The sequence below is a fragment of the Lysinibacillus sp. FSL K6-1151 genome, assembly GCF_038630755.1.
Classification (GTDB): domain Bacteria; phylum Bacillota; class Bacilli; order Bacillales_A; family Planococcaceae; genus Lysinibacillus; species Lysinibacillus fusiformis_D.
Genome location: NZ_CP152040.1, coordinates 2,888,232 through 2,945,902 on the forward strand (window position 1 = coordinate 2,888,232; position 57,671 = coordinate 2,945,902).

Here is a 57,671-nt window from a genome sequence, read left to right on the forward strand (position 1 = left end):
GAGAAAGAAAAGAAATTTATTGTAGAATTAAAGATTAGGCAAAAACAAGAAACAATGATTTCTGCGAAAAAGTAGCTACGGATTCGTATAACTCCTCATGAAAACTTCCAAACTAATAAAAACTTTTAAAAATGAAAACAAATCTTTTGACCCTATAGTTACTATAGGGTTTATCGTATTACATGGAAATAATCTAGTAGATTTAATACAAATGTATCGTGAACAAATAGAAGGAGTACTTTATGAGCAAGAAACAAAATATAACTTTAGCCATTTTACTGTCTAATCTTTTCATTGCCTTTTTAGGGATTGGTTTAGTCATCCCTGTTTTACCAACGATTATGAATGAGCTTCATATTTCGGGCTCTGTCGTTGGTTATATGGTGGCAGCCTTTGCTATCACACAATTAATCGCATCACCAATTGCTGGTAAGCTTGTCGATAATATTGGCCGCAAAATTATGATTGTTGCAGGTCTTTTTATTTTTGGACTTTCAGAGTTTTTATTCGGCTTTGGTCGTTCAGTTGAAATACTCTTTGTCTCCCGTATGCTAGGTGGCGTGAGTGCAGCTTTCATTATGCCAGCCGTAACTGCCTATATTGCCGATATTACAACATTGGCACAGCGTCCAAAAGCACTTGGTTATATGAGTGCAGCCATCAGCACAGGGTTTATAATCGGTCCTGGCATCGGTGGTTTTTTAGCTGAATATGGTACACGTGTACCATTTTATGCAGCTGGAGTACTTGGTCTGTTCGCGGCTATCCTGTCATTTATGTTTTTAAAAGAACCGACACGTGCTACAGACAATGAAGAATCGGCACCATCTATTGTTGGTAGTGTCAAGCGAGTTTTTAGCCCGCTCTACTTCATTCCATTCATTCTTATTTTCGTTCTGTCATTTGGCCTCGCTGCATTCGAATCGCTATTTAGCTTATTCGTCGATCACAAATTTGCGTTCACACCATCTGATATCGCCATTATCATTACAGGAAGTGGTATTGTAGGTGCCTTGGCTCAATTAATACTATTTGATTGGCTGACAAAGAAAATGGGCGAAATTAATGTTATTCGTTACTCACTAATCCTTTCAGCAGTTTTAACATTCGCCATGACGATAGTGAATCATTATTTTGCCATCTTATTTGTTACATTCTTTATTTTCGTAGGCTTCGATTTAATTCGTCCTGCAGTTACTTCCTATTTATCAAAAATCGCTGGAAATGAACAAGGATTTGTTGGTGGAATGAACTCTATGTTTACAAGTCTTGGTAATATTTTCGGCCCTATCTTAGGTGGTATATTGTTCGATGTGAACCTGAACTATCCATACTATTTTGCCACAATCGTCTTAGTGCTTGGCGTCATTCTTGCATTATTCTGGAGAAAGCCAAAGCATATCGAATTATAAAAATGAACGATACACATCTATACAAATGAATCCTAGAGAATCCTCCTAAAAAAGGATTGCCCTTGCGATGAACAAATCATCGTTGGGCAATCCTTCTTTTTATTCATGTACTACTGTTTCTTCTTTTTCGAAATGAATTCCTGTAATATGCACATTCACTTCTGCTGTTTCTAGTGCTGTCATATTCAAAATAGCTTGTCGTATTTGGGTTTGAACTTCCTTCGCTACCTTAGGAATGGCATATCCATATTTCACAGAGCAAAATACATCAATAGCAATTTCACCAGTTTCCGTTACACCTGATTTAATGCCTTTATTGTGTACTTTTTTACCGAAACGTTCAGCGACACCCGTCGCAATATTTCCACGAGTTGCAGCAATGCCTTCAACTTCATTGACAGCAATCCCAGCTACAACTTCGATTACCTCTGCTGCTACCTCAATTTTTCCAAGCTCTTCTTTTCCAGAAGGTGTTGGTTGTACGAAAGATTGTCCTACTTTCTCTGCCATACAAATATCATCCTTTCCCTTACACATCACAAACAAGTGCTGTACTTACGTTCATTATACTATAAAAAGGAAGGTTTGGCTGTCGAAAGCCGTTTTAATTTATCGATAGAATCGTTGAATTGGAATTATTGATCCTCGACATCTATTAGGTAAACCCCATTTTCAAATCCACCACGTATTATTTTCTTATACTCACGAGTCGCATCTAGCTCTTCATAGCTTACACCTAACACTCTTATGGCTGCATGAATAAGCTCAAGTATATCCGCTAGCTCCTCCATATTTGCTTGTCTATCTTTTGCGTCATGAAATTCTGATGCTTCTTCTATCATCTTAGCTTTTATTGCATTCAATAGCTCATTAGATTCTAGGGCTCGCGCATGATAAGATAAACCCTTCGCTTGAATAATGTCTAAAATCTTATCTCTCACAAGCTTATTGTATACAGGCATCTATTGATTAACTCCCATTCATCCAAAAGTTTTGTACTATCACCAACTTCTATTATATAGTATCATTTCTATAATATAGAAATAGTTTCAGAATAGAGGTGTAGGATGTTACGAAAATGGTTGTTGGGTATTGGGGCGGCTGTCATTATTTTTACAATGCTTATTTTATTATTAGGAAATAGAGCTACTGAAGATACCTTGCTCGCAAAAAATATAATGGAGCAAGCTAATGGTGGCTCAAAAATCGTTTCACTAAATCAATTGACTACTTTTGATTGGGAAAAAGCACAAGTTTATGGACCTTATACAACGAGAGATGCTATTGAAGTAACAATGGACATTCAGTTTAAAGGTAGCACCAGTGGAATAGATGTCCGAGAAGATATTTTTCTACTTGTATTTGCTAAAGAAGGTCATGCTATAAAGACAGCCGTGCTTTACAGAAAAGTTGGAGACTATACAACTAAGGGTGGTATGCTAACACCTGAGAACGACCTTCTATATATTGAATAGCAGTCATTCTAAATTAGTAGGAGCTGCTAAAAGGTTCTCTTGTTGTTAATGCTATTTGTTTTATTAAAATTTAATGGAAATATAAAAAACCTCCTAACTAATAAAAGTTAGAAGGTTTTAAAATTGCGAACGCTTACTTTGCTTTTTCTGCTACACCCAATACATCATTCTCTTCAAGGAACTTCGTATTGAATTGTGCTGATTTGAAAACGTCATTGTTCATTAGCGCTTGGTGGAATGGGATGGTTGTATTGATCCCAGGACCAGATACTTCGAATTCACTTAGCGCGCGGTTCATTTTCGCAATCGCTTCTTCACGTGTATCCGCATGAACAATGAGTTTTGCTACCATTGAATCATAATATGGTGGGATTGTATAGCCTGCATAGACAGCAGAATCAATACGTACACCATAGCCGCCTGGCGTTACATACGTATCTACCGTTCCTGCTGATGGCATGAAGTTTTTATAGGCATTTTCTGCGTTAATACGGCATTCAATAGCCCAACCATTTAATTGAATATCATCTTGTGTGAATGGAAGCTTCTCACCAGATGCGATTTTTAATTGTTGTTGTACAAGATCTACACCAGAAATCATTTCTGTAACTGGGTGCTCCACTTGAATACGAGTATTCATTTCCATGAAGTAGAACTTGTCTTCTTGATAATCATAAATGAATTCGATTGTACCGGCACCTTCATAGTTACATGCTTGTGCCGCTTTTACTGCCGCAGCACCCATTTCAGCACGACGCTCAGAAGATAGTGCTGGAGATGGAGCTTCCTCGACTAGTTTCTGCATACGACGTTGAACTGTACAGTCACGTTCGCCTAAATGCACTACATTGCCATAGCCATCTGCTAAAACTTGGATTTCACAGTGACGGAAATACTCGATGAATTTCTCTAAATATACGCCAGGGTTGCCAAATGCAGCAGCTGCCTCTTTTTGCGTAATATCAATACCTTTCACAAGGTCTTCTTCTGTACGAGCTACACGGATTCCTTTACCACCACCACCAGCAGTTGCTTTGATGATGACAGGATAACCAATTTGAGCAGCCCATTCTTTACCTGTTTCGATATCTGGCACAATACCAGTGCCAGGAACAAGTGGAACGCCTGCTGCTTCCATTGTTGTACGTGCAACGTCCTTGATACCCATAATTTTAATTGAATCAGAGGATGGACCGATAAATTTAATGCCAGCGTTTTCACAAGCTTCAGCAAAATCAGCATTTTCCGATACGAAGCCATATCCTGGATGGATACCATCTGCACCTGTTTTTTCAGCTACACTAAGCAGCGCTGGGAAGCTAAGATAAGAATCTTTTGATAGCTTTGGTCCGATGCAATAAGCTTCATCTGCTAATTTCACATGTAATGCGTCCGCATCTGCTTCAGAGTAGACAGCAACCGATTGAATGCCTAACTCTTTACAAGCACGAATAATACGCACAGCGATTTCGCCGCGGTTTGCAATTAAAACTTTTTTCATTTGTTTTGCACTCCTTACTCAGCTTTTACAAGGAATAGTGGTTGGCCATATTCTACTAAGTCGCCATCTTTCACAAGAACTTCAACGATTTCCCCTTGCACTTCTGCTTCGATTTCGTTGAATAATTTCATTGCTTCTACGATACATACGATTGTTTCATTTCCTACTTTATCACCTGGTTTTACGTAAACTGGTGAATCTGGGTTTGGTGCTTGATAGAAAGTACCGACCATCGGAGATACAATTTTATGTAACGAAGGGTCGTTAGTTGCTGATGTAGCTGTGGCTGGAGCTTCTTCCACTTTAGCTGGTGCAGGTGTTACTGCTGGAGCTTCTGCTGGTGCAGATTGTTGTACAACAGGGGCTACTACTTCTTTTTTAGGTGCTACAGTTTCTGTAACAATAACATTATTCTTTTTTAGTTTTACTTTTGCACCATCTACTTCGTACACAAACTCGTCAATTGAAGAAGAATCTACTAATTTAATAATTTCACGAATTTCTTGAATTTTGAACATTTCTAACTCTCCTTATGAAATAAAATCTACTACAATAACTATTCTATATTTTTTCGTATCAATTTGAAATAGTTAAATGAAAATTAAGTAAATATGAACAAAATAAAAGGCTTTCCTTTACTAAACGAAAGCCTTTTCATAACGCTGATATATAACAACTATTTTTGAATTAACTAAATATTTATTTTTTTCTATATTTTTTAATAATTATTTGCACTAAACTTTACTTGCACATCATTTGCGCCTTCCATCTCTGTTTTTACCAAGTAAATAATTTCGTTTGCTTGTGCTTTTGACAATTCTTCAGCCATCACTGTAACAGAAACTTTTTCTCCTTCAGCGCGAACAAACGCATCTGAATAACCTAATGATTTAACGAGCATTTCAAGCATTGCTTCGGCTGATTCACGTTTAATCAGACCATCCATTTCATTAAATGCCTCATTTTTTTCTTCAGCAGAGGATTCCTCTGCAGCAATTTTTTGCGTTAACTGTTCACGTAGCTGACTTCTCTCATCACTTACCTGCATACGCATTTCTTCAAATAAGTGACTCGGTGAAGATACTTCTTGTGTGATATCATTTGTCGCTTCTTTATCTGTAACGCCTGTGACAGCTGTCTGTTGTAGTGTATCATCTGTAAAAATAGTTAGACCATTGAACTGTTTTGCTGGATCAACCAAATAATACACTGAAATGACTGCTACTAAACTTAATAATGTCATAAACCAAACTGTTCTTCTACGTACGCGCATTTACTTTTCCTCCTTATTTTCCATCGGAACGATTATGATTCGATGAATCGGTAACTGCATCACTTGACTGACGACTGCACGAATTTCATTTTTCACAAAGATATCGGATGCACCTTCTGAAACAACTAGCATTCCTGTTACGTTTTTCGCGCTTTGCTCAGTCCCTCGAAAATATTGGCTGAATAGTTTATTGGCCTCTTGGTCATTTGTCATCTCTCCATAATAAAAATAGACTTTAACCTCCCCAACACCTTGCATTGACTTCAAAGTTTGTTCAAGTTTTTCTTCATTGGTGAGTGGTGAACCTTTGTCGCTTGTTGAATTCGTCTGATACATAGGTAAAATGATGAATATTCCCATGGAGGCAGCTATCAAAATTAAAACCATCAATGACGTTGTTTTTTTTCGTGTCTTTTCCACATCACTTGTACATTGCCTCCCTTCATCTTCTCTTTTTCAAGTGTATGTACGCTTGTTTCTTCCTATGAATTGATAAATGGAATCTTTAATAGCAATTGCAAAAATACTAACGTGATGACCAATTTTGTTAGTGAAATTATTTCCTTATCATCCGTTAGAAACACAAATATCTGACATACAAAGAGCAATGCCAATAAAAGAATCAATCTATCTCCCCCCTGCCATCACTTGTACGAATACAATGAGGAAAAAACAAGAAAACATAAATGAAAAAGCAATGAGAAATGATACAGCACATAATGTAAATAGCGATTTACTAATTTGTTCTAGTAGTCTACAAATATCATCAAAGGCGATTGGTTCTAAAATAGCCGCCAACAATTTTAATGAATAAGCACTGACAACGAGCTGTACAGTTGGGATAAAGGACACTGTAATGACGGCGATAAAGGCACTAATACTAGTAAGTGAAGATGTAAATTGTGTCATATGCTGAAACATTGAAAAGCTGTCTACAATAAAAGACCCAACAACTGGAATATTTTCCTCAATTAATTTTTTGACGGGTTCCGCTACAGCAGCATTGACACTAAATGCTGCCACACCGCCTGCAGTCATCAACAGAATATAGCAAATAACGGAGGCAGAAACGATACTCATAATCGTAAAACGAATCAACTCAGCGATTCGTGTAAAAGAAATTTCCTTGACTATGACACTGCACACATCAAAGACAATGGCTAAAAGCACACCTGGAATAAGCCACTTACTACTAATAATGGTCAGGACTTGTACAAAAAACAGTAAAAAAGGCTGCCAGGAAGCAATCGCTGTAATACTACTTGATAGAAGAAAGCTTGAAGTTAAAATGGGATAAAATGCTGTAAATAGATGGGCTAGTCCTTGTGCAATTTCATCAATTAATGTAAAAGACTTAACTACAACTGGACCAATCGTTGCTAAAACAATCAGAAAAAAGAGTATCCTTGTCCCTTTTTCAAATTCTGGTAATACCATGTTCACAATCAAAACAATGATGACGTAGCTGCAAAGCATGAGCGTCATCTTTAGCAAGAGAAAGAATGGGTCGATTAAAAACGATAGTATTTGCTCCTGCAATGGCTTCGCTCCTTAGTTTAGCCTTTTTAAAATGGCCGACACCTCCTGTAAAACAGCCAAAAATTCTTTGAACCAATACAACAAAATCACGATTTTTACTGCAGCAAAAACGATGTTCCCGAGCACCTTATAATTATGTTCTGCCAGCAGTAAAGACATCCACTGCCCGACATAGAACATACTTGCACTGATTAAAATAGCTTTCGCATAAGGTAAAAAGGCAAGTGTTTCTAACAGCTGTTTGACGAAAGGCATTAAAAGTGTCGAGAACAACATGCCAAAAAGCAAGAACGAAAACATCACACTTATTAGCGCATGGAGTGGCTGTATAACTTCTTTTATCAGCAATAATAAAAGCAGCATGACAACAGCAACAATCACAATTTCCATTTACATTACCCGGAAGATGTAAGCCATTGGAAGAATGTTAAAATCTCATTAAAAAATAGACGTAAAAATCGAAGTAATTCTGCTGTCATATATAAGTAGGCAATGAAAAAGAGGAAAAATGAAAACTCCTTCTTCCCTGTTTGATCAAAGAAAACATGAAGAAGCGCAACGACTAGTCCCACTCCAGCAACTCTTAATACGTCTTGTAATTCCATTCCTACGCCCCCTCGTGTACAGCAATATATGTCGCTCTACCAAAAAAAAGACCTCTATACATATGTATAGAGATCTTTATTGATAAAATTTATAGAAGCTTTTCTACAATGCTTCTGACAGTGCCAGTTTGCTGTACGAGATAACTCTTTTCGCCCATCCACATCGATAAATATTCCGCATTACCTTGCTCGGCACTTTCTTTACGAATGGTAGTCGTTAAATAGTTTTGTAATGGATAAGGAGCTACTATCGCATCTTTCATACGTTTTGTAAAATCATTCATTAAGCCTCTTGCTGGTTTACCCGTAAAGGCGAGCGTAATCGTTGTTTGCTGTTCTTTCGAAGCTAACACAGCATTTTTATAAAGTGGCGAAATTTCGCATTCATCTGCCACTAGTAACGCTGTACCAATTTGAACAGCCTGTGCCCCGCCCTTTAACGCCCTTTGAATATCCTCTTTCGTCACAAGTCCACCTGCTGCGATAATAGGAATCGCAATTTGTCCAGCTACTTGTTGTAGTAAATCATATAACGGTATTAATTGCAGTGGGGCCGAAAAGGAGCCTCGATGACCGCCAGCCTCTCCTCCTTGTAGTACAACTGCATCCATTCCTGCTTGTTCTACTAGTATAGCTTCCTCTACTGTCGTAGCGGTACCAACCGTATAAATACCATTGTCTTTTAATTGCTGCAGAACCTCTGGAGAGGGCAACCCAAATGTAAATGAACAAATTGCTACCTGTTCCTCGATCACCGCCTGAATTTGACCTGCAAACACTTCCTTCGAAACAACACTTTGTACAGGTGATAATCCTAGTTCATCGTAAAAAGGTTGTAGTGCCATACGGGCTTGTTGTAAAACCTCGATATCAATTTTTGGTTCTTCTTGAACAAACAGATTGACCGCAAAGGGCTTTGCTGTTAACTTCTTTACTTCCTGAATAAATTGCTTTGTTTGTGCACCATCTAAGTAGCCCGCTCCTATTGAGCCTAATAGCCCAGCCTCAGCGCAAGCCGCCACAAATTTTGGGGATGTCACGCCTGCCATTGGTGCTTGAATAATGGGATATGTCATATCAAATGTTTGTAGCATACCTTTCACTCCTTACGATTATTGTAAACAATTCTCCCAGCAATGACCATCTATCTGATGATAGAATCTTGATGGACTCTTAGTAAAAAAGAGTACGTGCTTCTATCTATTATCACATTAAATGAAATGTTTGGCAGGATATGTATAAGAAAAAAATAAAAACCTACCCTTTTTTTAAAGAGTAGGTTGGCTATTATTAATTATTAAGCACGAGAAACGTAAGAGCCTTCTTCTGTGTTAACGATTAAAACATCACCTTGGTTAACGAAGAAAGGTACTTGTACGATTAGACCTGTTTCAAGTGTAGCAGGTTTTGTACCGCCTGAAGCTGTATCTCCTTTGATCCCTGGTTCTGTTTCTGTAACTTCTAATTGAACAGTATTTGGTAATTCAATACCTAACATTTCACCTTGGTAAGATTGAATATGCACTTCCATATTTTCTTTTAGGAATTTTAATTCATATTCAATAGCAGCTGAAGCAAGTTCAGTTTGCTCGTAAGATTCTAAGTCCATGAATACATGCTCGTCGCCTTGTGCATATAGGTATTGCATTTTACGGTTATCAATTTGTGCTTTCTCTACTTTTTCACCAGCACGGAATGTTTTTTCATTCACTGAGCCGTTACGTAGGTTACGTAATTTAGAACGCACGAACGCAGCACCTTTACCTGGTTTAACGTGTTGGAAATCTAACACGCGGTATAATTGGCCATCAACAATAATTGTTAGACCTGTACGGAAATCGTTTACTGAAATCATTTGTGTTCCTCCAAAGTTTATAAAATAATGAGTTCTTTTGACGAATGTGTTAGTAGTTCATTACCCGTTTCAGTGATTAAAATATCATCCTCGATACGGACACCACCGATTCCTGGTAAGTAAACACCAGGTTCAATCGTCACGGCCATACCTGGCTCTAGCACTGTCTCTGAACGCATCGATAAGCCAGGGCCTTCATGTACTTCAAGACCAATACCATGTCCTAAAGAATGACCAAATGCGTCGCCATATCCTTTTTCTTTTAAGTAGTCACGTGCAATCGCATCCGCTTGAATACCTGTTAATCCAGGACCCACTTTTTCAAGTGCTAACAGTTGAGAAGCAAGGACTGCATTGTACATATCTACTAATTTTTCAGATGGTTCTCCAACAGCCACAGTACGTGTGATATCCGAAATATAGCCATTATATAGCGCACCAAAGTCTAAAGTAACAAAGTCGCCTTTTTCAATCACTTTATTCGTTGCAACGCCATGTGGTAATGCTGAACGAAGACCAGACGCAACAATTATGTCAAATGAAGACTGAGTTGCTCCTTGTTTACGCATGAAAAATTCTAATTCATTCGAAACCTCAAGCTCTGTTTTACCAGGCTTGATGAAGCCTAAAATATGTGTAAATGCGTGATCTGCAATTTCACACGCAGCCTTAATAATATTAATCTCTTGTTCCGTCTTAATCAAGCGAATTTTTTCAATTAGCCCAGAAATCGGCACTAAATCTGCTTGAATGTTTGATTTATACAGTTCATATGTGCCATAACTTACAGTATCTTTCTCAAAGCCCAATAATTTGATGCCCATATTGCTTACTTGTGTAGCAATTTCTTCAATGATTGTTGCTTCATGTTTGACAATGCGGAAGTCCTGAATTTGTGCAGCAGCCTGCTCTGTATAACGGAAATCTGTAATAAACACAGCATCATTTTGAGACACAATTGCTACGCCTGCTGTCCCTGTAAAACCAGTCATATAACGTCGGTTATACCCATTTGTGATTAAAATGCCATCGATGCTTTGTTCTTGAAGTGCTTTACGTAGCTTTTGTAATTTCAACATAATCAATTCTCCCTCTCGATAAATGTACGTAGTGCCAGTTCATAGCCTTTCGTACCTAGTCCACAAATTTGACCAAGGCAGGCCGGAGCAAGATAAGAATGATGACGGAAAGCCTCACGTTTGTGGATATTGGAAATATGTACTTCGATAACCGGCACAGAAATTCCTGCAATCGCATCATGTAACGCGATGCTCGTATGGGTATACGCACCGGGATTAAAGATAATACCATCATATTTTTCGTCCTCTGCTTCATGCACCCAATCTACTAGTACCCCTTCGTGATTGGATTGACGAAATTCAACCGTAGCACCTAAAGAAGCCGCAAGATTTCGAACATTTTCTCTAACATCATCCAATGTTTCATATCCATAAATATGTGGCTCTCGTTTGCCAAGTCGATTTAAGTTCGGTCCATTCAAACATAATAACTTCACGCTTCTATTCGCCTCTTTCTATGTACTTGCCATTTATTTTATCATACACCGTGCATTCAGCAACTAATTTCAATTGATGGTTTCATAAATATCCCCTCAAACAAAGGGGATATTTTGTACCATTAACTGCCTTTTTGTGCTGTATGCTCCTTCTGATGAAAATTGGCCGTTTCCAACAAGAAACGTAATAGACAGACAACAATCACTATAAATGGAATGGACAGTTTTTTAAAGGACGTCAGTTGTAATGGTAGATCTAAAGCAATCCACTCCAATGTAATAGTCACAAGAAGACCTAGCAGCAGTGACGAAAAGAAAGCTGGAATGATATAGACATAGCGCATGGTCATATATAAAAATAAGCCGATGATAAACAGCAGAAAGATAAAGAAGGTCCATTGAAATAATTTAGAGCTATCTTCAAACCAATTCCACTTTTTATAAAACCCAATCGGATGCCATTTAATAAGATGGAAATAATGTAAACCCTTTAAGCACAGCGCTAAAACAAGCGCATTTACAAGTGCGGTAATCGTCGCTACTTTCATCATCTAACCTCCCTTTTGCACACTAATGTTTTCCTGAAATGTACGATTAGTGTAGCCATATAGAAAATTTACTATGCGTAACTGTAGAGGTTTTTCACTAAATTTAGTACAATGGTACAGTTGAAATATATAAAGAGAGTGGTGTTAGCCTTGAGCAATTCACCTGTATACGGGGGACAAGCACAATTAGAAGGTGTGATGTTCGGAGGAAAGGAACATACTGTTACAGCCATTCGTCGTAACGATGATTCCATTGATTATTATCATTTTAAAAAAGTTCAAAAGCCTATTTTACAAAAGCTCAAAAAAATTCCATTTGTACGAGGCGTTGTAGCGCTCATTGAGTCGGCTGGCTTAGGCTCTCGTCACATGCAATTTGCAGGGGATCGTTATGATGTGACACCTGGCGAAGAAGAAGATCATAAAGAAGAAGGTTCTAAACTTCAGATGATACTTGGAGTTGCTGTAGTAGGTATTCTTTCCTTTTTATTCGGAAAATTTGCCTTTACATTAATTCCTGTTTTTATAGCAGATTTTTTCTCAAAATGGATTGAAGGGAAAACGGGACAAATTCTACTAGAGAGTGGTATTAAACTCCTTTTACTGCTAGCCTACTTATACTTTATCTCATTAACCCCTCTGATTAAGCGAGTATTTCAGTATCATGGTGCCGAGCATAAAGTCATTAACTGTTATGAGGCTGGCTTAGACATCACAGTAAAAAACGTTCAAGCTCAATCACGTCTGCACTATCGTTGTGGCAGTAGCTTCATTCTGTTCACAGTGTTTGTCGGCATGTTTTTATATTTCTTTGTACCAACTGACCCACTGTGGCTTCGTATTTTAGATCGGATTCTATTAATTCCTGTTGTACTCGGTATTTCATTTGAAGTATTACAAGCGACAAATGCTTGCCGCAATATCCCAGTGTTGCGTTTCCTTGGCTACCCTGGCTTATGGCTTCAATTACTGACAACTCGTGAACCAAAGGACGATCAAGTAGAAGTAGCAATTGCTTCCTTTAATATGCTACGTCAAGTAGAGCAGCAACCTGAAATTGCTGCAACATTGAACCATGAATAATAGAACAGGCAGTCCCAACAAGTGTTGAGGCTGCCTGTTTTATATTATTGCTCTATTTAGTATAAATAAGTGCAGTAAACAGCCCTATTAAATTTGGTAAGATACTGAAAACTAAAAACAGCCAATTATTCGTCATGATGGAGATGCTTGTAAAAATAAGAATGGACGCAGCAATAATACCTATGCCCAGCTTCACTCGAGAAAGCTGGAACGGGATGGGACTAAACATGTTGATGGTCAAAACTCCCCCAATTATCCCCCAACTCCCTAAGTGCACTAAAAGAATACTACCTAAAACCATTGCTGCATTCAATTCAATGCCAAATACAATGAGTGTAAAGAAAATATAAATCGCCGCTAATGTCACATACCACGAATAGGATTTCGCTTTTTGCCAAATATAGTCGTGTAGCTCATCTAAACCTCTATTTTTCTTCGCCTTACTCCGTCCTAACCACCAGCCTAAAATTCCACAAGTCATTCCCCCATACAATCCGATAATTCCCCCGATAGAAATCTCCATCACTCCGTCCCCTCCTCTTCGAATATAAACACTTCTTCAATTGTGCAATTGAAAGCTTTTGAAATATTGTAGGCGAGTTCTAAAGATGGATTGAATTTCTCCGATTCAATTGCAATGATTGATTGTCGCGAGACGCCAACTACTTTAGACAACTCCTCCTGCGTAATCTTTTTCGATTTCCGCAATTCACGAATTCTATTTTTCATAAAGCCTCCTCGTTAAATGTAAAGTAAACTGTACATTTTTTTGATAAGTAAAGTTTACTTTACACCATTTCATATGTCAAGTTGACTTTACAATTTAGTTTTCGTTTAAACAATACAAGAATTCTTATGAAGAACGATCAGGAGACATAGTGAGGGCTATAATTAGAAAAGACACCACATGCTAATTTTGAAAAATGTAGTCAGTTTGTGAAGAAAAGCATCCACCTCCATCGTACCTATCTACACTGTAAAATAAAGTTAAATTCCAAAATAAGGAATATAAAAAGCGTGTTTTGAATGATAATCAAAACACGCTTTTTTATAGGATTTTTCCGCACCTTTTCCTTTAGCGTTAACCCGCCTATTTCAACACTCTACTATGAATTATATTCATAATTTTCTGTTGAGCATCTAGAGCTTCAGGGATAGGCATCACAGCAAACACATGATTCATTTGAGGATAAACAAAGGTAGTGATGTCAATGCCTTGTTCGGTTAGTTGTTCATCAAATTTTATGGCATCTGGATATAAACTTTCATGTGTTCCAATAAAATGAGTAATCTTCCCAAGTCCTTGAAAATCACCGTAAATAGGACTAATCAATGGGTCCTTTAGATCTTTATCAGCAGCCCATATCTTTGTAATGACTTCCATTCCTTCACTAGCTAACATTGGGTCCTTTTCTTCATATTCAAGTATCTGAGGATTTTCTAAACTCATATCAACACATGCTGATAGTAAAATAATATCTTGGGGTTGAGGTAGATGGTTCTGCTTCAAAAGTTGGACCAGACCAAGTGCTATATTTCCACCTGCCGAATCTCCGATAATGGTCAATTGATTAGAACTTTCAACCGTTTTTAAAATTTCTTTATAGAAATTGAGCATTTTTTGGAAGGTGTCATGATGGTTAAAATGAGGTACTTTCGGATAAATGGGCGCAATAACTTTTGCATTTAACGATTGTGCCATCTTATCCATGAATAACCAATGTAAACTTAAAGGCTGATTCGTCCAAGCACCACCATGTATATAGAGAATAACTTTTTGCTTCAAGGACTTTTGGTCATTTAAAGTGAAGACCTGCATAGCCTCAAAGGTTTGCTCCTCCATATCACTTATAAATTGAACATCTTCCCCTATAACATAAAGCTGACTATTTTCAGTTCCCCTCTGCTCAATAAACTGTTTAGCATTTTCAATACTAGAAAAACTCTTTTTATTACTTTGCGCAAATAGCCATTTTTCAAATTGAACACTTTCTTCAGAACGATCTCCGCTAAAAATTTCTACAGTCATTTTTTTCTCCCCTTTAAGTTTCATCACGCACATAGATTGATAAGAGCCATGTATCAGAAGCTTTCACACGTACTATAATCTATACCGTATCATAGAGACAAACCTGCATCCGTTAAATAAAATATTTTTTTCGTACTCTATGTTAATTCCACAGTATGTCGTATACTCCTTCAACATCCATCGTATTTAAATGAAAATAAAAAATACCATGCTGATTGCCAACATGGTATTTTCATCTTTATTTAAACAAGTAACTCATTAATAACTTTTTAACTGTCTGATTATCAATTTGGCATCCAGCCGTTGCTAAAGATATGTTTTCAAGTTTTTTATTTTATATACTTAGAACGAACAACGGTCCTTTTGTATGGCTCACCTTGTAACGTTTCACCTGAAATATTTAAAGTTATATTATATACACCCGACTTTTTATTTTCTGGAAAATTCACCATAAAGTTTTGCTGATTAACCTTTTGCGTCTGTAGAGAAGAAGCAATATCTTTCCCTGTTGGATCCAGTACTCGTACATCGAAGGTAAGTTTTTGTAATTGGTCATTAGCTTGCATTGTCACGATATTATTCGTTTCTAATGATACTGTTGGAATACTTACCTTAATCAAAGATGGGCCCCCATGTTGAACTGCCAGTAAAAACGCATTATCTTCTGCCTGCGTGCTTATATTTATCTTCCATTCCCCAATCTCAGAAATAACCCCAGTAAATGTATGAGGTACTACGCCATTAAAGAAGGAGGCTTCATCCAATGATTGGATTGTTTGGTTGGTATATTTTTTTTCTGAAGGAGATACTAACTCTATCTTATCACTAGTTAACCCTGTCCATAATTTCACATTATCGAGCGCAGTATCCACATAAAAAGAATGTGTCACATCATTTGACGACTGTAACTTCCCTCCGTAAAAATAATGAGAAACATCCAACTCTTGAAACATATCAGATTGAGAAAGGTATTCTTTGTTCATCATGATACGATCTGTAGAAGCAGACTGTAGATACTGTTCCAATCTTGAAAATACCGCAGATCCCATTCGAATATTGTCATGATCAAGTGAGGGATCGGTAAATAAATGTGTTCCGTAAGATAATTTAGTGCTTGCCTCTTTGACTAATCCATCATTTGGATCGGAAAGATATAGACCTCCCATCCAGAGTGCAGATAGAAATGGTCCTGTATTAGTACCAGCCATTGTATAATAGTTGTTCTTGCTAACATTGGGATGATTGTCTATTAGTGAGCGAAAATATTCCATTTCCCCAACTTGAAGTGAATAAGTTCCATCATCTTTTTCACCGAGTAATGTAGCTAGCCAACCTGCCCACCAGCTATATGCAAGATCAGCTAACTCTGATCCATAATGAGGGGATCCTAAAGTAAACACCCTCCCAACGTACGGATGAGCATTATGAAGAACTAATGCTGCTTGGGTATCAGGCCCACCCTTGCTATGGGCAATTATATTTAATTTTTTTCCGTGAAAATGTTGACTGATTTCTTTTAACATAGAGGCTAATAATTTTCCATTATCGTATTGACTATAAGAACCTTTACCTGCCGAATCGTATAATTGAACAAATACCGTTTGATATCCTGCTTCATAAGCTTTTGTATACATATCATTAAGACCGTGATATTCTGTATTGCCATACCAACTTGTAGAGTTACCGTTTTTCCCTTGAACGAAAACAAGAGGTGGCTTATTCAAATCAACATTAGGTGGAGTATTTCCTAGAAACCACTCTCCAGGTGTAAAGCTTTCACCTGGTGGCTTCAATCCATAAGGTTCAATCGTGTTTGAGGCAAAAACATCTGGAGTAGAAAAAAGCATAATTGTAACCATTACTAATAAAGAAAGTATTTTTTTCAAATTGTTTTCCTCCTAATCATTATAGATCAAGTGCGTAAAGCTGTAGAAAAGCAATTTATAATTGTAAAAAACTGGTGTTGAATAACAGCTATTAATGCTAATTTTCAAGCGGCAACCAACTAACCCCACCTTCCCTTTATACTAATATTCTATAAAAAGGAAAAGACTTCCTTCTAATTTAGACAAAAAAATATCATTATCTTACTTCGGTTAAGCCTCACTTAGAGAAGCAGCGAGATAGATTGTGTTAGCAAATAAAATAGCATAGAGCGAAATGGCCAATATTCAACACCATATGTTCATATAAACAAACCTAAGTCCTTAATTCTCATTTATGAACACCCTCTTCTCGCGCAATATGATGGATGCTTTCTTGTCCATTTATATAACGTAGTACGGTTTTTATTTTCTTATTGATCATCAAAACACCCCGTAAAAGCTAGATTTTGTGTCTAGCTTTTACGGGTCAGAAGGTACTAGATTGTATTATTTCAACATATATGTACCAGTTAATAATAAACCTCCATCAAAGAATAAACACCCTATGTAAGCAAGCAAACTAGTCCAATTTTGAAATGGCTAGTTTGAACACTTACATAGAGTGCTTTAGGTCCCTCTAAATAGTTGGTTGAGGTTATGGAAGCTATTTAATTTAGAGAGTTTTTCATGCTAATTCTTGTAACGCCTCAATTGCTTGAGCTACTTGCTCTTCTGTTAAATTGTGACGCACGATGTAGCGGTTGCGCGCATGCTTTGTACATTCGATTGTACAGCCACCTAAATGCTTTGCTTCATTTTCTTCAGATGCAATGATTTGTTTGTTACATTCAGGGTTTGCACAGTTAATGTAACGTTCACAAGGTTCACCGTCATAGTGATCACGACCGATAATCACATGCTCTACTTGATTGATTGGCACCGTTAAACGCTCATCAAATACGTACATTTGACCGTCCCATAATTGGCCTTTCGCAACAGGGTCTTTTCCGTATGTTGCAACACCGCCATGTAATTGACCAACATCGCCAAAGCCTTCACGTTTCATCCAGCCCGAAAACTTCTCACAGCGAATCCCGCCCGTACAATAGGTTAAAACATTTTTCCCTTCGAACAGCTCGCGGTTTGCACGTACCCATTCCGGTGTATCACGGAAGTTTTGTACATCTGGTCGAATCGCGCCACGAAAATGGCCGACATCGTACTCATACTTGTTACGCACATCTAATACTACTGTATTGTCATCTTGCATTTCAGCAAGAAATTGTTCTGGTGACAGGTAGCGACCTGTTAATTCATGTGGGTTCACGTCTTCTTCTAAGCCTAAGTTTACTAACTCAGGTCGTGGGCGTACGTGCATTTTTTTGAATGCATGCTCTTCTACTGCATCAATTTTGAAGACTATACCTTCAAATAATGAGTCAGCTTGCATGTTTGCCATGTATTGCTCTGTCTGCTCAATCGTACCTGAAACAGTACCGTTAATGCCCTCGTTGGCTACTAAAATACGACCTTTTAAACCGATTTCTTTACACATGGCTAAGTGCGTTGCTGAAAACGCAGCTGGATCTTCAATCTTCGTGTAATGGTAATATAATAAAACTTGATAATTCATTGTTTTCCACCTATCATTTAAATATTTGCAGGATATTCCTGATAGTGTCTTTTACGACCTATTAACCATAAAGGATAATCATTGAATATGCTATCGGTAATTAGACTGAAATGGGCATAAATATTATTTTTAAAGAATTTGTGAATTGGTCAGTGGACTTTTTTTTATAAAAAAGTGTTATTCCACAATCTGGTCCTTAAATGGAAAAAGACACACTCCTTATGAAAGAAATGCACCTGTTAACGGAGGATTGTTAGCCAACTTCAGTACTAAGTAAACTGAGAAATTGAGTAATGCGTGCTTTTATTCAGGGAATCCCCAAATAGAATACATCGCGTATATACTCAAAAATATACCAAGCAAAAAGAATCCCGATTTTATGATATTTTCCTTTTTGAAGGAAATTTCACTGTATTCGGCATAGCTTAATATCATATAGATAATGGCTGGTGTAAAGATGACTATTGCCACCCAATGTTGCTGAAAATTAACTCTTAACGCAGGGTTAAATACAGGCAAAAAGAATAATAAACCTAATAAAGCCCCTAAAGTATAGCCTTTTAAATATTTTTTCATCAAAGTTTGTCCTTTCTTATAGGAATTTTTTAATTGCCCCTTCAGAATCTAGATGCTTTGCTTCAAGCAATGTAGTAGAGCCTTTTTCTACTTAAACTAAACCACTCTTTCTATAGCAATTAAAATTCGGCAGCTATAATTTGATAATTACTTTTCAATTTTGGGGATGAAAATGCTAAAGAGAAAATATGCACAAGCATTTCTTGATACTAATGAAAGGTCCTTTAACGGAAGAACCTTTTCACGATGAAAACACCCCTTTAGATATATGAATATCCAAAGGGGCGTAGCTTCGTAACATTTTTATAAATGTCGTGACTTTATTTTAAACTTTGTATCTGTTTGATAAACATCGTGACTTTAATTCAAATTTACAGACCACATTTTAACTGTGCACCACAGTTTGTACATGTATTACAGCCACCCATTTCTTCGACTGTTCCTTTACGACAAACAGGGCATGTATTCCCTACATCTGAGCCGATAACCGTTGTAGACTCTAATGCTTGAATTGTATCTACTAATACGACTGGACGTTTTGTATGCTCTTCTACTAATTCTTCTTCAAATGATAATTGATCCATATCATTTTCTTCCGCTTTTAGTGTAAGAACTTGTGAATCACGGCTACCATCCACATAGACCGTACCACCTTTAGCGCCACCTTTATATAGTCGCTCGTATACTTTTTCTACTTGCTGTACTGTATAGCCTTTTGGTGCATTCACTGTTTTAGAAATGGATGAATCAATCCATTTTTGAATAATACATTGAACATCGGCATGTGCTTCTGGTTTTAGCTCCATTGCTGTGACAAACCATTCAGGAAGCTCTTGCTCATTTACTTCAGGATGACGATCTAAATACTCTTTTACAATTTCAGCCTTGACCTCAATAAATTTACCTAAACGACCAGAACGGTAGTACGTGAAGGAGAAGTATGGTTCAAGACCTGTCGCTACGCCTACCATCGTTCCTGTCGAACCCGTTGGCGCAACAGTTAGTAAATGCGAGTTACGAATACCAGTCGCTAGAATTTGTTCTTTGATGTGAGCAGGCATTTTTTGCATAAAGCCTGTCTCTGTAAAGGCTTTACGTAAACGAGCTGTTTCTTCGTCAGTAGCACCTACTAAGAATGGGAAGCTACCACGTTCCTTTGCAAGCTCTGTAGAAGCCTCATAGGCTGTTTCCGCAATTGTTTTAAAGATTTCATCGACTAAAGCATTACCTGCTTCTGAACCGTATTCCTTTTCACAGTAAATAAGTAAGTCTGCTAAGCCCATAACCCCTAAACCAACACGACGCTCACCAAGGGCTTGTACACGGTTCTCTTCTAGGAAGTAAGGAGTCGCATCAATAACGTTATCCTGCATGCGAACACCCACACGAACTGTTTCACGTAGTGCTTCGTAATCAACTGATTGATTTTCTTTATTCGCAAACTGTGCAAGGTTCACAGCTGCTAAGTTACACACAGAGTATGGTGCAAGTGGTTGTTCCAATAATTGTTATCCTAAAGGCTTTTTATCCTTTAGTTCTTACAGTTCAATTCCTGCAAGTTCAGCATACATTTTCATTACACATGGCGTATGCATACTCATAAGAGCTTCTTAAATAATGTAATTTATAAAAGCCTGCATAACCTCTATTCATTTCTATCACAGCCTTTCTTACATTAGGCAATTTTGAATTTTTATGAATGTGTAATGTTGCGGTCTCGTGCCCGGGTTATAGTCTACTAAGTAGGATCACCGGGTATGCGTTGCCCCTGACTAAAGCTTTACCATTAGCCTTCGGTTCGGATTAGCATCTCAGCCTTCCCGCTTTATCCCGCAATTTTTAACGTGAGGCGAAGTCCACCACACGGATTTGTCGCTACAACACTTTGACCATATGCCTTTGCATTTGTCATATCATTCGCGTTGTCGATGAAGAAAATACCTGGCTCTGCTGAGTATGTTGCACATACGTTTATTAAATTCCATAATTCTTTTGCTTTCATTGTACGGTATGTGCGGACTTTATAGCCCATTTTTTCCCATTCGCGAACATCGCCCACTTCATGCCATTTCGTATTGTACACGTTCATTTCTTCTTTTGTATATTCTTCCACAGCTGGGAAACGAAGCTCAAAGTCAGCGTCCTTTTCTACTGCTTCCATAAATTCCTTCGTTAATGTCACGGAAATGTTGGCACCTGTTAAAAACTCTGGGTTATGAACTGTGTATGTGCCACCATCACGTAATTTATTTTCAGCCTCACGAATGATCGCTGTATCGAATCCACCTAAGCCTTCAATGTTTTTGTAGTTCACGATGCCTTGATACATCGCTTCTTCTTGCATAGAAAGTGGCTTGAAGTTTAATTTTTCTTTTGCTAGACGAATGATTGTTTCATCCGTTGTATTTTCGATCAGGTAACGCAGAATACGTGGATTTTGCATTTTAGAAATAATAAATTCCACAATATCTGGATGCCAATCTGCTAGCATAATCATTTGTGCCGATTTCTTACGCGGGCTCGCTACACCCACTCTCTATGTCACCATAGAAGTTGAGACCATATCTTACATCCAATTAGATGCCCTCGCACTTCGGAGTGGCTTCACTCCTACTCTACTCACTTCCGCTAACTTAGCGTGCTTTCGATGGTCGTTGAACCTTCCCCTTTAAAAGGAGCTTGGCTGCTGATTGTCTTTATCCCACTGCTATTTTCAAGCATTCACGTTTACCGTTTCCGATTACGTTGTAGCTAGCAGTGCATTTATAATGCGTTTTTTAACATTTTCAAAATCATTTTTTATCTCATCTTCCCAAAAACGGGGTAAAGTGTATCCATTAGCTGCTGCAATTTGATTTTTTTCGATATCCCTAGCTTTTATTCTCTTTTGTACCTCATAAAAAGAGGAATAAAATTTTGGATTCCCATGCCAAAAATCACCATCACATTCAATTAGAATATTTGTCCCAACTAGTAAGAAATCAAATTGTGCACCTTCAAATATAAAGGAATATTTGTAGGTGATTGATTGTTCAACTAAGAAATTCTCTAAAGCTGTTTCAATACTAGTTTTTCTAAACGTTTCCCTCTCTATTTGCTTTAATGCAGCTTGTCGAATCTTTTCAATGGTTTCTTTACTATAAACCCCTGTCTTACCGCTATTCCATGAAGGCGTTCCATTTATTTTTCTAGTTTCAGCTGTTTTTGAAATGATATTTTTAAAATGAAACTTTTTTTGTTCATTTGGCATGTCATTATGCCACTTACCTGTATTTTGTGATCGAAGTCTACTCGCATACTCTTTACTACAAGTTTTAGTCTGCCGATGTTTTTCATCGAATAGTTTTCCACAAATTACACAAGTTAAAGGCCCACCTTTTCCTCGACAGCTTCTACTACAAAATTGATTTGGAATACCTCGCCTCAGTTTAACCTTTTTATTACATAAAATATATTGGCAGATCACCATTTCTATTGGATAAAAATAAGATATTAAATAATTATCTAATGTTAAGTTATGCTCATTTTTCAAATGAGACGTAAACCATCCTTGTTTATTATGATTTATTGTAAAGCCACATATTAAACAAGTTTGTGGTTGTATCGCATCATAAACATCCATATTTCCCACCTCGATTAAAGTGACAATATTTCCGTTAAAGAGTTCCCAGCAATTCACGAGGTTTGTTTACGCAGAAGCACCTAGATTATGCTTACCTCTGCGGCTACCACCTTGTTCGACAAGATGAGTCAGCTTCGCAATATCATCTAACCATGAGACAGAACCAGATGATTTACCATTTACACCACGTGCTAACGTGTTGCGTGGACGTAATGTTGAACCATTTGTTCCTACACCACCACCACGACTCATAATTTCCATTACTTGCTTACGGTGATCACTGATGCCTTCACGTGAATCTGCGACAAACGGCATTACGTAACAGTTAAAGAAGGTTACATCTGTTTCAGATCCAGCTCCATAAATGACACGTCCTGCTGGAATAAATTTCAATGAAACTAATTGCTTATAAAACTTCTCAAACCACTCTTGGCGTTTCTCTGGAGTTTTTTCAACAGCGGCAAGGCCTGTTGCATTTCGTTTTGCGATTTGTTCATAAAAAATTTCAAGAGGCTTTTCTAGCACGTCAATTGAACGCGTAATTACACCCGTTTCTTGCTCTTGCGGATCGTCTAATGCACTGCGGTAATCTTCCTCAATCAGAATATCTGCTGTTTTTGTAGACATGTCCAGCTTTTGAATTGTCCCTAAACCACGTGCAGGGAATTTTGGATCAGCTTTTACTGTTAAAACAACAAAGTCACCGGCTTTCAGTGTTTTCTTTTCTGTGTCTTTAAACGAGTAGCGATCGATCATAACAAGTCTAGATACGCCTTTATGCGTAATATGCATATCAGGCGTTACTGGGTGTACTTGTGGGAATTGTTCGATATCTTTGTTTAACTGTTCAAATTGATTGTTTACTTCGGGTTGATGATTTGTGATTACCATCGTTTTGCCTCCCTTGTTATCTTCATTACAAAATAAATACACAATATCATGTGCCGTTAAACACTACATATTGTGTACATGTCTTTAAAAAGATACTATATATAGTTTTTTAATTCAACTCTTGCTTTTTTAAATAGAATCCGAACTACTTGTTATTACTAGGGTCGAACGTTAAAAAATTTTTTTCATACCATTTTTTACTTTTTAAAGTTCCATTCATCATTTGCATATTTTTTTTCTTCTAATGCACGAACATATTCTAACTGCTCCTCAGAAAGTGTAAATGGTTTTAATTCAATTTGCAACGATTTTGCAAACCCATCACGAAAAGCTGTTACACATTGTTCAACTGTTACTGGTTCTTTAACAAGACTGTTGATGGCAACCGCCTTTTCCGGTAACTTTCTGCGCATACGATTCTTCGCTTCTTCGCTTGAGAAATTAAATACGGATAATAGTTTCTCCTGGTCTAAATCTAATAAAATGGCGCCGTGCTGTAAAATAACACCCTTTTGACGTGTTTGGGCACTTCCCGCTATTTTTTTTCCTTCAACGACCAGCTCATACCAACTTGGCGCATCAAAGCAAACAGCACTTTTCGGACTCTTGAGGTCAGCTCTTTTCTCCTCTGTATCAGGTACACTAAAATAAGCATCCATCCCAAGATTATGGAAACCTTGCAAGATTCCCTCACTTAATACACGGTATGCCTCTGTCACAGACTCTGGCATATCCGGATAGCTTTCCGTAACGATGACACTATATGTGAGTTCATGCTCATGCAAGACAGCTCGTCCACCCGTTGGACGACGCACAAAGCCTAAGCCTTGCTCACGTACAGCATCTAAATTAATATCTCTTTTAGCCTGTTGAAAATAACCAATCGATAGTGTCGCAGGCTCCCACTCGTAAAAACGAATCACTGGTGGAATTAACCCCTCACTATGCCAGTCAAGTAATGCTTCATCTAGTGCCATATTAAAAGAAGGACTACATTTCCCTGAATTTAGAAAATACCAAGTTGTCATATGTTCATCTCCTACAAATATAAAATGATCCCTCAGGCCCCACCTGTGGTTCAAACCTCTCAAAAATTAGCTACAGTGTAAGTTGCTAACGATGTACTTTCGTAATGATATAGCCGAATTCGCCACAACCTAGTTAATTTTATCAAACTCATTGGACTATCGCTAGCGCATCTTTTATAATAATAGAGAAGATAGAAAGGGGTAAGAAAATCTTGGACATACTTATCACAATCGGTGTCGTTTTAGTAGTCATAATTGCATATATCGGTATTAATGCACTACGACTCAAAAAAGCCGTAACCAACTTAACACAAGAGCAATTCATAGAAGGCTATCGTAAAGCCCAGCTAATCGATGTACGTGAACAAAAAGAATTTGATGCTGGTCATATTCTTGGTGCACGAAATGTTCCTTCCACAACACTACGTCAACGTTATAAAGAAATCCGCCCAGATTTACCAGTATATCTATACTGTCAAAATACAGGCCGTAGCTCACGTGCTGCACTATTTCTTAAAAAACGTGGGTACAACCAAATTTACCAACTTCAAGGTGGATTCAAAACTTGGACAGGTAAAATAAAAGCAAAAAAATATTAATGTCTACATGACAAAAGCCGTCTCAAAGAACTATGAGACGGCTTCTTTTTTAAAAAATTCAGAGTTTCTACTATATTATATCTATTGCAAATGATTAAGTACTAGCTTTTTGTTCACCAAGTCTCTAATCATGCATTGGACAGAAAAAAAGGATAGCGATGAGAGACAAAATATATAGCTCATTCTTACTAACAATTCCTGACTGTAAATGATCCGTTCTTTGAGCGAATTAATGTCACTTAGGAATCGGTCCCCCCATAGCCCCCCTTCTACACGTTAGGAGTGAGCTCCCTACAAAATCAACCACGCCAACACTATCTTTATGCAAATCTTCCACGACACTGATTCATTTTCACCTCATTTTAAATGGCATCCCATCAAATATTTTGTATGTTCAAAAATACTATTTTTCGTTAGAGATTTAGCATATTGCGTCCTATTCTGCTATTTTTCTGAAAATAGTCAGAATTTATTATTGAATAATGGGACGAGCACTGATAGGATGTATAATATCTTACAATAATAATTGATTATGAAGTTAATAAGCTATGAATGCTATGGATTAAACTATAGCAGGAGCAGTTCTGGAGAGAGCGCCATGTGCGTCGCCGAAGGGTTCACTATCTCAGGCAAAAGGACAGAGGAATAATATCAGCTTTTATTAGCGATGTCACACGAATAGTACATCTATTTCGTGTAACATTCGTGACTAAATGGTATTTGTTATTCTGACGTTTTTCCGAGACTAGTGTCACAACTAGTCTCTTTTTGTTTTTCCAGTCATAGTTTTTTATGTATCTTTGAGGGGGATTAACGTGGAACAGCAACAATTAAAACGAGATTTAAAAAATCGCCATGTGCAGCTTATTGCCATTGGTGGAACAATTGGGACGGGTTTATTTTTAGGCTCTGGCAAAGCCATTGCCCTTGCAGGCCCTTCTATCATCCTTGCCTACTTAATTGTCGGTACCGCCTTATTTTTTGTGATGCGTGCATTAGGTGAGCTGCTATTATCCAATGCAGGCTATACATCATTTACGGATTTTGCATCCGAATACATAGGTCCTTGGGCAGGTTATGTAACAGGTTGGACATATTGGTTCTGTTGGATTATGACAGCTATGGCGGACATTATCGCGGTGGGGGTTTATACACAATATTGGTTTGATATCCCCCAATGGATGCCAGCCATTGGTTGCTTAATCTTGTTATTACTACTCAATTTATTAACCGTTAAACTTTTTGGTGAATTGGAATTTTGGTTTGCCATCATTAAAGTGATTACGATTGTGGTTCTTATCATCATCGGACTGATTATGATTGTAACAGGCTTTCAAACTAGCTCAGGAACGGTAGCAGTGGAAAATCTTTGGGCACACGGTGGTCTATTTCCAAATGGAATGTACGGCTTTTTAATGGCTTTCCAAATGGTTGTGTTTGCTTTTGTTGGCGTGGAATTAGTGGGGGTTTCAGCAGCTGAGACAGCAGATCCTCAAAAAAATATTCCCTCTGCCATTAATAAAATTCCATTTCGTATTTTACTCTTTTATGTAGGTGCATTGTTTGTGATTTTATGCATCAATCCATGGTATGAAATGTCTGCCTCAAGCAGTCCTTTTGTACAAGTATTTACACTGGCTGGTATTCCGATTGCTGCGGGTATTATAAACTTTGTTGTACTCACTTCAGCCGCTTCAGCAGGTAACAGTGGTTTATTTTCAACAAGTCGGATGCTCTTTAATCTTGGAAAAAATAAACAAGCATCACCTACATTTGCCAAGCTCAACAAAAACAGCGTGCCAAGTAATGCACTCGTTATTTCTGCTATTGTTGTATCAGTAGGTGCATTGCTAAGTAAGCTGATGCCAGAAAATGCCTTTAGTATTGTGACGACGATTAGTGCGATTTGTTTTATTTGGGTGTGGAGCATTATCGTTATTTCTCACATTATTTATCAACGAAAAAACCGTGCCTTACATGAAGCATCGAAATTTAAAGCACCACTGACACCTTTTATCAACTATGTAATTCTAGCATTCTTTGCCTTTCTCTTACTTATAATGTTTATTTCTGAGGCTACACGTACAGCTCTACTATTAACACCAATTTGGTTTATCGCCTTATTCATTCTTTATAATATGAAAAAAAGATGACCTCAGCCTAAGTGCTGAAGTCATCTTCACGCATTAAAAAATAGTCATATCCCATTCTGTCGCTAAATGCTTTAGTAACTGCACACCAGCCACACTGTTTCCTATTGGATCGATTGCTGGACCATAAATACCGATACCACAGCCAGTAGGAAATGGGGAATTCAAGCCTGCATGACCTGGAACAGCTGTAAGAATCGCACCGGAAACACCACTTTTAGCAGGCAGGCCAATAAAGGCTGCAAACTTCCCTGAAGCATTGTACATACCGCATGTCACCATCAAGGCCTTCGCTAATTTCGCCACTTGTTTAGGAAATAGCTGTTTCTTTAACAATGGGTGATAGCCATCATTGGCAATAACTAAACCAATCATAGCTAAATCCGATACATTGACTTCAATTGCACATTGCTTCAAATAAACCTCAAGTGCCGCCTCTACTGGACAATCTAGGAAGCCTGAATCCATTAAATAGTAGGCCAATGCTCGATTACGATTGGCGGTTTGCCATTCTGATTGAAATACCTCTTCATTAATACTTAATTGCTTGCCAATGATTTGTTCTAAAAATTGTAGAATTTTTATGACCTTCTCTTGCGGTGAATGACCAGCCAGCATCGAGGACACCGTAATGGCCCCAGCGTTTATCATTGGATTAAACGGTTTCCCTGGTTGATGGCTTTCTAAGCGAATAATAGAGTTGAACGTATCCCCTGTTGGTTCCACATCTACTCTTTCTAGTACATAAGGTAAACCTCGATCCATACAGGCTAATATAAATGTGATCACTTTAGAAACACTTTGAAGTGTAAATAGTTCTGTAGTATCTCCTGCTTTGATTTCGCTGCCATTTGAACCGATTATCGCAATCGCTAATTGGTTCGGATCTTTTTTGGCTAAAGCAGGGATATAGCTAGCACATTGACCTTCTTTGGCGGCAGTGCGAAACTGAGATACCCATTGCGTCATAAGGTGATCCTGCTGATGTGGTTGTATTGACATATTTGTGTTCTCCTTTCAAAAATGAGGCAAAAACAGAGCCTTCATAGTTCTCCTATGAAGACTCCATCCAATGTCGCTAGCCTTTTATAGCTTAGGAGGCTGTGTTCCCTCTGGAATTAATGATACATATGTTTCTCCATCAAGACGTTCCTGCCATTCCTTTTTCGCTTCCTCGATATAGGCTGGATTATTAAGCACCGCAATAGCCGTACAAGCCATGATTTTAGCCGCCTGTAGCATCCCTTTATGCGCGATTGGCATAACTCCTTGAGAAACAACCTGCCATGTATGTAGTGGTGTTCCTAATGCCATACATACCGTTGTACATTGTACAGTTGGTACATTCCAACTGACATCTCCTACATCTGTTGAGCCACCCATAATAAATTCGGGTAGCATGCCTGGAACGTGATCAGCAATCACTTTTCCCTGTAATTGCTTGACATCTTCTTTACGCAAGCCTATTAATGAGGCGGCTTGTACTTCAGGAGTAAACGTATTGAAAATAGCCTGCGCATACTGCTCATCCTCTATTGTATAGTGTGGCATGCCAATTTCAAGTATTTGTTGATACATCACATCATAAAGCGTTTTATTAGTAATCAGATTTGAAGCAGCACCTTCAAAATCAACTTCCACTGATGTGCCTGTCATCAGTGTGGCACCCTTAGCAATATTTTCAACGCGCTGATAAATTTCCTGCACTTGCTGCTTTTTAGGTGCTCTAATCAGGTACGTTACCTCTGCATATGGTTGGACTACATTCGGTGAAGTTCCACCTGAATTCGTAATAGCATAATGGACACGAGCTTCTGGAATGATATGCTCTCGTAAATAATTTACCCCAACATTCATAAGCTCAACAGCATCTAAAGCGCTTCTTCCAAGGTGCGGTGCGGCTGCGGCATGTGCACTTTTGCCTGTAAACTTAAAAGTTGCGGCATAGTTTGCTAGAGAGCTACAAGTCATAACCGTTGAAAATGTACCTGGATGCCAAGAGATTGCAATATCCACATCGTCAAAAAGACCAGCTTTCGCCATATAAGCTTTACCAGATCCATTTTCCTCTGCAGGACAGCCATAAAAACGGATTGTTGCTGATTGATGATTTTGCTCTAAGTAATCCTTCACTGCAACAGCAGCTGCAAATGCACCTGTTCCTAATAAATTATGACCACAGCCATGTCCGCTTCCACCATTCTCAAGAGGTTCATGTTGTGTCGCCCCACCTTTTTGACTCAAACCGGGAAGTGCATCATATTCACCTAAAAAGGCAATGACAGGCTTTCCACAACCAAAAGTTCCAACAAGCGCCGTTTCAAGTCCAGCAACGCCAACCTCTGTTTGAAAGCCCTCTTTCTCTAACGCCTCTTTCATATATTGCATGGATTTTTTCTCTTGAAAATGAAGCTCAGGCACAGCCCAAATAGCATCACTTAATGCTACACTTGCCTCTTGTTTTGCTTCAATTAACGCAGAAATTTTTTCATGAAAACTCATTTTTATCCCTCCAATTTTATGCTTTCAACAATATTCCTTTTTGGTCATTTAGGGTGACAAGCGACACAATACAGATAAGCGCAAAGCCAATTAACATCCAAAAGGCTGCATCAAAGGAGCCATTAAAGGCATCGACCATAAATCCAATCGCCATTGGCGTGACAAAGCCCGCTAATTGCCCCCCTGTATTCGCAATCCCCATTGCAGATCCTGTAATAGAAGAGGGTAATTTCTTCAGTACAATAACAGGTAGTAATGTAATGACAAACGCAATAAAGATAGAAACAACTGTTTGATAACCAATAAATAACGTCACTGTTTTTGCAGTAAACATTAAATACAATAAAAGACCAATAACTGCACAGGAGATGGAGCCTAACACTTTCTCCATTCCTTTTGGTAGCTTATCAATGATATATCCACTACCATACACACCAATAATCGTTGTAATGGCAGGAATTGTTTGTGCCCAGCCAATGGACATTAGATCCAATCCGCGATTTTTTTGCAGATAAGTCGGGATCCAGGAAACCAAGCCCCAGTTCACGGCATAAATACAGAAATAAGCAATAATTAAATTCCACATCAACGGTGTTTTCAATAGTTCTTTAAAGTTCACTTTGTGTGCAGGATTTTCTGTACTAGCATCTTCTGCTTCGTTTTGTGGAAGTTTAATATATTTCCAATATAAAAAGGCAATAATAGCGCCAATAGCTCCAATAATGATAAACATCATGCGCCAGCCAATCGTCCCTAATAAATAAGCTGCTAGCAGCGGCACAATGAGTGAAACAATGCCACCAGAAGTAAGCATGATGGACATCGCTCTGCCTCTTTCCTCTTTTGGGAAGATTGTGGCAATAATTTTAGAGCTTGCTGGCTGAAATCCACCCTCGCCAATCCCAAATAAAAATCGAATCACAATCATCGCTGTTAATGACCAAGCAATCGCTGTTAGACCCGTAAAAATAGACCACATAATAACAGCCATCAATAAAATTCTTTTAGCGCCAAATTTATCTGCCAGCCAGCCACCTGGTATTTGCATAATGGCATAGCCTAAAAAGAAAGCGCTTAAAATGATACCCGTAGAAGATGCATCCAGTTGCAAATCACCCGTAATCGATACAACTGCATAGTTCATAATGTAGCGATCTAAATTACCTAAAGACCAACCTAAAAATAATAGTGCAAGGATGACATTTCTAGATTTTTTCGTTACTTCATTTGCTGTCATTCATATCCCTCCCATTGATCAGAAACATTTTCTTGATTGCAATGTTTGCTTCATTGCTCTTATTGTTCTTGATGATCTTTGCCCCCTTGCCATAACTAGTAAAATCAACACCCCTTTTATATACCGACATTTTCGTTATATATTCGTATAATAATCAAAGTTCTATGAAATGACAATATTTTTTTGAAAATTTCTAATAGATAATCGTCTTTGATTTACTAAAAAGGTGTACAATTCGTTGATGTAGCTGGGTTGCTCAAAAAATGCCTAATTCTAAAAATAGCAAAAAAATGCCCCAAACCATTTAATGGTTTGGGACATTTTTGCAAGATTCTAAACAAGCTGATACATTTTTATTGGTCTACCACGTGTATGCTGTAACTCTTCTCCACAGATTCTCGCTAAATCTACATTACATAAATCAGCTACGATCCGTTGGGCATTTCTTTCGCTCATTTGAAGCTGTGTCGCTAAATCCTTTGTTGTGAAATGCTTCCAGTGCATTTTCTGCACGAGTGCATTTATTTTCATATACGTTTTAATACTAATATTACCCTTTTTTAGTTTTTCTAAAATATAAGGATCTTCTGCTCGATAGGAATAAGCAAGCTCTTCTACATTCCCAACCGATTCAATAATCGTGCCATCATCCTGAATCATGACAATATCAATGGCTTCATTTTCCTTTGTCTGTCTGAGTCCTCGATGTGCATGTAACTCGGCATTAAATACCGTTTGAGCAAAGCCAATGCCTGCTGTCACCTTTGCTTCCATTTCGATCGACAGCTGGTACATTTTTTCTTGTAAAAATGTTATTTGTCCTTCGATGGCTCCCCTTGTACTAAAAATAGTATACTTTCCATTTCCCTCTTCAATAAGAGAGCCATCTATCTGTTCACAAAGCTGGAGCAAATATTCCTTCGTACGCAATTCTAAATATTGAATGCGATAACCTCGCTTCATGCGCTCTTTCAATGAATCGAAGTCCTTTATTTCAAGCATAACTGCACCAATTTGTGTTTCTTTATAGTAGGATGTTTTGATTTTTTCAGTAAAAAGCTGAACGGTATGGTAAATTTCTGTTTTCGTCGGTGAAACCCAATAAGATGGAACACCCTGTTTCCTCAGCTCTTCATCAACAGAAGGATAGCAAGTAATGGCAAAATCAATCTTTCCTTCCTGCCAGAGACTATAGTGGAAATCAAATAACTCCTGCGGATCAATGGCCACATCGAATTCCTTTAAATACATGTGATTTACATTGTGCTGAATCTCCGCGAGACTCTCTGACGCCATTTGAGAAGGGGATGGGATGATATCGATACTAACATTTTCAATAAACTTTTTTTGTTGATAGGACTGCTCTAAAAATCCACGATAAATGGCAGCCTCTGAAAAAATAATATGGGCCAATTTCTCCTGAGAAACATTCGTTTGACGAGCAAGCTTATAAGGGATATAGCCAGAAAATAGCCAGAAATCCACGTCCTGATTATGTTTCTCTACTAGATGCTTTGTTTCAGTTGCTACTTCATAAACATACGGAATAAATTCCATATCCTGTTCAATTTCCCGTGCTAATGCAATAATTCTTTCAACGGATTTAACGGGACCAACAACACCTATTTTATACATCTTTCGTTCCTACCTTCTTTGTGCAACTGCAATCGTTATGTAAAAATTTTCTTTCTCTGTTGTACATAGTATAGCGGACAATTAAATGACAAGACAAATAAAAATGGCTTCCTGTATAAAGAAAAGCCCCGAAAATAGTTCGGGGCCATCCTTGAATAAAAATTATTTTTCAGTTGGATACATTTTTGTATAAAGTAATTCTAATTTTTTGGAAAGCTTACCATAGGCAGTTTGCCATGCCTTCCGAGCCGCATCATCGCCATCTGCTTTGTATAAAGCATGGACTTCTGCTACCTTTTTCAAATCATTTTCAGCCTGAGTTAGCTTCGAATAATTTTTAACAATTTTCTTATCAGTAGCACTTAATTCATCATACTTGGCACGAATTTCTTTCACTTTGTCCTCTAAACCATCCACATACTCGCCTTTTACAAGTAGAGAATTTATGGATTCAATTAACATTAAAGCATTTTCATTCGTTTGTTGCTGACCTTGTTGCTTCTCCATAATTAATTGTCTAGTCGCCGCATCAATAAGACTCACTTGTTTAGACGTTAGCTTTTCAAATGCCTTAATGACTGTGCTCGGATTACTACTAAACGATTTTTCATAGGTCTTCATAAAGGATTCTACTTTTTTCACATCAGCTATTGCAGCTTTTAAAATATCATAATTCGTAATCAGCTTTTTATCACTTGAGCTAAGGCTACTATATTGTGTAGAAAGATTTTGAATTTTTTCCATTGAAACGGTATAGAGATCATTTGAAACGATTGTTGCAATTTCATTATTTAGCTGTGTGATATTCGGTGCATTTTCATCGATAATTTGATTATTTAATAAAGCTTCATACTGTTCTTTTGCTAAATGCTGCTGATTTGCAGGTAATTTTGCATAAGCCTTTTGCACCGTTTCAATTTTTTTAGCTTGTTTCGCAGCATCTGTTTCTTCTCTAGCTGTCTGTACTTTTTTATGGAATGATTTTACACCTGAAATATCCTTCTTCGCCGCTGTTAATAAGTAATAATTCGTCACGTATTTTCTTCCACCAGAAGATAGTGCTTTATAGGATTCTGATGCTGTATCAACAGCAGATTCTAATTGTTTAAATGTAAATGTAGTAACATTTGCCAATTTCGCGATATTCGCCTTTAAAGCCTCAGCTGCTGCCTTATCAGCAGGCACTTTACCATTGTCATCAATCGAAACTTTTGGCGTATTCAGTAAAAAATCATCTGCATTATATACAAGAGACTGTTGTAATGTCGTCAGCTTATTATAAGCTTTTAACGCACTGGAATAACTTGAAGTCAATTTACTTTCCTTAACACCTGTTATGCCCATCAACTTCTGATAAGCGTCCATATCTTTTATTACTTTTTCAGCCGTTTTCAAATCCTTTTGTAGCGTGACAAGATCATCATATCCAATAATTTGTGCTGCTGACGCTTTTGTTAAGCTCTTATATTCTTTAATCATTCGATTAACATTATTGACATGACTTTGCCATGAACTAGCCGATGGATTGATTGGATAGATATCATCGCCAATATAGCTGTCTATATCATGATTTAGTGCAGCAATTTGACTTTCTTCAGCACTTTCTGCAACCGTTAAACGCTGCAAATACGTATCTGATACTAATTTTAATTGCTTATATGTTAATTTTTCATAGGCAGAACGAATGGACTTGGCAGCCGTAACTTGCTTATTGGGCGTATTGTTTGGTGATAATTTATCAAATGACTTAATAAATTGCTCAACCTTTTTAATATCCGCTTTAGCTTCCGTTAAAATAGTCTGATTTTGAATAGCGCCTCGGTAATTTTGGGATAGCTTTGCGATATCCGCTTCAATGCTAGTAACTAGCGTTTGTAGGGCATCCTTATCTGAAGGTACATATTGCGCGAGAGAATTCTCATAGGATAGTAAATGAACAATTGCTTGATTTAGTCTTCGTACTTCTGTTATTTCCTCAAGGTCATTTGGCTCATTTAAAAGATCTTTAATGTTCGTATATAGGGTATCATTCACATCTAAGCTACGTTGTAACTGATCGAGCTTATTATATGCCTCTTCAATTTCTTGAATATATTTAGGTCTGTCTTTTTCATTAACGTCCTTTATTTTATCGACTTTTTCTTCTAATTTACTGACTAGTTCCACATCAGCAAGTGCTCTCTTTAGGACTTCATAATTGGACACATTTGCTTTAGCTGGTACTGATAAGGCTTGATATTTACTTTCTAATGCTGTTAGCTGTCCCTTAAATGACTCTAGGCTCGATACATTATATTGATTATCATGCACCAGTAAGGCCTTAATATCATTCATTAACGTATCCGTTGGTTCTTTAGATACAGTAATAGCGGTAGAAAAATCTGACTCCACAAACGCAGTACCTACCTGTGCTTTTACTTTGACAATAATATCTTTGATGCCCTTTTCAATGGCATCCTTTGGTATTGTATATGTGCCACCAGCGGCTCCCTCAATAATGGTAAAGGAACTATCACCAAGTTTATAAAACCATTGATAACTATATGTAATTTGGCCACTCTGTAATTTCGCGCCTGCTTTATCCGTTACAGTAACACCTGCCACTTTAACGGTTTCCCCAGGTGCAACAAAATCAGAAGCGGAATAGCCCTCCAGCGTTGGAGCTGTTATCTCAAGATCTAATTGATTAATCTTACGTGTTTCACTTTGAAACTTTTTACCATCAGTTGTAGTAGCCTCCACGAAAATTGATTTTCCAGCCGCTTCAACCGGTACTTTTAAAGTAGACGATGTAGCACCTGAAATTGGCTTATTCGTCGTATTTTTTGAACCATCTTCACCATCAATTTTCTCTAAATAATACCATTGATAAGCATTAACTACTGTATTTTCTGGCAATTTATCAACTGTTAATGTTTCATTGACAATATTTTGTCCAGTAATGATAACCGTTTCTGCTGCACTTGCTACAGTTGGTACAATAAGTGCTACAGGAATAGCTGCTGCTGTTAAAAATAATTTCTTATTCAAATCGATTAACCTCCTCTATCCATCTAATGAATTATATCGACCATAAAGCCATAATTTCCTTTGTTCTGCAGAAAGAATTCTAAAAAGTGTATTTTCTCCTGAATTAATATTAAGACAATAATAATATTTTGATTAAACAATAAAAAATCTAGCAGAGATTGACTGCTAGATTGCTGTTTATTATGAGTTTATTGATTCATATAGCTGTTCTAATTTCTTAGATAATTTATTATATGCCTTTTGCCATGCTTCCTCATCATCTTTAAGTAATATTACTTCTTTCACTTTTTGTAGATCACTTTCAGCCTGTGTAAGCTTGCTATAATTTTTGACAAGTTTTTGTTGCATAGCTGTTAAGCTATTATAGTTGTCCTTTATAGCGATCAATCGATTTTCTAAGTCGGACACATAATATCCATCTACTTGCAATTCATTGATTGAATCAATGATCTTTAATACGACATCATTGGCTGTTTGCTCACTTGTTTCCATCTTAAGAATCTCTTCCAATAAACTCGTTAACTGTCCATTCATCTCGATCTCATAGCCCTCTAATAAACCAATCTGCAGCGTTGTGAGCTTTCGAAAATCTTTCATAATCGCCGATGGATTTTTTTCTAGATTCGTCTGGAATTTCTTAATGAAGGACTCAACAGCTTTGACGTCACTTATTGCTTGTTTAAGATCCTGAGCATTGGTAATCAGTTTTTTCTCAGCAGAGGAAAGAGCATTGTACTTGTTAATCATATCCTTTACTTCAGTTAGCGAAAAAATATAGCCGTTTGCATCCATAAGTTCTTTATTTAAGTCGTTATAATTCTCTGTATATTCTTCGATTTTATTGCTGATTTTTACATAAAGAGGTTGAGCTAATTCTTGCTGAATGGCATTTAATTTGCTGTATGCTTTTTGAACAGTCTGTAGCTTCGAATATTGTTTAGTGGAATCTGCTACAGATAATGCCTCATTGACCTTCTTATCAAAGGATCTGACCGCTCTCACATTGGCTTCGGCAGCTTTTAAGTCTGCATAATTTATCACATATTTCTTTACGCCTTTAGGCAACTCTTTATATTTATTGACTAATTCGTCCACAGCTCTAGCATAGCTTTCGAAGTCAGATGAATCGTTAAGAGCATTTTTAATGTCATCACTGAATTTCTTACCTACAGTTGCATCGTTACTTGTCTCACCAGGAATCTCATTATTCGTAGGAATTTCATTCAAAAGAGTAGCATTATAAACATACTTTTGCTGAGATATAGTTAATTTATTATACGCTTTTAATGCAGAATGAAAGGCCGACTGTATTTTGTTAAATTTCGTTTCAGGTTTCAATAGCGCCTTATATTTTTCTATTTGGATAATGACTTTTTCAGCTGCCTTTAAATCCTTTTGCATTTGAAGCATTTCGTTTTTTGTCGCCATATCATTATAGGACTTTAAACTTTTTTGCAGTGAGATGATGGTATTGACTTTCGATTTAAGTGTTTCCCATTCATTCGCTAATCCTGCTGCCCCTTTCACCTCGGCTAGCAATTGCTCCAGCTCTTCGATTGTCGTACGTTCTGCGTTTTCAGCTTCCACTAGAAGGGGTAGCTTATATTCTACCAATCCTTGCTGACGTAAGTTCAGCTTCAAATAGGCTGACCGAATGCTTTTAGCTGTTGCTACCTTTTGTTTAGGCGTCTGTCCTTGCAATTTATCAAATAGCTTTTCAAATTTTTGTGCACTTTTTAAATCTGCTTTTGCCATTGTTAAAATGGCTTGATTTTGCACAACCGTTTTATACTCCGGTAAAAGGGCATTAATTTTAGCATCTATATCTGCTATTTTTTCCGCTAAGATACTCGTTGTTTCTGAAGCGTATTGTGGGATCGGATCCATACCGTCTCCCAATAACTCTGTAATCAGTCTATTGATTTCACCAAGCTTTGCAAGCTCCTTTTGACTATCTGGATTTTTCAGCAATAAATCTACTATTTGCTGATAAATATTACCAGCATCTAAGCTTCGTTGTAAATAATCCAGTTGATCATATTCAGCCTTTAGTTGTTGAAGCTGTTGGAGGCTACTCTTTCCATCTAATGCTTTTATTTGCGCTGCAAGACGCTCTACTTTGGCAATATCAGCTACAGCACGCTGCAATATCGAGTAGTTTGTCACCTGTGCCTTTGCTGCTGGTGTTAATTTTTGATATTGATTGTCTATCTGAGATAGAACTGACTTTATATCTTCTCTATAGATAACACGTTTTTGGGTATCCATTGTGAGCAACGTGGCAATTTGTTTTTCAATAGCTTTTATGTGATTGTCTGAAATACGGATTGGCGTTACGGCAATACCAGAAATCACTTGATCTCCCACTTTTGCAGTAACCTTCACCACAATATCCTTCATTGCTGAATCCTGTGTATCTTTAGGAATCATATAGGAAGGAGTGGAGGCATTGGGGATGATAGAATAACTACTTCCTACCTTATATAGCCATTGATAGGTAAACGAAATTTGTTTCGACTCTAACGTGATTTTTTGTGAAGTATCCGTTTCTGTTGTAACAACAGGGATTTTCACTTTAAGCGTATCTCCAGGCACGACAAAATCTCCACCTGTGAAGCCTTCAAATTCAATTGCTTCTATACTTAAATTCAGCTTCTGAATCTTTTTATTCGGACTTACATATACCAATCCATCTTCTGTTTTGGCCTCCACAAAGATCAGTTTATCAGCAGCTAAAGGTGGTATAACGAGCTCTAATTTCGTTTCATTTGCAATGGGTTTCGCCTTATTATCTTCTAGGACATACCATTGAAAATTTGTAAATACAGTCGGTTTATTTGTGTTACTTGATAAACCTTCAATTTTAGCGACTAACTTACCATTCACATAATCATTGCCTTCAGTGGAAAGAGTTCCTTTAACAACGATTTTTTTACTTTCATACATTTTCCCACGGTCATCTGTAACCTTAACAATAATGGATTTTCCTAATGCATCTGAAGGTATTAAATAGACGTTGCTAGTTTGTGAAGAAAGCAGCTCCTCTACGCCCGCTTTCACAAAATACCATTCGTACTGATAATTAGCATCTTTTGGTAAGGAGGTGATATCAGCCTTTAATTCTGTCCCTACCATACCACTTCCTTCAATAGTTACCTGCTCTGAAGCAGCATGTGCATCGATAGGCATAATAATAGCTGCTGGGGCTACTGCCATTAATAAGAATTTTGCCTTAGTCATTCAAAATCCGCTCCTTACATTATGTATATATCACATATTATAGCAATACTTTCCACCTACTAGCAATGACACTTCAAATAATGGGATCTCTAATGAGAGCGTTTCACTAGTATAAAATGTTATGAAAAAACAAAAGCCTTCTAATCCACATTCGTAGCATCGACGAAGAGATTAAAAGGTGAAAAAAGTATGCCTATGTGCTTCTGCTTCATTTGCTTATCCACGAATCATATAAGTTGGACGGTTCAGGGTACTATACGTATAAGAGTGTGTATGATTCGTTTCACTTACGATAATTCGAATGGTCATCCCTTCTCCTACTTTGCTGTCTAAGGTGAATTTCCCATTAAAAGCCTGAACTCGCTCTTGCATACCTTGAATGCCCATAGAATCGGCAAGTAAAATATCATCTATATGACAACCCACCCCGTCATCGGTATACAATATTTCAAAGCCCTCTTCGGTACCCAATAAATAAATTTCTACTGTATGGGCATACGAATGCTTTAAAGCATTGTTTAATAATTCTTGGAACAGTCGATAAATCATTAAATTCAAACGCTCATCCTCTAAATAAAGACGGTCAATGGTATAGATCAAGACAAAATCAGCGCGTTTATGGATTTTTTGTATAAGCTTCTCAAGGGCTGCATTTAAACCCAATGTATCTAAGAGTGGAGGCTTTAAATTTTCACAATAGCCCCTTAAATCATTCAATGAGGTAAGCATATGTTCATGAAGCTTCACAAGTTTTGTGGGGATCTCCTCTTTTTCCTTTGTATGCATGAGAACACCCATTTCTCTCGCAATATGAAGCTGTTCTTGTAAAATCGTATCATGAAGTTCCTGAGCAAGCTGATATTTTTCTTCCTCGAAGCGTAGCCAAAGTAATTTGTTGAGCCATGGCAGCTGTCGATTATCAGCCTCTTTCATATGCTTTAACTGATTTAGTAGCTCCTCGACCATTTTTGTATTTTCGATAAAATTATTTAAATAGAGCAGCAGCAATTCGAGCCATAACAATTCCTCATCCTTCAGATAAATCGATTTATTATGATCCACAACAAGAATGCGTTTATAATTTGCATCTTGATGAATAAAGGCGATATAGAAATGATCGGTTTTTTTAATATCCCCTAAACCTAATCGTTCGACTAGAACCTCATCAATCTGATGCTGCGTGTATTCCTTGGATTTGTTCGTCAATGTCACTTGATGTGTTTGAAAATCATAGGTTAAAACATATACCCTTTCCATTTCAAGCTGGAGCACAACCTCCTGTACAAATTTCTCCAATAAATCCTCAATCTTTACAACTCTCCCAATACTATCGACGGTTGTATACAAGCGGTGGATGTAATCCCCTTTTGTAGAAAATAAAATTTTCCGCTTACGATAATCAATCCGCTCTTTTATATAAAACAAAGCCATTAACGATAGAAAGGCAAAAAAGAAAATCTCCGTCATGCGCGTAATGGATAGATCGGTCAATAAATATAAACCGGCTAATAACCAAATTGTAAAGCCAAAGGAAAAATTAAAATAATAACGTAATCGAGAAATAAAATACTCCATATCGAAAATACGTTCAGTTAGCTGTGTGAATATGAAGCTAAATGGAATAAGCATTAAAAATAATGAACATACATCGGCGGATAATAGTTGTTTATGAAATAGGATTTCAGGTAGTGCGTAAAGAAATAAAAAAGGCAAAAATGGGATGATGATACTACTTAATAGTATTTTTAATTGTGGAGTTCTATATTTGAAATATCCTTCTATTATAATTCCAAGAATTAATAGTAATAAGAAGAAAAATAACCCCAAAATGATATATGAATTTTGAAAATGAGTTGAAGGATACAGAACACTGAAAATACTAAGTAATACACCAAAAATAGGAATGACATAAACAGTACTAATTCGCTTTATAAACAACCATTTTATCTCTATGAATTCAAAATATATCTTCAAAAAGTGCATTAATATCACTAAACATAGTAACATGCTGCTACGGTTGATTATAATACCTACAATATTTAATCTACTAGAAGCTCCACTACTAACATAAGCCAATGAAACTGTTAAAATAAAAAGAATTAACAAATTAATAAGAATCGTATTTTTTTGTTTATATTTTAAATATAAAGTGATAAGCAAAGTTAGTATAAAATAACAAAAAGGGACTATTAAAACATAATAAAATTGTTGAGGTATATCAGATAACTTTATTTTTAAGTTTATAACAGTCCCATTACTTTTCATTACAGTCAATTCTCTAGCAGATCGAACTACAGGTTCATACGCTAAATCTTGAATATTGTCTATTTTTATACCATTAACTTCTAAAATTATATCCCCTGTAGTAAGTTGCTGTTTTTCAGCCCACTCTTTGTAATATGGCTCCGTTAAAATCCATTGTCCATCCGCTTTTTGTACCTTCAAACTCAAAACAGGCTCACTATATGTAACATTTAGTAAATATAGACCTAATACCAAATAAATACTTATAGTGAGCCAAAACCATTTTTTTTTATTTAAATTTAATACCAAATTGTGCTTTCTAAACATATATCTTCATCAAACGAATCCAAGATTGCCTTTTGTTCAAGTGCTGAAATACCAATAAGAGAAGCTTTTTTTTCTTTTAACAATGTTACCAACGACGGATTTTGCTCTAAATATTGAATAACGTTAATCATTAAAATCTCCTCATTTCATTAGTTTTTTTAAGATTATAGTTACAAGTATTTGCCAATAAGTTCTTTATTAAAGTAATTATTAACCATATATGTAACTATATTTTCATTATACTATCTCCCTCCAATAATTCAACATAATTTTCTAAAAAATACAAAAAATTAATAGGATATGTAATAATTTTGCTATATTTCTCAAATCAAATTCTCCAAAAATAGACATAAAATCAAATAAAAAGCCTATTCCCAATAGTAGGAATAAGCTTCTAATAGTTGCATAGCTATATTGTTTCTAACTGACAGCCATCTTGTAGCCACTTGTTTAAATCGGATGTGATTAACGTAGCATGTTGGGGATTCATATCACCACAATCCACCGCAAAAACGTGACCATCCTCTCCTTGTCTATTCATTAGAAAAACCATTCCACCTCCATCATCACCAATGGCTATATAGCCCTTCGCATATTCTGCTACTTCCCAAGTCTCGTTTCTTTCTAGCAATTCTACTGTACCGTAAATTAACACGCCGTTAGTGAACGATAAACCATTCATCTCTTTTAAGACATATCGATAAACTTGAGGGAGATGGAAAGTCAGGCCCTTCTCCACATGTAGAATTTCGTGCTCTGTAGCAGGTAGATTGGCCGCCGCACTATTATGTAGTGGGTACATTTCGTCACCATCCTTTCGTTTGAAATAGCTTACACCTAAGCTGCACAAAATTCGTAAAATGCCATGATTAAGTGGTCAATCTCTTTTTTCTTAATCATTTTATCCAACCATTCATGTGGAATTTCATCCATATTCTTATACATACCCGCAATAGCGCCCGTAATGGCTGCAACGGTATCTGTATCTTCTCCCAGATTTACAGCCCTTAGAATAGCCTCTTTAAACGTTGTAGAATTACCTACACACCAGATTGCTGCCTCTAGTGAATGGACAATATAGCCGCTTGAGCTAATCTCACGCTCTGGAATCTTTAAAAAGTTTTCTTGGAAAATCCTTGCATATGCATTTAGCTCCGCTCGCAGATCATCCTGTAAATGACTTTGGAGCAATGAATATACCTCCTTTAAGGCTGCTTCTAGCGTATTATTTCGATACAAGCTTAATAGCAATTCAATATAAATGATGGACCCAACGATTGAACGTGGATGGGCATGCGTAATTTCTGTATATTGTTGTACCCATGCTTTTCTTTTATCAAAATCTAACTCATTCATCACCACAAATACGATAGGCGCTATCCTCATAAGGGTGCCATTGCCATTATCAAACTCGCCCGTTTTCCCACAATGCTCAGGTAAAACACCATTTTTATAGTTCGTAACGGCTTCAGCAGTCGTGATGCCTATATCAAACATTTCTCCAAATGGTGTAAGATAGCCCTGCTCCATGTATCGTACAAACTTATTCATTAAGGTTTTCGTATCGCCTTTTTCAATGATATTTTCGACTAAACATAACGTTAAAGAAGTATCATCAGACCAAGTACCTGGTGGCTGATTGTAAGTCCCGTACCCGGTCACATCCTGCACATGGAAAGTCCCTCTTTGCTTAAACTCAACAGGTACTCCCATTAGATCACCGATAATCCCACCATATAATGTTGCAAACACTCGTGCCTTTAAATTTGTATCTACCATCGGATGTCACTTCCCCTTTCTATGTCAAACATAATACAAAAAAGACGATAATTGAAGATGTGAATCTTCCCCCATCGTCTGTCCTATAAAGTGGACTCTATTGATATTTTTTCATAAATATTTATGTTTATACTAATACCTCAATTGACTTTAGCAAAAACATATCTATTATTTTCATGTGGACATAAACAAAAGAGCATTTAACTGTTTCCAACAAACTACTTGTAATAAATTATAAAATTTTCGATAGTTTACTACCGACAAACGCATTCCCCCAACCATTATTCTCACCTATTGAGAATAGCTTAAAAGGATTTACATCGGGTAATGGTATATGATTTTCAATCAAATAATTAATTAATATCTCTAACTCATCCAAACTATCTTGCCCATAGTCAACTATTTTGGTATATGCATGACTAGTACCAATATAATAAATTGATGTCATCACAAATTCTATTTTCTTATCAAGATTTTGATATAATTTAGAAAGAAATTCAAAGTTTTCTTCATCTAAATATTCAAAGTCATGTTCTTCATACAATTTAAACTCCAGTAAATTTTCTGGAATTATTTCAGATATAACACCACTCCAATCATCAATATACTTTATACTTGTGAAATCCCACAAATATTCTAATATTATTCTCCATTCATTCACATCATAATCTAAATATTGTAAGGTATTTTCTAAACAGCTAATGCTAAATGAAACCCTACCATTCAACGAAATTTTTCTAAAAATTTGTATATTCACAATAAAACTCCCTCATATATAAATTTGTACAAAATGGGGATTGATAAAAAGAAAAACATATGTAAAAAAGAAACTTATGGCGTCTTCTTTACATATGTTTTTGTATCTTAATTAAGAATATTGCCAATAACTTTTTATGGGATTCTCAATTAATTGAACCTTCTAAAATATATGCATCTAAATAGACCCGAACGCAAAAAGATAACTTTAAGATCTACCTTCTTGTACTTTAATGGCCATTAAGTTCATTGAGTAAAAAAAAGACCTGCGTCATTCTCACTACAGTTTCTCTTTATAAATAAATATCCAATTGAGACAAAAATGATAATCATTTAAACCTAAGCTTTCTAGTTGTAACAGAGATGGCTTACCCCCAATTAACGATCCACAGTAAAACTCTATGTCATCAAAATCTTCATCTTCTTCATCTAAATCCAAATTCAATTCATCTCCTAAAATGGACTCTTAAGCCGGAATTAGGAAATTTGATTCATTTCGAAGATCACTTGCTTCGTGTAATAAAACTCTTGTAAATCCTTGTTTAATATTTTCAAATTCTTCTTTATCTCCATGAAAAGTGATTAAATCTAAAAAGTAATCATCCCTTTTATATGTTGTGAAAACAGATAGGATGTGTTCTTTTGGTAAGTTTAAATTTAGAACTTTGTTAAGAAAATTTGTTGGTAAACATAATATAAGAGCTAATTTATCTCCATTTGGATTTAATGGCCAATCAATATTTTTAGGCAAGAAGCTATATCCGCCTAGTCGTGGTACAAGGGATTCATTTTCAACATCTTTAAAAATAATTTCAACTGACATCTGTTCAACTCCTACATTTTTTGTACAAGTTTTTTTATATGTAAGGTATATCTAATACCTATTTTTTAGGAAAAGTCGCTTTATCTTTATAATAGAGAGGTGGTCAATCCCAATCGAAGAGTCATGCTTTTCATAATTAGAAAAGCTTTTATAAAGAAATGTTCATAATTTAAAAGAAACCGTAGTTAATAATAGGTTATATGTTTTCTACCCTTTTTTCACTTTTTTCAAGAATATACATAGGAATTATTACATTTCCGAGTGCGCCTGACCATATACATAGAAGCCATGTAAGTAATTCGTCACTAGGAATAACAAATAAATCCTTTAGTCCATTTTAATTTTGTTGGTTCCAGTAACTATGTATTCATCGTTTGAATATAAAATTATTATTCTCTTTAATATCAGGAGAGTTTTGAAATCAGAATATAAACAGTGACTGTTTCAATTTTTTGTTCATAATCGGTTAAAAGTTGAGAGATTCATTACAGATATACCATTTATGATTAAAATTCCATCAAACAAATAATAAAATTATTATTCCTATTCATACCACTCATCACCTGAATATTTTTCCATTAAGTCCATAGTTTTAGGTTCATTTTCAATACAAAAATTTAGTATTTCACCAATCAGTAAATGTATCTCCTCTTGTTTAACCTCAAAACCTCTATGTTCTTTCCAATCACAATTAATTATCACATTCAAACAATTATAATCCTCCATATTATATAAAAAATCCCTTATAATCATTGAAAATGCAACATTATAACCTTTATAATTAACCCAAACTACAGCATTTCCATTATCCAACATATTTACTTTAAATGCATAATCCTCATAACTAAACCATACAGTATTACTACGTCTTTTTTCCTCTTTCATAAATTAATTTCCTCCTTAGATGTCATAGAAACCTGTAAGAACATCTAACGTAGATTACTTTTTGTACTAGTATGACTTCACCGTACTTCTCATAAAATTGATTAGTGTTGTTGTATTAGGATTTCCATATTGCTATCTAGTTTTGACCACCTTCACTTATACACTTCGCTATAAAAATACGAAAAGCACTTGTTACCATTTATAACAAAAGTGGCTTGTAAGATAGACCTTTTTAAAGTGACTCCTTCTACCATTTTCGCTTATCGATTCATATGTAAAGGTCCTCCTATACGTTCCTCCTGGATATAGATGTTCTAAGAACATTGCATAACTTTCGAAATTATATATTATACCTTCTTTAATTTTACTTCTTTATTGAGTATATTTTCTTCTACTCTCATGAGTAGCTAAATCTGCATAACGTGTCGTTATTGGTAATCGGCTATTTTTTTCTACAAAATGTAGCGTTATTTTGATGGAAGTCTCCAAATCGATCCAGTTACCGCATGAAATAAAAATGGGCTTTACATCCTTTCTCGTTCTCATCACTGCCCCATATACTTCTCCATCAATCTCAATATAAGTAACATCTCCTATTTCATTTTTTGGCATTTGAAAATCGGTATCTTTTATCTTCAAATAACTTTTTGCAACACCTATTGTGGGTTTCTTCAAATAAAAAGAAGCATGTGTTGCAATGCCCATATGCCTATAATGAAGATAACCATTTCCATCAAACATATAAAGATCTGGTTCACATTGCAGCTTTTTCACTGCTTCCATTACCAAAGGTAGTTCCCTAAATGCTAGATATCCTGAAATATACGGCACATCTATTTGACTCGAATATTCTACTTCTTCTATAATTTGTTTTGTAATATAATCTATTACGACAATACAGCAAACGCCATAATCGATCTTTCCCTCTGTCCAATAGGCAATATCAATTCCCGCTACCAAATGGATATCTGCCAATAGAAAATTATTTTTTAATGAAATCTTAGAAATCCATTTTTCTTGTTCACTTTTAAAGAATTCTTCATCTATTTTTTCAACATACGTTGGATATAGTTCCATTAATCCGTTCTTTTCTTCTAATATATTGCCTTGTACATCATATTTTTTAAAACTCACTAAGCTACCTAATGCTCTATTTTCAATTAATTTTAAAACACCATTTTCATAAAAATCTTTTTGTATACCATCTAAAATATTTTTGTTGAGATGTTTAATTTGTTTGACTTGTCCATTCGGATAAAAATGAACCATCTCCCCGTTCTTCATCCCCTTCTTAACCATATAGTAGTTGGCTAAATGACCATTTTCATAACAGTCATAGATTATACCTGTAAAAAGATGTTCGTTATTATTTTGATCATATTCCACTATAAAAGAATCATACTCATCTCCTCCATACCCAAAGTTCCTCCCAAATTTCTTTCCATTTTTCATAACGTATTCTGTGTTTAATATTTCTTCTTTCAACTTTAGATACCTCCGATCTAACTTCACATCCATCTAATAAATACAAATAGTATGGATAACATTTAAACATAATTCCATTAGACTTATTCTTAATAATGCCAGTTCTTATTACATTCACCGTCAAATCTAAAAACCGCTATAAATCTCCCATTGTATTAACCACTTTGAATTTTCATTCTAAAGCCGTCTTGTTTTTACCCATAACAAAAAAACTTAGATGGCATATAGCTGATCAAGTTATTTTTTAGCTGCTATGATTCGAAAGTTGTTCTATCAGGGAACACACCACCCTCTTTTACTAGGCAAACTGCCAATCTTTGAGCAGCTCTATCATAATAAAACTTAGATGGAAAATTATTACCTGAGATAGCTTCTAACTCGAAAAACTTTCTAGTAAATTTATTTAGCTCAATTTTCCCCATAACATTTTCATTAGGTCCGAATCTGTAAACCACAGTTTCATTATCTTCACATTCTTTTAGTAATAAAACGTATGATGCCATCTTTCTTCCTCCTCAGATGGATACCTAGGGCTCGCTCAGGTTCTACTATTCTATTAAACCATTCATAATCCTGTTTCATAATCTTCTATCAAATGTGACCAATATCCTTCTGCTTCCTTCATTGCTATGGGATCAATTTGCTCATACACCTTCCTCAACTCAATGGCATAGTTATATGAAGTGTATACACCTTCTTTTTTCATTTGCATTGATATTTCCTGCCTAATCAAATGAAACAAGAAGAACGTTCTTACATTCTGATTAAGCGTATAAATTAAAGGATGATGTAAGGAAGAACTAGTAAAAAGCTCATCGCTCCCTTCTTTTAAATAAAGTCCGTATTCATTAGACGCACAATGTCCCACTTTGATAAATGGCACTTCTCTAATCGCAGTTTTTGAGAAGTTGTTAAATTCATAGAATTCAAAATCACCAAATTCTTTTGGCACTCCGATATCTTTCATAAAACTGGCATTTGTAACACTTATCCCAAAATCAACCAATTCGTTGAAATCATAGTTTCGTGTTTCTGAATCATAATATGCTCGTAGCTCTAGGATATCAAAATCCATACTTTCACTCCTTACTTAATTGCTTTCATACTATTTTATTGTAGGATTTTTTGATTAGCCTCCATATACTTGTAGCTATACTATTGACACTGGTTTCGTTTGTAAGGACTGTCGGGTATAGGGGCGTTTTGTTTCTTTGACCATTTGCTTTATTTAACTTGTATGTGAATAAGCTTCTTACTTCCAGTGTAACCTCTTCCCAATATCTGCTTTGAGAATGCTTCATAGCTTTCTTCCAATTAACTTCTTCAACAATGGTGCTACTAGTGCTAACCTCATTAAAATTCCCTCAATTTAAAAACCAAACCCTATCAATAATTTGTCAATAATCATTTGTTGCATCCTTGCATTAAGTTTTAGGGTTAAAACTAACTAGTAATCATGTTTAGTTTGGTTAAAACGTGTTTAATTCGTTCGGATAACTTTTCTTGTTCTTCTTTCGTAAGTTGTTCATCCGTTATATCTGCAATACTAAACGATTGCAGTTCATGTTTTACCCCTTTAATACCAAGTACATCTGTTAATTCATGATTATATAAACTCTCGGCTAGTGTTGTATAAATAATAAACTTTTCACTATTAGTATTTTTACATTCCCTCTTAAATCGATGTAAGACACTTGAAATAATGGATTCAAAACTTTCGCTTTTTTTTATATAAACGTCAATAAATTTTCGGGCTTCTTCGTTTAGTTCATTATAATACCAACAAACTCTTTGGTAATAATTCACTGGCTTTTTTTTCAATTCTTGCAAAACATATTCTTTCCGGTAAATTAAATTGTTCCATTGTTCAAAGGTTAAACTATTTTCTTGTTTGATTGCTTTGAAATCTATTTCCTTTAATGAGTGTTCAATATAATTCATGAAAGAATATGAAATTTTTTCATGGGTTAATGTAATTTCTGAAATTATTATACAAAACATCGCTTTATCTGTTTCACTTTTTTTGGCTAACATGTCATATTCATTCAATGTTCTTGCAATCGCCTCCCCTTTACTCATTTTTTCTCCTAATAAATCATTGTAATCTTCTAAAATATATTCTTCATATTCTTCATAACTATAAACCATAAGAACCCTCCTGATATTTTGGTCATTTATTATTATCACCATTATACTTAAATGGTCATATATCGATATTTCTTATCAAACTGTAATTTCTTCCTTTGACTTCTTTAATAGGCAAAAAAGGTTCATTCCAAACTCATAATTCAAGTTGGAATAAACCTTTGAAAGTTTATCAAATGGCTGTCAGTTTAAAAGTGTTTGTTTGATTGAAAAGTATTTGCATATCTTCTTAAATTCTACTCATCGTTCAATTTGTTCAAACTGTTGTTTTGTATCCAAATCCTTGCTTCTTTACCCATTAGCATTATTGGTTTTTCTGGGGTTCCAATATTGATACTTTTTATAAAGGCCTCTTCTATTCCACAAATTCCTGTTAATATAGCCCCGTTTAGCAAAACTCTTTCAAACATTGCTAATCGTATATCAGCATTTAATAAAACTGCTTCACGAAAATCAGCCCCGTCAAAAAGACCAGCTACTAAATTAGCGTCTGATAAATCAGCTTTAACAAACACTGTTTCAATACATTCACTATCAGCAAGCCTAGCACCTTTAATATCAGCATTTGTGAAGTCTACATATGAGACATTAGATTTACCAAAGTCTGCTCCTTCTAAATTGGCAGATATAAAAGTTGATGAACATAGTAAAGATGAAGAGATATCCTTGTTATTTAAATCCATGCCATCAAAGATACAATCTGTTATATACGCTTGGTCTAGTGGATACGGGGACAAATCCACATTTCGCAAATCAATCTCATCTATACCTAGTTTTTCTCCTTGTTCCCCAATAGTTTCAATCCAAAGACGGTGCGACTCTAATTGAATGATAATTTCTTTGATATCAGTTGTCATACGAACCTCCCTTATAGATACCAAATAACCTCATTCGTTACCCCAACTTTCTCTATGCCTTTTTTAAATGGGGAATTATGTCTTGAGCGGATCTGTTTTTTCATGTTCTATAATGGCTTGTTTACTTTTCTGTCACACTGCCTTCTAGACCATTATTAGCATTTTGAGACCTTCACTTGTACTCTTCGTTTAGTAATCCTGATTAACATAATCTCACCTATTCTCCCTCTTATTAGTATTTAAATAACATCTCCTGATGAACTGTCTTTATGAGTTATTAATACAAATTCAAGGATATTTTTTAATGTACTATATTTTTATTTATCGCCAGTAATTTGTTATCTCCATTAGTCTGTACGTACTCCTTTATTATATTTGAACTAATGACAACACTTCAAAGCTGGCACAGTAAAACTTAATGATGTTATTCTCATAATCTTCTACTAAATAATTATTTGGTAATTCAAAACCTTTATCTTTCAAACTATTAATTCTAAAGCCTGTTATTTGATTAGAACTATTTCCAAATCCTAATAAATCTAAAGTAGTAACATCATTAAACTTCATTTTCAAAATAAACTTCCTATTATCTAGCTCTAATAAAAAGCTAACTTCTAAAAATGAAACTTGGTCATAATAAGAATTGTATCCAATATAATAGTGGAAATCAGCAATACATTTGATATCTGTTGTTTTAAAAGAAGGAATTTTATTTTCTAACTCTGTTCCTTCATACCACTCATTTATCATTTCACTTTCTCCTACACTGTAATCTTATCATTTACTTCTTTAAAAGCACTTGTCGCCTTGTTATAGACAATCAAGTGCTTTAAGTAAATTACAAATCCTACTATACTTTTTGTTAGATAAAAAATACCTTTACAAAGTTACGTGTCAAATCCAATTACAATCCATTCATCTACATAACTCCAAAAATTAATATTATATTTGGGCTTTAATTTTGCAGACCAAAAGGTAGCATTGTTATCATCACAATTTGTATAATCTATAGCTATGTAGCTCCCCATACCATTAGAGAAAAAGCCAAAAGATGAATCTAGGTTAATTTTGATAGGTTCTTCTAAATCATCAATAATACTCCATTCAATTGGTATTACATCATCATCAAGTTTACCAATTTCATCCATTGTTAATATACGAACATTTTCATTGTACTTTTTTAAATATGTAAGTTTTTGCACCATCTACTGATGATCTCCCTTTTTATTTAATTCATTAAAATCATCTCGTAAAGTTTTATGATGTATTTAAACTGTCCACTTTTTCATTGCCATTTCCTTCAGTCTAAATCGAGTAGAATTCCTCTTAAGCAAATGCTTTGTTATCTTATTGGACATCGTTCTCTTAGTAGGGAATGTCTACAAGTACTCGTTTACAAATGCCTCTTATTTGAAATTCTCCAAACCATGGTATGGATTTAGTATGTTTTCTCCTACTTCATTGATTGTTTCTTGTATTTCTTGAAGTATTGCTTTATCAATGTCTTGTCTTTGGCTAATAGAATCTTTAATTTCTTGAAAGCATTTTTTTAAACCCAAGTTTACAACAATCGACAAAATAATATCTACATCATCATATGATTCAGTATTCCACAAATCACAAAGAACTCCATCAACATTAGCTCTTATGTCAGCATGTAATAACTCATAAGTCAGCACTTGCCTGTCCATTAATTGACTCAGTATCTGTAAAAATACATTTTTATCAATCTTATTAGATGAAAAATCATTTAAAACATCTCGAAATAATGAAGCTAGTTCATTTACTGATAAAAATTCTGGCAATTTTCGGTATTCCTCTAAATTCATCATCATTTCCCCCTGTATCGGTACAGGAATATCATTTAAAGTTTGATTTTTTGTCCAAGTACTGCCTGATTGTTTATTACCTATCTTTAGTAGAGCATTTTATAGTAAATGAGATGCTGGCCCAGAATATTACTTAGAGCAACAGGTTAGGAGCACGCCATCTAATAATGAAAGTTTATTTACCAGATAAGGATAATATATACTTCTCCCCTTTTAGGAGTGTGATTTATACCTCCAATTTAATCCATGTACCCCTCAGCAATTTGTATACTTCTCTTTAGATTTAAATCTGGGTATCTTTGATCTAGGGAGTATAGTAATTCAATATACACTTTACTTTGTAAATTATATGCCACTTCTTCAAAAATTTCACTTAAAAATGAAAGTTCTATTTTTGTACAAATCTGTAAAAATTTCAGAGTTAAGTTTTCATCTTCACTAAGTAAAACAACTAGTTCTTCCCATTTTTGATTAATTCTTGGGTCATTATCATCTAGTAATGCTCGTGCACCTAAGATTGCTCTAATTTTTTCTTCAAACATTATTAATGCTCCTCTTTAAAATAACAAATGAAACAAAATCTTGGATTAAGCCGAATTAACAAAACCTTCCACCTAATCACTTAGTTATCTAATTCCAGCAATATGGGGCCTTTGCACCTTTATTTACCCATTTTCCAGCTGTCACTGCATTACCCACCACTGGAGTCGTAGTCTCTGAGGAGAAGGTCACATTGACCTGATCACCCCTTTCCTTAAATACTACCTTAACCTAGCGGATCAACCGTAATATTCGGATCTCCAACATATCCATACAATGTCGGATTATTTTTTTCGAGCCCATTCGATTAGGTATATATTTCCATATTGAATAGCTTTGACAAAGTCCTCTTATGCCTTCCCTTTGTCCTGGATACGGATGTTTTAAGGAATTACATAACTTTCTTTAGTTTTAATTCCAAACGTTTCTTTCATATATGTATTTGAAGGCATATGTTAACCCTTTATATCGCCTTTTGATTTACTTGGATATTTTCCAAATTACCTATTCTTTAACACACTTCAAAGTAATGAATCGCTAGTTTGTGATATATTTGCTTCTTATTCTATATACTTTTTTTATAATGTTCTTTCATTTCATCACAAACATTTTTATCGCTACCCTTAGTTACTTCAACAGTTTTACTATTTACCCTCTATTTTTATTAGTTCTTCCATAAGCGTGCATTCCTAGTAGTGTTTTGAAGTGCGGTGTGATTTTATAATATTAACTAAATCTCACACCCTCTAATTTTAGAAATTGATCAAACCTAGTTACCATATCTTCTTTAGTTGTTGGAACTTCTTGAGGCATATAATTAATAAAACTCTCCATATCTTCTGGGTAGTGATGATTTCCATAAAACGCTGCAATTTTATTTAATAATTCATTATCTTCTTTACAGCTATCTTTTATTCCAGATAAACAAACAAATCTGAGTTTTCTATTCTCCTCTACTAATATGCTGCTTTCTTCATCTAATTTGGGGAAATAAATCGTTTTTATTTCTGACATCACTTTATCTAAATTTTCACTAGATACGCCCCATGCAAGTTCACTTACAAACCCACTTGCAACACCAATCTCCATCAACTCTACCGCATAATCCGAAATAACGTCTTTAGTAAAATAATTTTCTCGGACACCTATAAAAATAGTTTTCCAGTCATACTGAATGTGACTATTTTTTAAATCTTTTAAGTTCAAATTATTCACCTCCTACTTTTTTGGAATTTCATTTAGTTACCCGTTATAACACCATTTTCAATGAATTCTTTGTGGCTCACTCCACCATTTGGTTCAACAATCCATTCAAAAACAACTTTTTTTGCCATTATTACTCCCTGTTATTTGATAAAAGTTCCTTTTAATCTTGTCCCCTTTTACCAGTTGGAACTCCTCCGCTAATCTTGACTATTATCACCTTGATTTTCTCATTACTCTTCATGTATTCCTTTAATCTCTCTCCCTTCACATAAATTGTTGAGAGCTTGATATATTCCGCAACCTATTTTCCAAATATAGTAATCATCTCGTACTGCGTAAACTTCCCCTGCTTTAGACATATACAATACTGCATTATCTCTAAAAGCAGTACCAATGACAACCAAATCCTCACCTATTATAACTTCATATCTTTTATAATGTCTTCTGTCTAAATCCCCCAGCCCTTCCTCCGGATCTATCACAAAATCATCCAATTTTCCATTATATTCATAGATACACTTTAATTCACCAAATTGCTCCAGTACCTCTTTTACGCAATCGAAAACGACATATCCTTTATCTGCTAGATATTTTACTTGTGAACTAATATCTTTTTTTCGGTCTGGTATCCATCCTGATTGCTTTAAGATTTTTATTGTTTTTATCGACAGTCTTTCCATACTAAACACCTTACTTTTTACCAAAAGGTAGAATCAACATTAAACTTCTCAAAAATTACTCTATTATTAATTTAGAATAAAGTTAAAATATGCCTAACCAACTAATTATTTTTTATAGTCATTTCCTCTGGTTTGTTAATATTTATCAGATAAATTGAATCAGAGCTAGAATATACTTTTAATAAGTTTTCTTCTAGCTCAAGTTTATTAAATGGATTGGAATCCGTTGAAAAGAATGCCCATATCAAATTATTATTCAGGTCAACATTAGCAACAAACCCTTCATTCCCCATACTACCTTCACCACAAATAAATATTTTATCATCATGCTGTAGAACTTTAGGATGTTTCTCAAACTCACACCAAATGTCTTCATGAAAAGACATTAAAGTCGGACAAAATTCCCCTTCTTTTTAAAATATCTCCCCTATAATAATGACAATCCCTTTCTTTTAAGATAGTCTGCCACAAAGTGTTTTAGTTTTTATTTTTCCAGAAATGATTTTCTATCTTTGACTTTTTTGTAGAAATTCAACATACTTTTTTGCTTGATTTGCATTAATACTCTCGCTCTTAAATTTTTATTTTGTATCTTTCAAATCTCCTTTCATCCAACTAATTATTATATCTTTTATTTTTTCCAAGTTATTATTATTTAATGTGCAAACTATCACTAACTCTTTCTGGCTACTATTGTCCATAGAGCTATTCATCCAATAATAAAATACATCCTCATGCTTAGAGCTCTCTTGGATAATTTTTATTATTTTATTCTCTTTTTTTGATTTTGCTGAAAATATCGGATTTCCATCCATCATTTTTTTTCCATTACTGAAGGTAGTATTATAGTAGGGGCATATCCAATCACTTCCATCAATATTCTCTCTATGTAACAACATAAAAAACATATCAATCCAATATTTTTCTAAAGCTGTATACACATCTTCCTTATCCATGTAATTAACAAAGTAATGAAGCCTATTACTATTTTCCACAACACTTCCCCCAGCATCTTTAATAAACTTACGAGCCCTATCTAATTCGTTTTTCCTTATTTTTTTGTCCTTCTTGCTCTCATTATTATGTATTTTTAAATTTTCCTTACTTGTTGTTCTCTTGAAAACCCCAGACTTAACAAGCTTCCTTTCTCGATAAAATAAATTCCTTTAAATTTTAGACCCCAATAATTCATTTCTGGTCAATTCTAACTTTTGCACCTAACGACATAAAATAGTTAGCTAAAACTAGTGTATTTTCCCCATGTCCCTCACCTATTAGAAACCCATTACTAGTTAATCGGTTTCGTATCTCATCGAGTGATAGTCCTGTTTCTTTTTTTAATGCTAGGATCACTTTTGATTTATTTTTACCCGGATCATCAAGATACACATAATATTTTTTTACTTTTTCTTTAATGCGTTGCTCAATTGGAGTAAAATTTTCTGTTGATTTCATAATGGGAAGAAATCTACATATATTTCTAATTTCTTCATCACTTAATTTAATTTTCCACTCTTTCTCCATTAGCTCATAGAAATTAGATTGATATTCTCCGACTTTATAGTATCTATCATCATGTTTATCAAGCCAAACAGACAAAAAAAAGTCGAACTTTTCGAGTGAATCTACTAGGAGTTTTGGAGAAAACTCTTCTCCAACATCACCATAATAAATTGGAGTTTCAACTTTACTAATATCTGCAATTACTGGATTCCCACTCCAATTGGAGATAATAATCCAATTTTCATTCCATTTCATTTTTTCTGAAATATCTTTCCAACCTTTTTCATCTCTAATAAATCGATAACCTTCTAAAGCGACTAGTAGATTTTCCATACCGACTATATAGAAGTCGTTCGTCCAATAAAACAATATGTCTTTAGATTTTGGTAAACCACTGTACCATTTCAAAAGGGCTTGGCTTAAAAGAGGGAGTTTAAAAATCTTTTCTAACTCCCCTTTCGTTTCTGTAGATGTTCCTAAACATCTAACCTTACTGCTATTTTCATACTTAGAAATTGCATGAGCTAGGTACTTCACTGCTTTTTATAGCTCCCTCCACTGTTATATTTCTCATTGCTTGTCAATCAATTAGTCGACCAGAGTTACATTAGTATCGTTTTGTCTATGACCTCTCTCACCATATAAAGGTTCATTATCAAGTAAGGAGAAACAACCATATTACCCATTTACTTTTTAATAAAATCCCATAATACCCTAAGACTGAAGTTACAAAATTAATCACTAGCAAAAAAACGCTTCTTTAACTAATAAACCTAACCTTCTAAACTTTTTAACCACTTATTATAGTAGCTGAACTGTTCTTCAATTTTTACAAACCTCAAACCATTGTCAAATTCAAATATATTAACTATATCTTTTAATCTAGCTGGCTTTCCTATTTTTAATTTATATGCTAAATGTCCGGTACCCATCGATAGTTGCATTTGAGATGGATAAACATTTAACGCAGCCCCATTACACATGACTTGTATATGTTTATCCTCTAGATGTTGTCGCAGGCTTTGAAGTGCCAGGAAAAAGTTATCATGTTCGACACTTATTGTGTCATCTAATATTAATAGTTCTATTAAAACCATTTCTTCTTCATCTGGAGATTCCTCATACAGTTTCAAAATACCATCAAATATTTTTCCGTCATTCATAGCAAGTTTTATAGTTTTACTTTCATAATTCAAAATATCACCTTCCATATAGTGGGGTAGGAGGTATTAAACATTCTAATTGTTCTGGACTGGCGAACGAGCCCCGAGTGATTTATTAACTTCAATATAATTAGAGGTTTTAATTTCATAAAAGTGACACCATTCCTAACAAAAAACATATGTAAAGGAGATTTTTGAGTTCTTCATTATATTTGTTTTGAAAGTAATAGTAAAAACTAATCGTACCGTGTTTAGCTATTAACTAATAAAATTATATAACCTATTCAGCTTCTCCCTTGCATAACTTCCAGCATATCAAACAATAACTTAATATTGTTATTTTTCTCTGTGTATCCAAAATGCACTGGACAGCAAAACTTTTGATCCTCCGAAACTGCACGTGCTTGCCCAGTTATAATTTTACACCAATTCTCCTATTTTTCCACTATCACCCATAAACCGCTTCTGAATTTGTCATAGCCACAGTTAAACCCTATCAAAAAAGTAAATAAATTAATGAGTCATTTTATCAGATTTCAATCCCATCTTTTTATAAATTCATTCCTAACATCCTCTGAGTTCAGCAACCTCGCCGAATAATTTTC

At 35.6% G+C, this 57,671-nt stretch carries 57 protein-coding genes, 3 pseudogenes and 1 riboswitch (1 of these 61 only partly in view); of the genes and pseudogenes, 6 read left to right on the forward strand and 54 right to left on the reverse strand.

Features of this window, described 5'->3' with window-relative positions; all coding sequences use genetic code 11:
- Together MHI04_RS13885 and MHI04_RS13890 are read left to right on the forward strand one after the other, a co-directional pair.
- Positions 1-75 carry the 3' portion of a MerR family transcriptional regulator gene (locus MHI04_RS13885; protein ID WP_340834589.1) on the forward strand. Its footprint begins 786 nt before the window's first position, so only the last 75 of its 861 coding nucleotides appear in the window; its start codon lies off the left edge, out of view; it ends in the stop codon at positions 73-75.
- Between the two features lie 167 nt (positions 76-242).
- Complete coding sequence (locus MHI04_RS13890; RefSeq protein ID WP_058844027.1) at positions 243-1,412, forward strand: MFS transporter; 1,170 nt, start codon at positions 243-245, stop codon at positions 1,410-1,412.
- 99 nt (positions 1,413-1,511) lie between these two features.
- Here the strand turns inward: MHI04_RS13890 and MHI04_RS13895 are convergent, their stop codons facing one another.
- Positions 1,512-1,922: an Asp23/Gls24 family envelope stress response protein gene (locus tag MHI04_RS13895; protein ID WP_036122753.1), complete on the reverse strand. Its 411-nt coding sequence runs from the start codon at positions 1,920-1,922 to the stop codon at positions 1,512-1,514.
- A gap of 125 nt (positions 1,923-2,047) precedes the next feature.
- A complete protein-coding gene (locus tag MHI04_RS13900; protein WP_036122750.1) occupies positions 2,048-2,374 on the reverse strand; it encodes a nucleoside triphosphate pyrophosphohydrolase in 327 nt (108 codons plus the stop codon).
- A 105-nt stretch (positions 2,375-2,479) separates the two neighbouring features.
- Between MHI04_RS13900 and MHI04_RS13905 the strand changes: the two genes are divergently transcribed.
- Entirely contained in the window at positions 2,480-2,887 is a 408-nt protein-coding gene (locus MHI04_RS13905) for a hypothetical protein (protein ID WP_338651440.1), read from the forward strand.
- Between the two features lie 133 nt (positions 2,888-3,020).
- Here MHI04_RS13905 and accC read toward each other — a convergent pair whose 3' ends face one another.
- The 12 genes from accC to MHI04_RS13965 all read right to left on the reverse strand — a co-directional run bounded on the left by accC (position 3,021) and on the right by MHI04_RS13965 (position 11,727).
- Complete coding sequence (gene accC, locus MHI04_RS13910) at positions 3,021-4,388, reverse strand: acetyl-CoA carboxylase biotin carboxylase subunit (RefSeq protein WP_089934541.1); 1,368 nt, start codon at positions 4,386-4,388, stop codon at positions 3,021-3,023.
- A 14-nt stretch (positions 4,389-4,402) separates the two neighbouring features.
- Positions 4,403-4,906, reverse strand: a complete 504-nt coding sequence (gene accB / locus MHI04_RS13915) for an acetyl-CoA carboxylase biotin carboxyl carrier protein (RefSeq protein ID WP_141905476.1) — start codon at positions 4,904-4,906, stop codon at positions 4,403-4,405.
- 200 nt (positions 4,907-5,106) lie between these two features.
- A complete protein-coding gene (locus MHI04_RS13920) occupies positions 5,107-5,661 on the reverse strand; it encodes a SpoIIIAH-like family protein (protein ID WP_036116826.1) in 555 nt (184 codons plus the stop codon).
- Positions 5,662-6,021, reverse strand: a complete 360-nt coding sequence (locus MHI04_RS13925) for a hypothetical protein (protein WP_244504886.1) — start codon at positions 6,019-6,021, stop codon at positions 5,662-5,664.
- Between the two features lie 267 nt (positions 6,022-6,288).
- Entirely contained in the window at positions 6,289-7,200 is a 912-nt protein-coding gene (locus MHI04_RS13930) for a stage III sporulation protein AE (RefSeq protein ID WP_036116822.1), read from the reverse strand.
- Positions 7,201-7,212: 12 nt separating this feature from the next.
- Positions 7,213-7,590, reverse strand: coding sequence for a hypothetical protein (locus MHI04_RS13935; protein WP_036116820.1), 378 nt, complete (start codon positions 7,588-7,590; stop codon positions 7,213-7,215).
- Between the two features lie 5 nt (positions 7,591-7,595).
- Entirely contained in the window at positions 7,596-7,805 is a 210-nt protein-coding gene (locus MHI04_RS13940) for a hypothetical protein (RefSeq protein ID WP_012295089.1), read from the reverse strand.
- An 89-nt stretch (positions 7,806-7,894) separates the two neighbouring features.
- Positions 7,895-8,899 (reverse strand): nitronate monooxygenase, encoded by a 1,005-nt coding sequence (locus tag MHI04_RS13945; RefSeq protein WP_036116814.1) that lies wholly within the window; start codon positions 8,897-8,899, stop codon positions 7,895-7,897.
- Positions 8,900-9,102: 203 nt separating this feature from the next.
- Entirely contained in the window at positions 9,103-9,660 is a 558-nt protein-coding gene (gene efp, locus MHI04_RS13950) for an elongation factor P (protein WP_036116812.1), read from the reverse strand.
- 17 nt (positions 9,661-9,677) lie between these two features.
- Entirely contained in the window at positions 9,678-10,739 is a 1,062-nt protein-coding gene (locus MHI04_RS13955; protein ID WP_036116810.1) for a Xaa-Pro peptidase family protein, read from the reverse strand.
- Between the two features lie 2 nt (positions 10,740-10,741).
- Complete coding sequence (gene aroQ, locus MHI04_RS13960; RefSeq protein ID WP_036116808.1) at positions 10,742-11,176, reverse strand: type II 3-dehydroquinate dehydratase; 435 nt, start codon at positions 11,174-11,176, stop codon at positions 10,742-10,744.
- A 122-nt stretch (positions 11,177-11,298) separates the two neighbouring features.
- Positions 11,299-11,727 (reverse strand): hypothetical protein, encoded by a 429-nt coding sequence (locus MHI04_RS13965; protein ID WP_230593729.1) that lies wholly within the window; start codon positions 11,725-11,727, stop codon positions 11,299-11,301.
- 147 nt (positions 11,728-11,874) lie between these two features.
- On the opposite strand from MHI04_RS13965, the gene MHI04_RS13970 reads away from it, so the two are divergent.
- Positions 11,875-12,807, forward strand: a complete 933-nt coding sequence (locus MHI04_RS13970) for a DUF1385 domain-containing protein (RefSeq protein ID WP_036116804.1) — start codon at positions 11,875-11,877, stop codon at positions 12,805-12,807.
- Between the two features lie 52 nt (positions 12,808-12,859).
- Here MHI04_RS13970 and MHI04_RS13975 read toward each other — a convergent pair whose 3' ends face one another.
- The 11 genes and pseudogenes from MHI04_RS13975 to MHI04_RS14025 all read right to left on the reverse strand — a co-directional run bounded on the left by MHI04_RS13975 (position 12,860) and on the right by MHI04_RS14025 (position 24,451).
- Entirely contained in the window at positions 12,860-13,330 is a 471-nt protein-coding gene (locus tag MHI04_RS13975) for a hypothetical protein (protein ID WP_036116802.1), read from the reverse strand.
- Positions 13,330-13,536 (reverse strand): helix-turn-helix transcriptional regulator, encoded by a 207-nt coding sequence (locus tag MHI04_RS13980; protein ID WP_036116800.1) that lies wholly within the window; start codon positions 13,534-13,536, stop codon positions 13,330-13,332. The genes MHI04_RS13975 and MHI04_RS13980 overlap by 1 nt, the downstream gene beginning before the upstream one ends.
- Positions 13,537-13,897: 361 nt before the next feature.
- On the reverse strand, positions 13,898-14,836 hold the full coding sequence (locus MHI04_RS13985; protein ID WP_058844022.1) for an alpha/beta hydrolase: 939 nt from the start codon (positions 14,834-14,836) through the stop codon (positions 13,898-13,900).
- Positions 14,837-15,165: 329 nt separating this feature from the next.
- A complete protein-coding gene (locus MHI04_RS13990) occupies positions 15,166-16,722 on the reverse strand; it encodes a hypothetical protein (protein ID WP_330493202.1) in 1,557 nt (518 codons plus the stop codon).
- Between the two features lie 664 nt (positions 16,723-17,386).
- Positions 17,387-18,334 carry a rhodanese-related sulfurtransferase gene (locus MHI04_RS13995; RefSeq protein ID WP_342534949.1) on the reverse strand — a complete coding sequence of 316 codons (948 nt, stop codon included), beginning with the start codon at positions 18,332-18,334 and terminating at the stop codon, positions 17,387-17,389.
- A gap of 303 nt (positions 18,335-18,637) precedes the next feature.
- Entirely contained in the window at positions 18,638-18,910 is a 273-nt protein-coding gene (locus tag MHI04_RS14000; protein ID WP_089934549.1) for a hypothetical protein, read from the reverse strand.
- A gap of 371 nt (positions 18,911-19,281) precedes the next feature.
- Positions 19,282-20,409 (reverse strand): annotated as a pseudogene (locus MHI04_RS14005) (ribonucleotide-diphosphate reductase subunit alpha); the annotation flags it as partial.
- A 359-nt stretch (positions 20,410-20,768) separates the two neighbouring features.
- Positions 20,769-21,422: pseudogene (locus MHI04_RS14010) on the reverse strand (ribonucleoside-diphosphate reductase); the annotation flags it as partial.
- A gap of 228 nt (positions 21,423-21,650) precedes the next feature.
- Positions 21,651-22,532, reverse strand: a complete 882-nt coding sequence (locus MHI04_RS14015) for a DUF559 domain-containing protein (protein ID WP_340809211.1) — start codon at positions 22,530-22,532, stop codon at positions 21,651-21,653.
- 93 nt (positions 22,533-22,625) lie between these two features.
- Positions 22,626-23,423 (reverse strand): annotated as a pseudogene (locus tag MHI04_RS14020) (ribonucleotide reductase N-terminal alpha domain-containing protein); the annotation flags it as partial.
- 197 nt (positions 23,424-23,620) lie between these two features.
- Positions 23,621-24,451, reverse strand: a complete 831-nt coding sequence (locus MHI04_RS14025; protein WP_036122964.1) for a biotin/lipoate A/B protein ligase family protein — start codon at positions 24,449-24,451, stop codon at positions 23,621-23,623.
- Between the two features lie 212 nt (positions 24,452-24,663).
- Between MHI04_RS14025 and MHI04_RS14030 the strand changes: the two genes are divergently transcribed.
- Complete coding sequence (locus tag MHI04_RS14030) at positions 24,664-25,050, forward strand: rhodanese-like domain-containing protein (protein WP_036122960.1); 387 nt, start codon at positions 24,664-24,666, stop codon at positions 25,048-25,050.
- A gap of 574 nt (positions 25,051-25,624) precedes the next feature.
- A riboswitch (glycine riboswitch) is annotated at positions 25,625-25,701 on the forward strand.
- A 164-nt stretch (positions 25,702-25,865) separates the two neighbouring features.
- The gene (locus MHI04_RS14035) at positions 25,866-27,203 is read left to right on the forward strand and encodes an amino acid permease (RefSeq protein WP_101967014.1); all 1,338 of its coding nucleotides are present in this window, start codon (positions 25,866-25,868) and stop codon (positions 27,201-27,203) included.
- A 33-nt stretch (positions 27,204-27,236) separates the two neighbouring features.
- Here the strand turns inward: MHI04_RS14035 and MHI04_RS14040 are convergent, their stop codons facing one another.
- The 29 genes from MHI04_RS14040 to MHI04_RS14180 all read right to left on the reverse strand — a co-directional run bounded on the left by MHI04_RS14040 (position 27,237) and on the right by MHI04_RS14180 (position 57,099).
- Positions 27,237-28,202 carry a glutaminase gene (locus MHI04_RS14040; protein WP_058844017.1) on the reverse strand — a complete coding sequence of 322 codons (966 nt, stop codon included), beginning with the start codon at positions 28,200-28,202 and terminating at the stop codon, positions 27,237-27,239.
- Between the two features lie 84 nt (positions 28,203-28,286).
- Positions 28,287-29,702 carry a M20 family metallopeptidase gene (locus MHI04_RS14045; protein ID WP_089934562.1) on the reverse strand — a complete coding sequence of 472 codons (1,416 nt, stop codon included), beginning with the start codon at positions 29,700-29,702 and terminating at the stop codon, positions 28,287-28,289.
- Positions 29,703-29,718: 16 nt separating this feature from the next.
- Complete coding sequence (locus MHI04_RS14050) at positions 29,719-30,939, reverse strand: MFS transporter (RefSeq protein WP_249646103.1); 1,221 nt, start codon at positions 30,937-30,939, stop codon at positions 29,719-29,721.
- A 333-nt stretch (positions 30,940-31,272) separates the two neighbouring features.
- Positions 31,273-32,574, reverse strand: coding sequence for a hypothetical protein (locus MHI04_RS14055; RefSeq protein WP_340809212.1), 1,302 nt, complete (start codon positions 32,572-32,574; stop codon positions 31,273-31,275).
- Between the two features lie 162 nt (positions 32,575-32,736).
- Positions 32,737-35,604: a hypothetical protein gene (locus tag MHI04_RS14060; protein ID WP_342534950.1), complete on the reverse strand. Its 2,868-nt coding sequence runs from the start codon at positions 35,602-35,604 to the stop codon at positions 32,737-32,739.
- A 180-nt stretch (positions 35,605-35,784) separates the two neighbouring features.
- The gene (locus MHI04_RS14065; protein ID WP_342534951.1) at positions 35,785-38,844 is read right to left on the reverse strand and encodes a hypothetical protein; all 3,060 of its coding nucleotides are present in this window, start codon (positions 38,842-38,844) and stop codon (positions 35,785-35,787) included.
- Positions 38,845-39,060: 216 nt separating this feature from the next.
- Positions 39,061-41,415 (reverse strand): ATP-binding protein, encoded by a 2,355-nt coding sequence (locus MHI04_RS14070; protein ID WP_342534952.1) that lies wholly within the window; start codon positions 41,413-41,415, stop codon positions 39,061-39,063.
- Positions 41,388-41,546, reverse strand: coding sequence for a competence pheromone ComX (gene comX / locus MHI04_RS14075; protein ID WP_036125665.1), 159 nt, complete (start codon positions 41,544-41,546; stop codon positions 41,388-41,390). The genes MHI04_RS14070 and comX overlap by 28 nt, the downstream gene beginning before the upstream one ends.
- A 278-nt stretch (positions 41,547-41,824) precedes the next feature.
- The gene (locus MHI04_RS14080; protein WP_058844010.1) at positions 41,825-42,217 is read right to left on the reverse strand and encodes an SMI1/KNR4 family protein; all 393 of its coding nucleotides are present in this window, start codon (positions 42,215-42,217) and stop codon (positions 41,825-41,827) included.
- A gap of 35 nt (positions 42,218-42,252) precedes the next feature.
- Positions 42,253-43,194 carry an ADP-ribosylglycohydrolase family protein gene (locus MHI04_RS14085; RefSeq protein WP_342534953.1) on the reverse strand — a complete coding sequence of 314 codons (942 nt, stop codon included), beginning with the start codon at positions 43,192-43,194 and terminating at the stop codon, positions 42,253-42,255.
- 232 nt (positions 43,195-43,426) lie between these two features.
- Positions 43,427-43,951 carry a hypothetical protein gene (locus MHI04_RS14090; RefSeq protein WP_340811522.1) on the reverse strand — a complete coding sequence of 175 codons (525 nt, stop codon included), beginning with the start codon at positions 43,949-43,951 and terminating at the stop codon, positions 43,427-43,429.
- Positions 43,952-44,230: 279 nt separating this feature from the next.
- On the reverse strand, positions 44,231-44,389 hold the full coding sequence (locus tag MHI04_RS14095) for a hypothetical protein (RefSeq protein WP_340811523.1): 159 nt from the start codon (positions 44,387-44,389) through the stop codon (positions 44,231-44,233).
- Between the two features lie 27 nt (positions 44,390-44,416).
- Entirely contained in the window at positions 44,417-44,773 is a 357-nt protein-coding gene (locus tag MHI04_RS14100) for a DUF1963 domain-containing protein (RefSeq protein WP_340811525.1), read from the reverse strand.
- Positions 44,774-45,316: 543 nt separating this feature from the next.
- Positions 45,317-45,658 carry a hypothetical protein gene (locus tag MHI04_RS14105; protein ID WP_340811527.1) on the reverse strand — a complete coding sequence of 114 codons (342 nt, stop codon included), beginning with the start codon at positions 45,656-45,658 and terminating at the stop codon, positions 45,317-45,319.
- 372 nt (positions 45,659-46,030) lie between these two features.
- Positions 46,031-46,735 (reverse strand): endonuclease V, encoded by a 705-nt coding sequence (locus MHI04_RS14110; protein ID WP_340812706.1) that lies wholly within the window; start codon positions 46,733-46,735, stop codon positions 46,031-46,033.
- A gap of 659 nt (positions 46,736-47,394) precedes the next feature.
- Complete coding sequence (locus tag MHI04_RS14115) at positions 47,395-47,646, reverse strand: hypothetical protein (RefSeq protein WP_271910288.1); 252 nt, start codon at positions 47,644-47,646, stop codon at positions 47,395-47,397.
- A 62-nt stretch (positions 47,647-47,708) separates the two neighbouring features.
- Positions 47,709-48,218 (reverse strand): hypothetical protein, encoded by a 510-nt coding sequence (locus MHI04_RS14120; protein WP_340811530.1) that lies wholly within the window; start codon positions 48,216-48,218, stop codon positions 47,709-47,711.
- 368 nt (positions 48,219-48,586) lie between these two features.
- Positions 48,587-49,291, reverse strand: a complete 705-nt coding sequence (locus MHI04_RS14125) for an Imm3 family immunity protein (RefSeq protein ID WP_340811532.1) — start codon at positions 49,289-49,291, stop codon at positions 48,587-48,589.
- Between the two features lie 233 nt (positions 49,292-49,524).
- Entirely contained in the window at positions 49,525-50,145 is a 621-nt protein-coding gene (locus tag MHI04_RS14130; RefSeq protein WP_340811534.1) for a pentapeptide repeat-containing protein, read from the reverse strand.
- Positions 50,146-50,514: 369 nt separating this feature from the next.
- Positions 50,515-50,895: a hypothetical protein gene (locus tag MHI04_RS14135; protein WP_340811536.1), complete on the reverse strand. Its 381-nt coding sequence runs from the start codon at positions 50,893-50,895 to the stop codon at positions 50,515-50,517.
- 137 nt (positions 50,896-51,032) lie between these two features.
- Positions 51,033-51,350, reverse strand: coding sequence for a hypothetical protein (locus tag MHI04_RS14140; protein ID WP_340811538.1), 318 nt, complete (start codon positions 51,348-51,350; stop codon positions 51,033-51,035).
- A 201-nt stretch (positions 51,351-51,551) separates the two neighbouring features.
- A complete protein-coding gene (locus tag MHI04_RS14145; RefSeq protein ID WP_342534954.1) occupies positions 51,552-51,980 on the reverse strand; it encodes a hypothetical protein in 429 nt (142 codons plus the stop codon).
- A gap of 233 nt (positions 51,981-52,213) precedes the next feature.
- Entirely contained in the window at positions 52,214-52,516 is a 303-nt protein-coding gene (locus tag MHI04_RS14150) for a hypothetical protein (protein WP_340811541.1), read from the reverse strand.
- A 724-nt stretch (positions 52,517-53,240) separates the two neighbouring features.
- On the reverse strand, positions 53,241-53,720 hold the full coding sequence (locus MHI04_RS14155; RefSeq protein WP_340811543.1) for a DUF2247 family protein: 480 nt from the start codon (positions 53,718-53,720) through the stop codon (positions 53,241-53,243).
- A gap of 230 nt (positions 53,721-53,950) precedes the next feature.
- The gene (locus tag MHI04_RS14160; RefSeq protein ID WP_342534955.1) at positions 53,951-54,400 is read right to left on the reverse strand and encodes an SUKH-3 domain-containing protein; all 450 of its coding nucleotides are present in this window, start codon (positions 54,398-54,400) and stop codon (positions 53,951-53,953) included.
- Between the two features lie 101 nt (positions 54,401-54,501).
- Entirely contained in the window at positions 54,502-54,786 is a 285-nt protein-coding gene (locus MHI04_RS14165) for a hypothetical protein (protein WP_340811546.1), read from the reverse strand.
- A gap of 195 nt (positions 54,787-54,981) precedes the next feature.
- Positions 54,982-55,395, reverse strand: coding sequence for a hypothetical protein (locus MHI04_RS14170; RefSeq protein ID WP_340811548.1), 414 nt, complete (start codon positions 55,393-55,395; stop codon positions 54,982-54,984).
- Between the two features lie 193 nt (positions 55,396-55,588).
- Positions 55,589-56,440 carry a hypothetical protein gene (locus MHI04_RS14175; RefSeq protein ID WP_271910305.1) on the reverse strand — a complete coding sequence of 284 codons (852 nt, stop codon included), beginning with the start codon at positions 56,438-56,440 and terminating at the stop codon, positions 55,589-55,591.
- Between the two features lie 236 nt (positions 56,441-56,676).
- Positions 56,677-57,099: a hypothetical protein gene (locus MHI04_RS14180; RefSeq protein ID WP_271910306.1), complete on the reverse strand. Its 423-nt coding sequence runs from the start codon at positions 57,097-57,099 to the stop codon at positions 56,677-56,679.
- Positions 57,100-57,671 lie beyond the last annotated feature (572 nt).

Coding starts and splice junctions, on each gene's coding strand:
- MHI04_RS13890 (WP_058844027.1), top strand. CDS start 243: ATGAGCAAGAAACAAAATATAACTTTAGCCATTTTACTGTCTAATCTT.
- MHI04_RS13895 (WP_036122753.1), bottom strand. CDS start 1,922: ATGGCAGAGAAAGTAGGACAATCTTTCGTACAACCAACACCTTCTGGA.
- MHI04_RS13900 (WP_036122750.1), bottom strand. CDS start 2,374: ATGCCTGTATACAATAAGCTTGTGAGAGATAAGATTTTAGACATTATT.
- MHI04_RS13905 (WP_338651440.1), top strand. CDS start 2,480: ATGTTACGAAAATGGTTGTTGGGTATTGGGGCGGCTGTCATTATTTTT.
- accC (WP_089934541.1), bottom strand. CDS start 4,388: ATGAAAAAAGTTTTAATTGCAAACCGCGGCGAAATCGCTGTGCGTATT.
- accB (WP_141905476.1), bottom strand. CDS start 4,906: ATGTTCAAAATTCAAGAAATTCGTGAAATTATTAAATTAGTAGATTCT.
- MHI04_RS13920 (WP_036116826.1), bottom strand. CDS start 5,661: ATGCGCGTACGTAGAAGAACAGTTTGGTTTATGACATTATTAAGTTTA.
- MHI04_RS13925 (WP_244504886.1), bottom strand. CDS start 6,021: ATGGGAATATTCATCATTTTACCTATGTATCAGACGAATTCAACAAGC.
- MHI04_RS13935 (WP_036116820.1), bottom strand. CDS start 7,590: ATGGAAATTGTGATTGTTGCTGTTGTCATGCTGCTTTTATTATTGCTG.
- MHI04_RS13940 (WP_012295089.1), bottom strand. CDS start 7,805: ATGGAATTACAAGACGTATTAAGAGTTGCTGGAGTGGGACTAGTCGTT.
- MHI04_RS13945 (WP_036116814.1), bottom strand. CDS start 8,899: ATGCTACAAACATTTGATATGACATATCCCATTATTCAAGCACCAATG.
- efp (WP_036116812.1), bottom strand. CDS start 9,660: ATGATTTCAGTAAACGATTTCCGTACAGGTCTAACAATTATTGTTGAT.
- MHI04_RS13955 (WP_036116810.1), bottom strand. CDS start 10,739: ATGTTGAAATTACAAAAGCTACGTAAAGCACTTCAAGAACAAAGCATC.
- MHI04_RS13965 (WP_230593729.1), bottom strand. CDS start 11,727: ATGATGAAAGTAGCGACGATTACCGCACTTGTAAATGCGCTTGTTTTA.
- MHI04_RS13975 (WP_036116802.1), bottom strand. CDS start 13,330: ATGGAGATTTCTATCGGGGGAATTATCGGATTGTATGGGGGAATGACT.
- MHI04_RS13980 (WP_036116800.1), bottom strand. CDS start 13,536: ATGAAAAATAGAATTCGTGAATTGCGGAAATCGAAAAAGATTACGCAG.
- MHI04_RS13985 (WP_058844022.1), bottom strand. CDS start 14,836: ATGACTGTAGAAATTTTTAGCGGAGATCGTTCTGAAGAAAGTGTTCAA.
- MHI04_RS13995 (WP_342534949.1), bottom strand. CDS start 18,334: ATGAATTATCAAGTTTTATTATATTACCATTACACGAAGATTGAAGAT.
- MHI04_RS14000 (WP_089934549.1), bottom strand. CDS start 18,910: ATGAAAAAATATTTAAAAGGCTATACTTTAGGGGCTTTATTAGGTTTA.
- MHI04_RS14015 (WP_340809211.1), bottom strand. CDS start 22,532: ATGGATGTTTATGATGCGATACAACCACAAACTTGTTTAATATGTGGC.
- MHI04_RS14025 (WP_036122964.1), bottom strand. CDS start 24,451: ATGACAACTTGGTATTTTCTAAATTCAGGGAAATGTAGTCCTTCTTTT.
- MHI04_RS14040 (WP_058844017.1), bottom strand. CDS start 28,202: ATGTCAATACAACCACATCAGCAGGATCACCTTATGACGCAATGGGTA.
- MHI04_RS14045 (WP_089934562.1), bottom strand. CDS start 29,702: ATGAGTTTTCATGAAAAAATTTCTGCGTTAATTGAAGCAAAACAAGAG.
- MHI04_RS14050 (WP_249646103.1), bottom strand. CDS start 30,939: ATGACAGCAAATGAAGTAACGAAAAAATCTAGAAATGTCATCCTTGCA.
- MHI04_RS14055 (WP_340809212.1), bottom strand. CDS start 32,574: ATGTATAAAATAGGTGTTGTTGGTCCCGTTAAATCCGTTGAAAGAATT.
- MHI04_RS14065 (WP_342534951.1), bottom strand. CDS start 38,844: ATGACTAAGGCAAAATTCTTATTAATGGCAGTAGCCCCAGCAGCTATT.
- MHI04_RS14070 (WP_342534952.1), bottom strand. CDS start 41,415: ATGTTTAGAAAGCACAATTTGGTATTAAATTTAAATAAAAAAAAATGG.
- comX (WP_036125665.1), bottom strand. CDS start 41,546: ATGATTAACGTTATTCAATATTTAGAGCAAAATCCGTCGTTGGTAACA.
- MHI04_RS14080 (WP_058844010.1), bottom strand. CDS start 42,217: ATGTACCCACTACATAATAGTGCGGCGGCCAATCTACCTGCTACAGAG.
- MHI04_RS14085 (WP_342534953.1), bottom strand. CDS start 43,194: ATGGTAGATACAAATTTAAAGGCACGAGTGTTTGCAACATTATATGGT.
- MHI04_RS14100 (WP_340811525.1), bottom strand. CDS start 44,773: ATGTCAGTTGAAATTATTTTTAAAGATGTTGAAAATGAATCCCTTGTA.
- MHI04_RS14105 (WP_340811527.1), bottom strand. CDS start 45,658: ATGAAAGAGGAAAAAAGACGTAGTAATACTGTATGGTTTAGTTATGAG.
- MHI04_RS14110 (WP_340812706.1), bottom strand. CDS start 46,735: ATGGAACTATATCCAACGTATGTTGAAAAAATAGATGAAGAATTCTTT.
- MHI04_RS14115 (WP_271910288.1), bottom strand. CDS start 47,646: ATGGCATCATACGTTTTATTACTAAAAGAATGTGAAGATAATGAAACT.
- MHI04_RS14120 (WP_340811530.1), bottom strand. CDS start 48,218: ATGGATTTTGATATCCTAGAGCTACGAGCATATTATGATTCAGAAACA.
- MHI04_RS14125 (WP_340811532.1), bottom strand. CDS start 49,291: ATGGTTTATAGTTATGAAGAATATGAAGAATATATTTTAGAAGATTAC.
- MHI04_RS14130 (WP_340811534.1), bottom strand. CDS start 50,145: ATGACAACTGATATCAAAGAAATTATCATTCAATTAGAGTCGCACCGT.
- MHI04_RS14135 (WP_340811536.1), bottom strand. CDS start 50,895: ATGATAAATGAGTGGTATGAAGGAACAGAGTTAGAAAATAAAATTCCT.
- MHI04_RS14140 (WP_340811538.1), bottom strand. CDS start 51,350: ATGGTGCAAAAACTTACATATTTAAAAAAGTACAATGAAAATGTTCGT.
- MHI04_RS14145 (WP_342534954.1), bottom strand. CDS start 51,980: ATGATGATGAATTTAGAGGAATACCGAAAATTGCCAGAATTTTTATCA.
- MHI04_RS14150 (WP_340811541.1), bottom strand. CDS start 52,516: ATGTTTGAAGAAAAAATTAGAGCAATCTTAGGTGCACGAGCATTACTA.
- MHI04_RS14160 (WP_342534955.1), bottom strand. CDS start 54,400: ATGGAAAGACTGTCGATAAAAACAATAAAAATCTTAAAGCAATCAGGA.
- MHI04_RS14165 (WP_340811546.1), bottom strand. CDS start 54,786: ATGTCTTTTCATGAAGACATTTGGTGTGAGTTTGAGAAACATCCTAAA.